The organism is Nostoc cf. commune SO-36, from assembly GCF_023734775.1.
Lineage (GTDB): Bacteria > Cyanobacteriota > Cyanobacteriia > Cyanobacteriales > Nostocaceae > Nostoc > Nostoc commune_A.
In genome coordinates this window covers 4577844-4635514 of record NZ_AP025732.1, presented here as the reverse complement: position 1 = coordinate 4635514, position 57671 = coordinate 4577844, and the positions used below count along the sequence as shown (strand labels likewise).

Below are 57671 nucleotides of genomic sequence, written 5' to 3'. Positions count from 1 at the left end.
TGCTACCCGCGCTTTGGAAAAAGGTACGAAATTAGAGCAGGTGTTAGAAATGCTGCAAGGGATTACTCCCAAATTGCGATCGCCTATTGTTTTATTTACGTACTACAACCCAATTTTGCACCGGGGAATTGACAAATTTCTCTCTGCAATTGCTGCTGCTGGGGTTGCCGGGCTGGTAATACCAGATTTACCCTTAGAGGAAGCAGCAAGCTTGCTCCAAGCAGCTAGTGAAAAGGGAATTGATGTAATCTTGTTGATCGCTCCTACTAGTTCTGCTGAAAGGATAGAGTCCATTGCTCGTTCTTCCCAAGGATTTATTTATTTAGTCAGCGTCACAGGGGTTACAGGAGTGCGATCGCAACTCGAAATCCGAGTGTCAGATTTACTCAAACAAATTCGTGGTGTTACTGAGAAACCCATCGGTGTAGGTTTTGGGATTTCTGAAGCCGCACAAGCCTGTCAGGTAAAGGAATGGGGCGCAGATGCGGTGATCGTTGGCAGCGCTTTTGTGAAACGGTTAGCCCAAGGTACACCAGAGCAGGGACTAAATGCGATCGCAGAATTTTGTCAAAGTCTCAAGCAGCCATCAAGACCAACAACACCAGCAGAAATACTCCTCTTGATTAGACAGGGAAAAAGTAGATTAAAAAGTATAACAGTGTAGTTTTTTCTATCCTTCCTTGGTAGACAATTTGACCATTATGGTTTTGAATATTAACATCAGATATCATGATGTAAAAAAACTAGCTGATATAGTCGCTTATAGTTTGAGTATTATGTGAAATCAAGTAGGCATAATTTATGAGTGTGAGAGTGAGTCAGTCACAAATGATTATTATAGTTACGCCGCAATTGAGGAGCAAAGGCGATGAGTGAGAGTATGGCGTTTATCGGCGGGGTCGCCGTAGCTGGGCTGGCGGCTCTCGTATTGCTCAAAGGAACAAATACCCCCCTACAACCTAACTTTGCCGTTGCTCCGCAAATGCCAGGGGCTGTAGTAGCGCCAGGAATACAGCCACAAATGTATCCTTATAACCCTTATGGGCAACCAATGTATCCCAGTCAGCCACCGACTGCTCCCAGTACTGACCAGCGTCTGGAGATGGAAAAGCTGAACACGCAGATGCAGCTAGAGCGTTTAAAAAACGACAATGAACAGCTAAAGTTGCAAAATCAACAACTCCAAGGCCAAGTCCAAAATTTCAATACTCAGCAGCAGTGGCAATTAGCCCAGCAAAATAACCAACAAAAAACAGCAGCATTCCAACCGCAAAATCCTTCTTGGTGGTCTTCACCTATGCTTTGGGCTGTGGGTGGCGCAACTCTGACTATTGGTGGTGGTGTTGTCGTTGCTGGGGTATTGGCTTTATTCTCACCCCGCCAGCGTCCAGCCCGTACTGTACAAGTGATTCACCCCTACCAAGGAAATACGCCGCCCTTGGTTCCAGTCCGTCGGGCTGAGTTTCTGCCTGCTTCTCGGATGGAAGCAAGACGAGTTGAAGCGCCAGAATACGACGAAATGCACTAACAAGGGATAAACAGCACAAATAAATATCGGTTTAAAATCTCGTTTTCAGTTAGAACCTGGAAACGAGATTTATTGCGTTGTTACTCTAAATTCAGAAGCGGAGTCTCTCTGTAGGTAAGCTGTCGCGCATTTAATTTGCACAACTAGGGCGGGTAAGATGCCCACCCACAAGAGATTCATTTTTTTGAAGATGCAAATTAAAAGATTTTTAGCTTATAAACCTTCTGAATTCTTTAACTGTTCAGAAACTCACCAAAAACTGCTAGCGTCAAACAAAGTAAAATATTGTTTTGGACGTTACAGCTTGAAAACGCGTTCTAATTACTGGCAACTGCTGCCTTATATCAAACTCCAGTGGCGAACCATCGCCAAGGGACTTATTGGTATCTTCGGATATGTACTGGCGACATTAGTGTTGATCAATCTCGCCGGCAAATTGGCAATTCCCTTTGCTCAAGGTAATGTAGTAGCGATCGCTCAAATAACTGGTAGTTGTGCTTTAGTCTTTCTTGTCAGAGGCTTGTTTCAGTCTATACAAGATATGTACATGGCAAAAGCTGCTTTGAGAGTTGCTTTTCATCTCCGCCAACAAGTCTACGCCCATCTTCAAAAGCTAAATCTCAGCTATTTTGAAACGGCAAAATCAGGTGATTTATCTTACCGCCTCACCGAAGATGTTGACCGCGTTGGCGAAGTGGTAAATAAAGTATTTCACGACTTTATCCCCTGCATTTTGCAGTTGCTAGCAATTCCGATTTACATGATTTACCTGAATTGGCAACTGACATTAGCAACGGTGATAATTGCACCATTGATGGGTATTTTAATTGGCTGGTTTGGGGAACGATTACGTAAATATTCCTTAAAAAGTCAAAATCGGGTATCGGGTTTATCAGCCATCCTCGCGGAAGTTTTCAACGGTATTCGTTTGGTACAAGCTTTTGCTGCTGAAAATTACGAAATCGCCCGCTTTGGTCATGAAGCTGAACGCAGCCTCAAAGCCAAATACTCAGCCGAACGCCTGAAAGCGATTCAGATTCCGATCATCGGATTTCTGGAAGCCTTAAGTGCCTTATCATTACTGATTGTGGGAGCGTGGCAAATTTCCCAAGGTAACTTGACAGTGGCGAATTTTTTCAGCTATTTGGCGGCGGCGGCGCTGTTAATTGATCCCATTGGTCACACTACGAATAACTACAACGAATTTAAGCAGGGTGAAGCATCTGTTGACCGCGTTTTTGAATTGATGGCAATTCAGCCAACGGTGATCGAAAAGACAAATGCGATCGCTCTCCCCCCAGTCAATGGCAAAGTAGAATATCGTCATATTTCCTTTGGCTATAAACCAGGTGAGCCTGTATTAAAAGATATCAGTTTATTAGTATCCCCCGGTGAAGCGATCGCTCTTGTAGGTGCTTCTGGTGCTGGTAAAACCACCTTTGTGAATCTTTTGCCCCGTTTTTACGACCCCGAAGCTGGTCAAATATTGATTGACGGTGTTGATATTCGGGATGTGAAACTACATAGTCTGCGGCGGCAAATTGGCATTGTTCCTCAAGAAACCATCATGTTTTCGGGGACAATTGCCCAAAATATCGCCTTTGGACAAGATGTTTTTGAGATGAAAGCAGTTATAGAGGCGGCAAAAATTGCCAATGCCCATCAATTTATTAGCCAGCTACCAGAAGGTTATCAGACTTGGGTAGGTGAGCGTGGGGTAAACTTATCTGGTGGACAAAGACAAAGAATTGCGATCGCTCGTGCTGTTTTGCTCAATCCCCAAATCTTGATTCTTGATGAGGCGACATCAGCATTAGATTCCGAGTCAGAAGCTTTGGTACAAGAAGCGCTAGAAAGACTGACGGAAAAACGGACAGTATTTATTATTGCTCACCGTTTATCGACAGTTAGGAGGTGCGATCGCATTTTAGTTCTTGAACAAGGACAAATTGTCGAATCAGGAACCCATGAAGAATTATTAGCCTTAGAGCATCGCTATGCGCGATTTTATGCCCAGCAGTTTAGTTAGGAGTTGGCAGTGGGGAAGATGAGGAGCAGAGAAGAAATAACTAATAGTCAATACCCCATGCCCCCTTTTTAACTATTTCCGAGACTGAATTGCCTTGATTAAGTCATAAAAAGGTTGCCAATTATCTTCCTGAGCAATTGATTGCCAAATAGACTCAATTACAGGTCTTAATAGTACCGTTTGGGGATTATGAACAGCTAAAGTTTGGGTAATTAAATTGGTGCGATCGCTATCAAAATCATTCAAGATTTTGTGGTATAGTATGCACCAATCATCAAAAATTGCCGACGCACCTGGTACTGGTACAATATCTGAACCATTCATTACAAAACCTGGTTCATCTCGCCATTTAGATGAAAAAGTACGAGCCATATCATAGAAGAATTGATGATAACCAACTTGGCTCGCCTTCAGGAATTCAATCGTCAGATTTAAGAGTTCTTCAGCTTGTGGATGTTGCAATTCCACAAAACCCAACTTTTTCAACATCAGAGAACTGTATTCAGCTTGATAATATTCATCAAACCTAGCTAAACTAGCCTCCATATCGCCTTTATCAATAATTGCCTTAAAGGGTTCCTGGAGCATTTCTAAATTCAGCTTACAAATAATTGGTTGATTACTGTAACAGTAACGTCCAGAATAGTCAAAATATGCAGCTATAAAGTATGGGTCATAAGTAGGGATAAATGCATAAGGGCCATAATCAAAACTTTCTCCTGTAATCGACATATTGTCAGTATTCAGGACTGCATGACAAAAGCCAGCCGCCATCCACTGCGCTACTAGTTCTGCCACCCGTTTAACTAATTGGGCGTAAAACAGTGCGTATTTATCTTGTTCAGTATTTAAGTTTTGATAATACTGTTCAATTACATGGTCTAATAACTTCTCAGTTAAATCTGGACGCTGAAAATAGTGCAGTCGCTCAAAAGTGCCAAACCGAATATGAGAGCTGCTCATTCTAATCATCACAGAAGAACGAGTCGGCGAAGGTTCATCGCCCCGCCAGAGTGGTAAACCTGTCTCAATCATGCTCAGACAGCGCGAAGTACGTACACCCAAATAGTGCAGTGCTTCCGCAGCTAGAACTTCCCGCACCCCACCTTTGAGCGTAAGCATACCATCGCCACCACGCGAGTAGGGCGTTCTCCCAGAACCTTTAGTGCCAAAATCGTACAATTCGCCATCATTGGCGCGTACTTGCCCGTAGAGAAAGCCTCTACCATCACCTAACTGCCCGTTATATTCACCAAATTGATAGCCGTGGTAACGCAGTGCTAACAAGGGTTTGCGCCCCTGAAATTGGCCAAATGCTGTGATAAAATCTTCGTCTTTGACTATTTGGTGGTCTAGACCGAAACGGGGTAATAGTTCATCATTGCGCCAACGCAGGATGTGTTGGGGGAATTCTGCTGCTGCAACCTCATCGTAGTAGTCATCGCCTAGAGATTCTAAGGCGCTTTCGTAGTTGAGGGAAGAGAAAAGGATTGCTAGAATTTTTGTAGTTCGGAGTTTCAGCCAGAGTCATTACGAGCAAAGCTTAATTCATTCTTCTCTTAATACTACCTCTGGCTTCACCATCAGCATAGACGCAAAAAGCGACCCATATCTAAAATATGGCAGCGCCACCATCAAATTCTGGAGCGCATAATGAATAAAGTTTTACAATTAAAGAAAAAGTTAACTCAATTAGCTATTTTAGACGCTACATTTGAGGTTTTTGGCTCAGAATCACACCAATATCAATTTAAACCTTGCTTGAGTAACAAAGATATTCAAGTGTTTGAGTCCAGATACAATATTATACTACCAGGCGAATATCGAAACTTTCTCTTAGAAGTTGGTAATGGTGGTGCTGGCCCAGGATACGGGTTATCTGTATTGTTGGGAATTGAGTATGAAGATGTGATTCCAGAGAAACTATACCAAGAAAAATACGAGATTCTTTCTAAACCATTTCCTTTGACAGAAGCCTGGAATAATTTAGATTTGATTGTCAAGAATAATACGGATCTTAATGCCAACCGTGATGCTTATGTTGATGATAAGTTTATTCATGGTACTCTCACTATGACAAATTATGGTTGTGGAATTTATGCAATGTTTAGTTGTTACCGGAGAGCAGCCAGGAAAAATTTGGATAGATGACCGTACTAATGATAATGGGATATATCCTACTTCTTTGACTTTTTGTAATGCGTTCCATGACATCAACCCTGATGATTTTTATCCAGATAGTGATGAGGAGCAGCCTTTGAGTTTTTATGATTGGTATGAAGACTGGCTCAACCGAAGTTTGGATCAAATTCGCTAGTTTTGCGAAACTTAACTTTATAGGACTTACGCAAAAAACCTTTCAAACTTTTATTTCTCTGTGTTCTCTGAGGTAGCCTGCGGCAAGCCTAAGCGTCTACGCTTTTTCGTTAATTGTGCCTAATTCCTGGAAAAAATAGGTAAAAATAGCTCCAAAGATAGATTGACAAAACATTTGTTTGCTAAGGATATCCTGACTTTGTAGCAAACTGGTTATAATTATCTTCCATCTCTCTCAGAAATTAAATTCTTATATACACAGTATTTTTATGGGACGTGTTCGTTCTAAATCTGACCTACCGACAAAAATCTGTCCAGTATGTCAACGTCCTTTTACATGGCGTAAAAAGTGGCAAGATTGTTGGGACGATGTGAAATACTGCTCAGAACGTTGTCGTCGTCGCCGTTCTGAAGCTCAAAATGAAACTAACCGCAATACAGACGCAAATAGCGCAAGAGATTAATGGAGTCACAGGTGCAACCTAAATTAATTATTCATGGGGGGGCTGGTAGTTCTCTCCACGGTAAGGGAGGACTGGAGGCAGTGCGCCGATCGCTCCATACAGTAATAGAAGAAGTCTATTCTCTGCTATTGTCAGGAGCAACTGCCTCTGAGGCGGTGGTGCATGGTTGCCAAATGCTCGAAGATAACCCCCGTTTTAATGCTGGTACTGGTTCAGTATTGCAATCTGATGGACAAATCCGCATGAGTGCTTCCCTGATGGATGGCGCATTAGGGCGGTTTAGTGGTGTGATTAATATTTCGCGGGTGAAAAATCCCATTGAGTTGGCACAATTCTTACAGAACTCACCAGACCGAGTGCTATCAGATTTCGGATCGGCTGAGTTGGCGCGGGAAATGCAACTTCCCAGCTATAACGCTTTAACTGATTTGCGGTTACAAGAGTGGATACAAGAACGCCAGGATAATTTTAAAAGCGCAATGGCTGGCGTGGTAGCAGAACCCGAACTGGTAGAAACTAGCAATGCTGGACGTGGCACTATCGGTGTAGTAGCTTTAGATATATCTGGTAAGTTAGCTGTCGGCACTTCTACTGGTGGTAAAGGCTTTGAGCGGATTGGCAGGGTCAGTGATTCGGCAATGCCAGCAGGTAATTACGCGACTAGTAATGCTGGTGTTAGTTGTACTGGCATTGGGGAAGATATCATTGATGAGTGTTTAGCTCCCCGCATTGTAGTACGTGTCACTGATGGTATGTCTCTGAAGGAGGCGATGCAGCGATCCTTTGGAGAAGCGAATCAGAATAAAAGGGATTTGGGAGCGATCGCCTTAGATGTTAGTGGAGCGATCGCTTGGGGGAAAACTAGCGAAATCTTACTCGCCGCCTACCATGACGGCGAAAAAATTGGCGACACCTTGGAGTGGAATGATAGTGAATTGATTGGCTATTGTTGAATAAATTCTAGCGCCTGAGTTAAGATTTTTTCCTGGTCAACCATTGCAGCCAATTCTTGGGCTTCATAATGCCCCTCAAAAGCTTCTAGCGCCGCTCTTTTCACTGCCACTTGATATCCTTGTTGCAGAATATCGATTAATTCTGCTTGATTCAAGTAATAACCACCAGATTTGCGGCGCTTGTTTATTTTGTTGATTTCCCGCACTGTATTTTCTATCGAAACATCCCAAGAGCGAGTAGAACGTTTTTCGGCGTTTTGTTTAATTAAATGGATGAGCAGAATTACACCATAACTATCAACTTTATTGATTTTGTCACTGAGGCTCATTTCTTCTAACTCATCCACCAACAGCAACGCCTCATGGATTTTGCCTTGTTCTAGAAATTGCCTAAGTTCTAGCAGTTCTTCCATACTTCCATACCAAAATTTGATATACTTCCCCAGCCGAAAGAACAGGCAGCTTACCCAACATTTACCTCTAGGTGCGTAATAAAAACTTCTGTAATTAGCCGAGCTTGGACTTCAGAGGGGTCAGATGTCTCAAAAAATCCAATGCCTCAACCAAATTACTACGTGCTTGCTTCTTCGATTGTCTTACCTTGGCTAGCAATATCGAGTTTTAGATAATACGATATATAGCCGTTTTTCTCATGCTCAATAATCGCGGTGACTTGTTTCGTTTTCCTCATGTTTTACCTATAGCTAAATTAGCTAATCTGATGCTCTAATGCAACAAACTTTAATTTTTATATCACCTGTAATGATTATATGTAGATAGTTTCTTTAGGATAGACCAAAAAACAAACTAGTTTTTGTAGTGGCGTGGCAAAACGGTTTAGATATTATGCCAATATTTTTTAATGAAAGAAACTTATCTTTTTATGTAAGTTTACGGTTACATATCCATAGCTCACAAAGTATAAAATATAGTATGTATGTTCTTGCTTAAGAAAATTTTTAAACGGAGTTATAAAAATGGATTGGGAAATTGTTAAGGAAGTAGTGTCAAGTACTAATGATTTGTCAGAAAATGAATTTGTTAAGGACAATACAACAGGTTCTGTTTTAGGCGGGGGTGCTGCACTGGCAGCAGGTATAGCACTGGGTATTACTAGTCTGCCTTTAGCAGTACCCTTGCTTATCGCTGGTGGTGCATTTGGAGGTGCAGCAGGAGAAAAAGGAGTAAAAGCTACAGGAAAAGCAGTAACAGGGTTATTTAATGAAGTAACTAAAGGTGCTGAGTTATTGGGTGAAAAAGTCACACAAAGAATTGGTGATATTAAAGACTTGTTTAAAAATGAAGAAGACTTTCTTTTTAGAGGTATTGAAAGACTCAAACACAATGAGTATAAAGGAGCCATCGAAGATTTCTCAAGAGTGATTGATATAAATCCAAAATGTGCAGACGCTTATTTTTTTAGAGGATGTGTTCATTCTGACAGACATAATTATAAAACTGCTATAGAGAATTATACAAAAGTTATCGAAATAGATAATAGTTACACTGATGCATATATAAATAGAGGCCATGTTTATGCTTCTTCAGGCAACGACATAAAAGCTATAGCTGATTATAGTCATGTAATAATCCACAAACCGGAAAATCCTTCTAATTTAGATATTTATATAAAACGCGGAAGTTTATTTTTAAAATTAAAAGAATATGGAAAATCTCTTGAGGATTATTCGCAAGCTATTAAAATAAACCCCAAAACTTTTGAAGCCTATTTTATGAAGGGCTGTATCAATATGGAATTAAAGAAGTACAATGACGCAATTATTGATTTTACTGAAGCAATAAAAATTAGACCAAAAAATACTGACAGTTATTTTTATCGAGTAGAAGCCTATATTGCATTAAGCAATGAGAAGGCTGCATTAGATGATTTAACACGGGTAATAAAATTCACTCGTGGATATAAAGAAGCTTTATTGAAAAGAGCAAAACTATATTTTGAGTTAAAAGATTATAATCAAGCAATAATCGATTATACTACTGTAATTCAAAAAGATATAAATTGCTTCGATGCTTACTATATGAGAGCTTGTGCAAACAATAGAAAAGGTGATACGAATGTGGCACTGGAAAATCTTAATGAGTTAGTTAAAATAAATCCTAATTATTCAGATGCATATATTTCACGCGCTTCTATATACCAAAAAAACAAAAAATATAAACAAGCAATTTCTAAACTTTCAAATTGCTATCGAAATATTGTCTAAGGAATCGAAATTAGATAAAGTTAAGCAATTACAAAAAGAGATAATTGAAATTCAGCAAATACAAAATAATCAGTGGTGGAACATGAAAATATTTTAAAATAAATCTAATGATTAAGATCAGTCCGATAAATTATGATTTTGCCTTTATAGAGATCAAAATATCCTATATCCCACAGCATCCACATCTCGATTTGTGCGGCAATCATTTACGACTCCTAAACTGCTAATTGTTAGGAGTTAATCGTTAACTACCCATCTATAAAACCAGTATCTAGAAGGGCTTCAACAGAAAACACCTTACTATCTAATGCAATAAATGGCTGGAGATAACAGTATGCGGCTACTACGGGGCTGGGATAGCTGTGTCATAACAACAAAAAGTAGCCGCTTAAATGATTTAATTATTGTTTTATTGGCTTTTCCTTCGCCAAGCTGGTTTCACCACCTGACGACTACGGGCAATCACCAGAGAATCATCAGGTACATCTTCTGTAACAGTCGAACCAGCTGCGATGTAGACATCATCTCCCAAGGTGACTGGAGCAACTAAAACGCTATTGGCTCCAGTTTTCGTGCGATCGCCTATTTTTGTACGGTGTTTTTTCACGCCGTCATAGTTGGCAATAATTGTACCTGCACCAATATTTACCTGATTGCCGACAACGGTATCACCTATATATGATAAATGTGCCGCATTAGTGCGATCGCCTAATTGCGTATTTTTCAATTCCACAAAATTTCCCACGCGGCAACCAGAACCCACTTGTACCTGACCGCGTAAATGGGCATAAGGGCCAATTCGGCTTCCAGCCTGCACGGTGCTATTTATTACGACTGAATACTGCACCGTGACATTTTCAGCCAACTGGCTATTTTCAATTAAACTTCCCGGCCCAATGTGACTTCCGGTTTGAATAACGGTATTTCCCCGCAGGTGAGTTTGAGGTTCAATAATGACATCTGGCTGTAATTCTACTGTTTCATCAATGGTGATGCTTTCGGGGTCGATGAGAGTGACACCTGCCAACATCCATTTTTCCTTGACTCGTTTTTGCAAAATTTCGTATGCTTTTGCCAGTTGCAGGCGATCGTTAATGCCGAGAATTTCTTGGTAATCTTCCACATCCACTGCCATAACTTTTCCCACTTGAGTTACAGCATCAGTGAGATAGTATTCTTTTTGAGCATTGTTTGCCTGGAGGTGGGGAAGCACCTTTGCCAAATCTGGCCAACGGAAGCAGTATACTCCAGCGTTAATCCGGTGATTTTCTCTTTGAGCAGCATTACAATCTTTGTGTTCGACCATAAGCTGCACAATATTTTCATCGTTACAAAAAACGCGCCCGTAGCCTGTGGGGTCAGGTAAGTGTGAGGTGAGAATTGTGGCAGCGTTCTGATTTTGGGTGTGAGTTTGTAACATCTCCTTGAGGGTTTCGCTGCGTATCAGGGGTAAATCGCCGTTAAGTACTAGCAAATCACCAGTGTAGTCTTCCAAGTAAGGAAGTAATTGTTGGATAGCATGACCTGTTCCCAATTGCACAGTCTGTTTAACAAACTCCAAACTCTTAATTGAATGCATGGCGGCTTGCACTTCCTCGGACTGATACCCCACAATCACGATTCGCCGTGAGGGGGAAAGTGGTTCTACGCTTTCGAGAACTCTCTCGACTAGCGATCGCCCACCCAAAGAATGTAAAACCTTGGGTAAGCTTGATTTCATGCGTGTGCCACGTCCCGCCGCTAAAATTGCTACAACTACCATAAATTAGCTATCAGCTATCAGTAAAATTATGATTAATGCTTTTGGTACTTTAAAATGTAGGCTCAAATCATATCAACTAATCTATAGAAGAGTGAAAATTAAAGGAGCCAGGATTCAAAAGTTAGGAGAAGTTTACTCATCAAAGGCAGAAATTACAATAATACCAATTAGCGTTCATTGCAGCAGTTACAAATCGTTACTTCCTACTCCCTAAAATTTCTATCACCGGAGCTAATAAACTCTGTGAATTGCTGCATTAGTTTGGGACTACGCCAACCGCCATCGGTTTCTTCTTGCATCACTAAAAGTGCTTCTGTTGAAGTAAAAGCTCTTTTGTAAGGCCGTTCGCTAGTCAGAGCATCATAAATATCAATCAACTGAAATATTTGCGCCAAGTAGGGAATATCATCCCCCTTGAGCTTATCAGGGTAGCCTGAACCATCCCAGCGTTCATGGTGATGACGAATAATTGGAATAACACCCCGCATACTGCGTAGTGGCTGGCAGATTTTTTCCCCAATCAGAACGTGCTGCTGCATAATCTGCCAATCTTGGGGGGTAAGTTTGCCTTTTTTCAGCAACACTGCATCGGGAATACCCACCTTACCGATATCGTGGAGATAACCACCCCACATCAAATCTCGAATTTGGTAGCGTGAGAGGCTGAGGTATTCACCAAAAAATTGTCCCAGTTTTACTAGGCGTTGACAATGGTTGCCTGTATTGGGATCGCGACTTTCAATCGACATGGCAATGGAAAAGAGTACTTGTTCGGCATGGTCTAAATCTTCGTTCAGACGCTTCTGCCGCACCAAAGATTTTACACGCGCCGCCAGTTCCACACGATCAAAGGGTTTGGTGAGAAAATCATCTGCCCCAACTTCAATTCCCCGGATGCGCGATCGCCTATCATTTAATGCGGTAATAAAAATTACTGGAATTAGCCTAGTCTGCTCATCCTGTTTGAGCAATTGGCACACTTCAAATCCATCCATTCCCGGCATCATTACATCCAGCAAAATCAAATCTGGTTGTTTTTGTGTTACTAATCCCACAACAATAGAACCACTGTCCGCCTCAATTACTTCGTATCCTTCCATCCCCAGGAGGGCAACAGCAGTCATGCGACTGGCGGCATGATCGTCAACGACTAAAACCTTCGGTGGATCTAAATCAAACCCATTCACTTTAGAACCTTTAGCTTGTAGTGTTCTAGAGACCAATGAATCATTAGCACAACTAACATCAGCTTTTATCCAAGAAGACACTGCTTGGTCATCTTCAAGCATAAGGTCTTCTTGAGATAAGCCTAAAGAATAATCCTCCGCATTCTGCGATCCTACGGCATGATTTGAACCAATACTCTTCACTGTGCTAATGGGGTTTGACCCACTAACAATTGTTTCTGTAAAGCCTGTATGGTTGGATTTCCATTGAATCACAAAGGCACTCCAAGTTTTTGCACAAGTTAACAGTGTTAGATTTCAACAAAAAATTTAATAATTCGACTGTTTCTGAGCCGGAGTTTTCATAGAGATAATAGCTGCCTATCTAAATTTTTTGCAGCGTGTATCTTTATATATTACGAACAAGGTGTATCTTGTTCTCAAAATTTTTGCTTTTAATTCCAGTATGGTGAATTTTCACAAATGTTAAATCAGGCTTTTTACGGAGATTTTTTACCCTAGCAGCCTCAAAAAGCGTTAAAATTGTTCTTTTTATTTAATATGGAGTTTTTTCGTTCAAGTTTTTATGGTAATCATTAAGTACGTATGTTTTTACTTACTCAGTTATAGCAATACTCAAGTAGTATTAGCTACTTGTAATATAAAATGCTTCCATAAAATCAACATATTGGCTAGTAAAAACTCGTTGCCTGAGTATCTGGAAAAGAAATCATAATTTTTGGCAAAAAATGTCTAACTTTTTGGAAATCAAGGAAGGATTGAGGATTAGGCTTGTAGTTGCGTAAACGTAGCCCGTTGTAAACATCGCAATCTAACTACAAACTAGTTCTCATAAAATCCCTGCCTTGTGTTCCCAACAGCCACCTTTTTCGCCAATAGGAGGTAGGCTCGAGCCAAGAGGTTTGTTGTTCTTGTTGTCGCCGCATCACTATAACTTCGGTTAGATCGCTCAATTGAGGATCGCGATAGGGAACAGCAGCACGAGTTAGCAAGTGTTCTTTTTCAACTTGTGAGAGAGGGAGAGTCGTAGAGAAAACATCATCTCTGCTTGACGGCAATTGCTCCAAAGAGAAACCTCCAAACGCTGGCAGGTTTGCTAACGCTGCGCCATCTACCCTTGGGAGAAGAGTCTGCTTTGCTGCCACAGTACCAGGCGATCGCCTTCCTACTGGTGGGGTAGAGCCTATAACCAAGCCAGCAGACAAAAGTGCTGTGCGTACAGCAGCAGCGCAAGAATAGGTAGCTAATAAGCCATCTGGAGCTAACACAATGACACCTGTTTAATAAATTCAAGAGTCCATAATTGCGGACATTGAGGAGGTGAAAAGGCATCAAGGAAAATTGCATCTGCCCAGAAATCCGACTGATGTACTAGCTGGATTGTAGTTCTAGCATCGCCAATTAGTAGCTTCCCTTTCAGGCGAGGTGTTTGCACTTGATGTTCAAAAGCTAGCTCTTGCAAAATTTCAATATAGTTATAGTTCCAATTGTCGAACAAGTGATGAGCGATCGCAGCTTGTGGCACCGTTGGATTTAGCTCTAAACCGATTACTTCAACACAGCATTTAGGATTGACTGCCCAAATTGTCTGCAAAGCGGCAGCTGTGTTATATCCCAGACCATAACAAATATCTAACAGCCGCAAAACTGGCTTTTGAGCGGCTGTAGCTAGTTGAGTCGGTTCCACAAACTTGAAAAAACTCTCCTGTTTAGCTCCATGATGGCTGTGAAAAGATTCACCAAACTCTTGAGAGACAAAGGTGAAAGAACCATCTGCTGTTAGCTTAGGTGTAAAATTTTCTAAGTCTGACATTTTATAAAAAACTAAATAATGACCAATGCCCAATTCCCAATTTGTTGTTTCGCCAGCTTGGCTGTTTGAACATTTAGAAGATCCGCAAGTCGTGATTGTGGATTGTCGCTTCTCTTTAGCCGATCCACAGTTAGGACAACAACAGTACCAAACAAGTCATATAGAAGGGTCATATTACCTAGACTTGAATCAGGATCTTTCCAGTCCAGTAGGTAAGCATGGCGGAAGACATCCTCTACCTAACCCCAATGATATAGCTAACAAATTGGCAGCGATTGGGGTCAATTACCAAAAAACTTTGGTTGTCGCTTATGACGATTCGCGCTTTGCTTTTGCGGCTCGTCTATGGTGGCTATTGCGCTATTTAGGACATGAGCAAGTAGCAGTACTGGATGGAGGCTTTGCTGGATGGCAAAAATCTGGCTATTCTGTTACAAATATTATTCCTCCCCCGCGAATGGGTTCTTTTGTCGCTCAAGTACAAATAGAAAAGGCAGTAGATTTTACAGAGGTGAAAAGTCGGCAAGATAGCCACGAAGTAGTATTAGTAGATTCCAGAGAAAGCGATCGCTACCGAGGTGAACGAGAGCCAATTGATAAAATTGCTGGGCATATTCCCGGTGCAGTTAACTATCCTTGGCAAGAAGTTACAGACTCTAATGGCTACCTACTCCCTCAAGAGGAACAACGCCGTCGCTGGGAAAAGCTAGAAACATCTGAAGAAATCTTAGTATATTGCGGTTCTGGCGTTACTGCTTGTGTTAATTTACTTTCTTTAGAATTAGCTGGCATTAGCAAGGGTAAACTTTATCCTGGTAGCTGGAGTGATTGGATTTCTTATTTATAGTCATTAGTCAGTGGTCATTAGTTTTTAAAAAAGACAAATGACTAATGACAAAGGACAAATTTCAAAATCGGCCTAATTGCAAACTGTAATTAATATTGAAGAACCAGCCATCAAAATCAATGTTTTCGGCGGTTGAACTACCTAAACTTACGCCAGCCTGCACATTCATATTACTGGTATCGGATATTCGGTAATTTAAGTGCCCGAATAGCCGATGAAATTGGTCTTCTCGATCGCGCTGTGTAAAGTCTGAAAAGTTACCCTGATAGTCAATACCAACCTGGAGAGGCTTTTGCAAGTTGTAGTTCAAAGACACCCACAAGGAATTGATTATCCGATCGCGACTTAGGGGGTCAGCAAAATTCACACTCAATTCGTAAAAGCTATCTAGCGTTAATCTTGAAGTTAAGGGATCTCGCCGTCCCAAAGAGACTTGGAGGGAATTCTCATTTAAAAAGCGATCGCCTGCTTTGAAATCTAGGCGATCGCTGTTGTTGGCATAAAATAATTGTTGATTGCTCCAACTGATTTCTCCGTACATTCGCTGGGATAGCTGCTGGTAAAGACTGAGATTAAATCTCACTTGGTTGTAATGATATTGTGACTGATTTACATAACGAATCAGGTTGCCATCAATTGAGCCGTTTAAATAAGTCTTAGATCCCAAAGGAAAATATGCAGAGGCTAGCGTCAGCCCAGAAATAATTAAACCATCTTCTATGGGATTATCCTCTGAAGAAAAAATATTAGTTGTGTGGAAGTAGCCTACACGTCCCTGTAGATAGCCGATAGGTTTAAACTTAACTACGGGTTGTTCTGTCGGTGGTAGCTGTGGCTGTTCTAGGGGACGTAACCGCACACGTAACCCCAATTCGCGATCGCTATCAGACTCAGATGGCTGTTTTGGCGATCGCAGCAGCTGTATCAGCCTCTCCAGCCTTTGAGAATAATCTATCTCAGGTGCATTTAATAATTGATCTTTTGACTCTGAAGGAGAGGTAGGCAAATTACTTGGCTGTGATTCTAGTTGTGGCGGGTCATTTTGCTTTTGAGTATTTTCAGGTTCTTCGGTTTGGTCGGGGACTTGAGTTGTTTCTGGTGTTTGCTGTGCTAGATTTAACGGCATCTGGAAGTCTAAAGAATGTGACTTACTAGACTGTTTGCACAAAGAGTTAATTGCCTTTTGCTGCAACTTATGACATAACTGCTGATAAGTTACCTGTGTACTTACTAAATTATTAGGATGCCAAATATCTGTATTTGCCAATTCTGCCGCATTTACTCTCATGCAACACCAGCTTCCACCACTGGACGCTAACAAAATATAAAAAAACAAATTCTTCCAGTTATTAAGTCGCATCTGGTTAGATCGCTTTGATCCCATTTGGCAAATGTATATTTACAAGCTGTACCGAAAGTTCCGACTCAGAGTATACAATTGAGTGTATCTATTTTAGCTTTGTAGGTATATACTGAATCTACAAACTAAAATTACTGCTTTTCGGATTTTTCTGAGATTTTTTTCAGAATCTTAGAAAAATCCGATCAGATTTCTCGTTAAATTTAGTGAAATACAGCCAATGAGCAATTTCACAACAAATAGCTAGAGACTTCTTATCCTGCATAAGAGATAAGCCTATGCCTGATCTGATTAGAAAAGATTATCTGTAAGGTACTCCTGATTCAATTCCTTATTTCAAGTACTAACTTTGAAATCTGCTACATACTTTATTTCAGAATATAAACTTAAATAAACTAAATACGTAGTTTATTTATCATCTATTTTCTGTATTAAATTTAGATTAAAGTATAGGTAAATATAACTAAAAAACTTCCTATAATAATCTAGCAATAACTAAAACCTTTAACTTTCTTGGCATTAGTTGAAGTTTACAATTTCTCAAACCATGTTTTATAAATCTTTTCCATTATTAGTGATTGGTTTATGGGGAGTTATAGTACTGCCTTTACCAAATCGGGTAAATGCTATAACTCCTTTGACACGAGCAGAGATTCAGAACCTGCACAACTTGGTACAACTGATACCCAGAGATAGACATAAAAAGCGTCCTGCACGCAAATCAGATGCAATGATTCCTGGGGATGGGTTGTCAACTGGTCGAGCTTCACTAGCAGACTTGCGTTTTAACGACGGCTCTTTGGCACGAGTTGGGGAACAAGCTATATTTCAATTTTTGCCAAAGACTCGCAGCTTTAGACTGTCAAATGGAACAGCATTGTTGCTTATTCCGCCTGGGAGGGGGCAAACACGCATACAAACACCAAGTGCAGCAGCAGCAATTCGTGGTTCAGCTTTATTTGTACGCTACAACCAACAAACAGATACCACAATTGTGGGGGCACTGACAAATAGCGGCATTGAAGTTTCTAATAAGGAAGCTTCTCAAAGTCAGGTGCTGCAAGCAGGACAGATGATGGTTATAGTTAAAGGCAAATTTCAGGGCTTATACGATTTCGATCTCAGAAATTTTTATGAAACCAGCGATATGGTTCGAGGACTTGATTTAACTAAGCAAAATCTTACTCCTACAGCCGACCCTGCGATCGCTAGCGTTCAAGCTGAAACTTCTGCGGCTTTGAACGCACAGTCACCAATAACAGGTGAGGGAATAGTTGACAACCCATCTTTTGCAGACCTAAGTACTAGTCCTTCAACTTCCTCCACCAACAACACTATCACAGACAATTCCCCAGTAGACCCCATTGCAGATGATTCTCCATTAAATTCTTTTGAGGACATAGGACAAGTCCTATCAAATACTGAGCAGCTAACTAGGGAAAATAATGCTAGTGTTCCGGTAAATCCTCCAGTAAGTACGCCGATCAATCCTCCAGTAAGTACGCCGATCAATCCTCCAGTAAGTACGCCGATCAATCCTCCAGTAAGTACGCCGATCAATCCTCCAGTAAGTACGCCGATCAATCCTCCAGTAAGTACGCCGATCAATCCTCCAGTAAATACGCCGATCAATCCTCCAGTAAATACGCCGATCAATCCTCCAGTAAATACGCCGATCAATCCTCCAGTAAATACGCCGATCAATCCTCCAGTAAATACGCCGATCAATCCTCCAGTAGAACCTCCAGTAGAACCTCCAGTAAATCCTCCAGTAAATCCTCCAGTAGAACCTCCAGTAGAACCTCCAGTAAATCCTCCAGTAGAACCTCCAGTAAATCCACCAGTAAATCCTCCAGTAGAACCTCCAGTAAATCCACCAGTAGAACCACCAGTAGAACCTCCAGTAAAACCGCCAGAAACTACCTGAAAGTCTCCCAAAACCACAATGATATTTAGCAGTCACCGCCTACTGAAACGTTTTTCAATGTAGCAGTACCAGAGATATATACCCGATACCAGAGGCAGAACCATAACAAGTGTTAACTACTGCCCATACAGCCGCCAAAGCAAAAAGTGATATTCCCTACGACCAGATAGCATCTGCTAACGCTAGATTAAATCAAGGACAGGACTTATAGAAGGTTCACCGGATATCCTTATATAGTTCCATGACATTCTACGTAAGTTCCCAGGAACTAACTTTTTGCTAGAGAGAACATAAATTTATGACTTTTGATTACGACCTGTTTGTAATTGGTGCGGGTTCTGGAGGTTTGGCGGCTTCCAAACGAGCAGCTAGCTATGGGGCAAAAGTGGCGATCGCTGAATATGATTTAGTTGGTGGCACTTGTGTGATTCGTGGTTGCGTTCCCAAAAAACTCATGGTCTACGCCTCTCATTTCCCTGCACTCTTCAGTGATGCCGCAGGCTATGGCTGGAAAGTAGGTAATGCTGAATTGGACTGGGAACATTTCATTACATCTATAGATAAGGAAGTTCGGCGACTGTCGCAACTACATATAAACTTCTTAGAAAAAGCCGGAGTAGAACTAATTTCTGGTCGCGCCACATTGCTAGATTCCCACACCGTAGAAGTTGATGGACGCAAAGTGACAGCAGACAAAATTTTAATTGCTGTTGGCGGGCGTCCCACTAAGCCAGATTTACCAGGGATGGAATATGGCATTACCTCTAACGAAATTTTTCATCTAAAAGAACAACCAAAACATATCGTCATTCTTGGCGCTGGTTATATTGGCACGGAATTTGCCTGTATCATGCGTGGCTTGGGTTCTGAGGTGACGCAAATTACCAGAGGTGAAAAGATTTTGAAGGGGTTTGATGAGGACATCCCTACAGAAATTGAAGAGGGGATGACGAACCACGGAATTCGGCTGATTAAGAATAATGTAGTAAAAACAGTTGAACGCGTGCCGGAAGGCTTTAAATTGACTTTATCAGGGGAAGACCAAGAACCAGTAATTGCCGACGTATTTTTAGTAGCGACTGGTCGAACTCCCAATGTAGATGGACTAGGTTTGGAAAACGCTGGAGTTGATGTTGTCGATAGTTCTATGGAAGGGCCAGGCTACAGTACAACAAATGCGATCGCAGTCAATGAATATAGTCAAACTAGTCAATCGAATATTTTTGCCGTTGGCGATGTCACAGACCGAATCAATTTAACTCCCGTCGCCATAGGCGAAGGACGAGCCTTTGCAGACAGCGAATTCGGCAATAATCGCCGCGAATTTAGTCACGAAACTGTTCCCACAGCGATATTTTCTACCCCACAAGCTGCGACAGTCGGCTTGACAGAAGCCGAAGCACGGAAAAAATTCGGTGATGCGGTGACAATTTTTCGCACTCGCTTTCGTGCCATGTACCATAGTTTGACTGGTAAGCAAGAGAAGACAATGATGAAGTTGGTAGTTGATAGCAACACTGACAAAGTATTAGGCGCTCACATGGTAGGTGAAGGTGCAGCTGAGATCATCCAAGGTATAGCGATCGCCGTCAAAATGGGAGCAACTAAAAAAGACTTTGATGCCACTGTGGGTATCCATCCCTCAGCAGCAGAGGAATTTGTCACAATGCGATAAGTATGTCATTTGTCCTTGGTCATTTATTTAAAACTAATGACTAAGGACGATCCTCATGGGAAAACTTGAATGCTTACTCAGTATATCTACTTGCACGGTTTTGCTTCTAGCCCTAATTCTACCAAAGCGCAGAATATAGGCGATCGCTTTGCCCAAATTCAGACAAAGCTAAAAATTCCCGATTTGAATGCTGGCGATTTTTCTAAATTGACAATCACTCGCCAAATTACTCAAGTTGCCGCAGAATTCAGCAACGATTATACCTCAGTAACGCTCATTGGCTCAAGTTTGGGCGGTTTAACCTCTGCCTACTTGGGTCAGCAATATTTACAAGTACAACGTCTTGTGATGCTAGCACCAGCTTTTGGGTTTTTATCCCATTGGTTGCCCAAGCTAGGCAATGAAGAAATAAAGCGTTGGCAGCAAGAAAAATATATCATGGTCTACCACTATGGGGAGGAGCGAGCAATTCCTTTAAGCTACGATTTCGTTACAGATGCTGTTCAATACCAAGAAGAGCTTTTGCAACGTCCTATCCCCACTCTGATTTTGCATGGAAAAAAAGATGAAGTTATTCCCATCGAAGCTAGTCGTGACTTTGCGCGATCGCGTCCTTGGGTGGAGTTAGTCGAACTCGAAAGTGACCACGCCTTAGATAATGTTATGGAAGAAATTTGGCAGGCAATTCGCCTCTTTTGCCAATTACCTTGAAGTTGTAAAATATTAAACTCACACATAACTAATTTCCTTAGTCATTTGTCTTTTGTTAGTTACTAATGACCAATGACTAATGACTAATGACTAAAACTATGCTTCCCTTCATCCGGTCAGATTTAGCACAATTCACAGCTTATAAACCTCATCCCAGCAGCGATACAGCCGATTCTGTCCCCATAGAGTTAGATCGGTTAGATACAAATGAAAGCCCTTATGATTTGCCACCTGAGTTAAAAGAGAAGCTGGCATGGACATATCAACAAGTAATTGAAACAAATCGTTATCCCGATGGCGGACATCAAACACTTAAAGATGCGATCGCTGAATACGTCAATGAGTCAGCCACCCTCTCGTCATCTTTATTTACTGCTGCCAATATTTCTGTTGGCAATGGTTCAGATGAACTAATCCGATCTTTATTAATCGCCACCTGTCTAGGAGGCGAAGGTTCAATTCTTGTTGCCAATCCCACTTTCTCTATGTACGGGATTTTGGCACGAACTTTGGGCATTCCTGTAGTGGCAGTGGGTAGAAATGAAACCAATTTTGAAATTGACTTAAAAGCCGCACAGTCTGCCATCGAAGAAACTCAAGATCCTCCTATTCGCGTAGTTTTCGTAGTGCATCCCAATTCGCCGACTGCCAACAGCTTAACTGCGGCAGAGTTGGCATGGTTAAGAAGTTTGCCAGAGCATATTTTGGTAGTAATTGATGAAGCTTATTTTGAATTCAGTCAAACTACTTTAGTAGGGGAATTAGCACAGTATCCCAATTGGGTGATATTACGTACTTTTTCTAAAGCCTTCCGGTTGGCATCTCTCCGTATTGGTTATTGCGTTGCTCATCCCGAAGCGATCGCCATTTTAGAAAAAGTTCGCTTACCTTATAATCTTCCCAGCTTTTCCATAGCAGCAGCATTAATTGCTTTACAAAACCGCATACTCTTGCTAGAGTCAATTTCCCAAACCCTGAGTGAACGAGCCAAACTCATCGAAATTTTATCCCAGCAACCAGAACTACAAATTACCGCAAGTGTTACCAACTTTATTTACCTGCGTCTTCAACCAAATGGCTTAAATTCACAAGACACTGCATTAAAAGCTATTCACCATGAGCTTAGGACACGCGGCACACTTGTGCGACACATTAGCGGAGGATTACGAATTACTGTCGGGACGATACAGGAAAACACACGTACCGTAAATCGACTAAAAGCTGCTTTGGCAAATTTAGAATCTTAATAATTCACTCAGTAATTAAATCTATTGTCCACCTCACTACCCAAACGGCGTATTATGCCTACTGTTTGTGGCAGCACACCCACTAAAAGAGCAAAAGCAATATCTGGCAGAAGAGCCACTGTTTCTGGCGGAAAGTATTGTTCAAATTGATCGAGAATCTTCTGAACTCGCTGCCCAGGCACTGGGTTTTCTGTAATTTGTTTGATCAATCGAATCCACTGACGCCTAATCAAGTAAGCCTTCTGGCGTTCTTCATTAGATTCGGGAGTTAATAAAGAAAGATTACCTATGGGCACTGCCCTTTGGCAATCACAATCATAATCCCCACCCACAGCCGCCCCAGGCCCAGCAAACTCTGCATGGTAGCGTTTAAAGAGTATTAATCCATTTCGTCTACGACTATTGACGATGAAAACTTCTCCACTGTGCAAACGTGTAAGGATATCCGAGCCTTGCGATTGCTCAGTTCCGTCTGACATGACAAGACAGTCAAGGAAACTAGTTTCAGGGTAATAAGTTGATACCATAGAGGTCTGATAGCGTCGATGCTGTTCGCTATCCATGTTTTTTAAACTTTTAATGAATGTGGTAGGAGTATGCACTTTAAAAAAGAAATAGCTGTTATGTCAAATCAGGTTTTTGAATTCTTTTTTTATCAGAACTTTTCTAGTAAATTTAACTAAAACAGCAAGAAATAGACGGTGTTTCAGTAATTTAGTGATTATATTTTATGAGATATAACTAGATTTGTCTGTAAACTCTATGAGTCTTTCCTTAAAGTTTTTATAAAGATTAATATCTTAATTACAAAGTTATTATGAGGAAAAAATGATTTATTTAAAGTTAACTTTACATATCTAGTCCATTTATTATAATCTATTTGTTTATTTAATCGAATACTTTAAAAAATATTTGTTAACAATAAATCCCAGAAGGCAAAATTTAAGGTTTTAAAATATTAAAAATCTTTACCGAAAAGAGACTTTTTCCCAAATCATCAATAAGATTTTTCGCAATAAGGTATAAACAAAATATTCTTTCTAAAAAGAATTAACATAACCCATTTATTTACTTCGGAAATTCAGGTGTTTTATTTTTTATATTTAGCTAAATATTGGCTAGATTTTTAATTATGTTAATTTGTGTTTGGTGATCGCTACGGGTGACAGATTTTATCTTAATTGCAACATAAAACTTGACAATTACCAAAATAAAATTCAAACAATGGACTCAGCACTCAGATGCTTATGCAACAGCATCTGACTTGAGCGTCTTAAGAAAAATGTATTCCAATTCGATTCGACTTTATGCACTCGATATCCCAGCTTGAAATAAAGCTGTCTTGCTTGATGGTTACTTTCTAAAACATGGAGATATAAATCTTGAAATCCCCACTCCTTAGAGACTTTTTCACAACTAGTAAGTAATTCTGAAGCCACACCATTTCTACGGTATTTTGGGTGAACCGCTAAATTAGATAAGTAAGGAAAGCCTGCGCCAACCCGGCCCCATGAATCACTGTAACGTACACCCAGTTCCACACTTCCCACTAAGTTATGAGCATCACCAGTAGTAGCTTCAAAGGCAACTAAACAAACATGGCGGGGCACAGGTGATGCCATCCGATGCCTTAAGTCTTCGTAAATACCCAGACGTAGCAATGGGAAAGCCCATCCCCATATACCGTTGTGAGAGTGAAAGCTTTCAGTAATAATTTGGGCAACATCAATCAAATCAGCAGGTGTAGCCTTACGAATTTGAAATTGGTAGGAAGCTGGATCGATTGGCTGTTGCTGGTATAGATGAAAAAACCGATATTTCAAGGCTAGTTTAGTATTGATTTTATCAAAGAAAATTTTATCAAATATCCTAAAACAAGATTTAAACTGAATCAGAATTTAAGAAATGTCCAAGATATTTAACTGACTTAAGATAGCTAATTCGCTTTTGCCTATAGAGCAAACAAAGTTTTACACTTTAGCGTAGGGCTTTATAACCTCTATTTGTGAAAGAGTGTTATAAGTTACAGTTTCATTGATCTATAGTCTTAAGTTCAAATTCATCACTTGTTTTAAATAGGCAGGATATCAGACTGATGACTACAAAAACCTCTGTAATGTGATAGAGCTTTGGGTGAGCAGGCAGAGGAACAGCATAACTTGTCTGTAGTCAGCACCGAGAAAATTGTTAAGTAAGTACACTATTGGCAAACTATGCTTTCAAACCACCTTTAGTTGGAGTACTGAACTCGTTTTTGCATTTGCCGCTATACTGACAGCATTTTGCTACTAAATGACAAAAAAAGGCGGCTGTACTGGCTCTGAGACAAGAATCTACAAGATTATGTAATCTCTAATCTCCAACTCTTGAACCACTACCACTTGTCTTAATGATAGTTCTGATTGCTAAATTAGAAAGAGGTATTTGTCTAATAGTATACTTTGGCTTTAAATCTTATTGTTTAATTTTGCTGACTCTACCATGACTACCATAAATAAAATTTACCTGCAAGTGTTAGTACGACTGCTGTGGAGGGAAAACTTAATATGCAGCTTCATCTGGATTTTTCAGCTAGCTGTGGGCGCTGTATGTGGTATCAGACATTGCTCAAAGGAGGTGAAAGAAGATTTGGCAAGCAAGTATCGGCTCCATAACACTAAAACTGACTATGAAAACAATTACACTGCACCAAAGCAAACGGTAATCGGTACAAGCCATTGAGACGAATTACTGTGAGCAAACGCTCTTACACTCAGCAGTCATCTAGCCAAACAGCCTTATTGGTCGAAATGCTCTGCTCTCACCTGACTCAGAAAAATCTTTACCTGATCAGATTATTCTTTATCCGACTGCCGTTGCAGCAGGAAAGCGGTGCATGAAATCCCAAGCAAACAGTAAGCCTAAAATTTTGGTTGTCGATGATGAACCAGACAACCTTGACTTGCTTTACCGCACTTTCTATCGCGACTATAAGGTGCTAAGGGCAAACTCTGGCCCTGCAGCCCTCGATCTGCTGGCTCAAGAGGGAGAAGTCGCGGTGATCATCTCCGATCAGCGGATGCCAATGATGAGCGGTACAGAGTTTTTAAGCCTAACAGCAACTCAATATCCAGATATTATTCGGATTATTTTAACTGGCTACACCGATGTCGAAGACTTGGTGGAAGCAATTAACGCTGGTAAGGTGTTCAAATATGTCACCAAACCGTGGGAAGCTGAGGAACTCAAAGGAGTGGTACGCCAAGCTTTGGATACTCACAATGTCCTCAAAGCGAGAACCCGCGAACTTACCCGCACACTCCGACAAGAATCGCTGCTGAATACCGTTACAAATACGATTCGCAGTGCTTTAGACTACAGACAAATTTTGCAGGCAATTGTAGATACAGTAGGTCACATGTTGGAGGTAGATGTCTGTCTGTTGCGTCCCTTCCAAGATGAGCAATTGGCGGATAGAGGATTATTTATCAGAAGCCTCTTTCTGAAGCAGCTCTTGACCATGAGAGTACAGGGGAAGTTGCAGTAAGTATTTCTTCTCTACCCCCCATTCCCTCTCCCCCTCTGCCTCTTTTAGCTCAGACGGTATGGGAAACCCGCGAAGTCCAGGTGATTCACGATGCGATGGATGATGAGCGGATTCACGGCAATACTCCCGAACTGCGTGAGCGTGCAGCCGCTTTTGCTGCCGCTAACATTTGTTCTAGTTTAGTTGTGCCACTGATCTGCCAACAAGAGCTGATGGCAGTACTAGCGCTGCATCAGTGTTCTCAGCCTCGCATCTGGGGTGATGATGAGGTGCAGTTAGTCTTAATGGTCGCAGATCAGGCAGCCTTAGCTTTATCTCAAGCTTATGCTTACGAACAAGTACGTGCCCTTGCCAAGCGAGAAGCCCTAATCAATACGATTACTAGCGCGATTCGCTCTAGCTTAGACCCCCAAGACATTTTTGCGGCGATCACCCAGCAATTGGGACAAGCTTTACAAGTCGATGGCTGCGTTCTGTCTTTGTGGACAGAGGAAGATGAGTTTGTCGAATGTGTGGCCTTATATGACAGTTTTCAACATTCAGAAAATTTCCGTTCGCCAGCCCTAGACCATAATTCTAGTAGTAATAATAACCTATCAACACAGAGATTACCTTATTCTCAAGCATCTATACAGGAAAATCCCATCCTCCAACAAATGCTACAGACACATGAACCTGTAGTAATTGGAAATGTCAGCCATTCTCCATCAGATGTGAAGGGTTTTGATTTGCCTTTAAAAATGCCGGCGCGATCGCTAATGTTTGTACCATTATTGGCTGATGGCAAATGTATAGGTAGTATTACTTTACATGAAGGTAAGAAAGTACGCCAGTGGCTGCCATCTGATATCGATTTGGCGAAAGCAGTAGCAGCTCAAGCCGCGATCGCTGTCCAACAGTCACACTTGTATCAAAAAACTCGCCAACAAGCTGAACGCTTATTAGAATTAGACAAACAAAAAACCGAATTTTTCCAAAATATTTCCCATGAGTTTCGCACACCCATCACCTTGATTCAAGGGCCTTTAGAATCGGCGGTGGCGGCTGGTGAAGGATTATCTTACTCCCAAAGTGCGATCGCCCTGCGTAACTCTCGTCGTCTGCTGCGGCTAGTAAATCAACTCTTGGATTTACAACGTCTGAATGCGGGGAGAATGCAGCCTAGCTTCCATCCCTGCGATTTAGTAGAATTTGTCAGCCAAATTGTAGAATCTTTTCGTCCCTACTGCGAGAAAAAGAGATTGCATCTCGTCACCCAGTTAGATGAATGTTCTATGGTGTACTTGGACATGGAAAAATTTGACAAGGTGGTTTATAATCTTTTGTCAAATGCCATGAAATTTACTCCCGAAGGTGGGACGATCACTGTCAGACTCAAATCTGAGCGCGATCGCTGCATCTTGCAAGTACAAGATACTGGAATTGGCATTGTTAAAGAACAAATTCCCCATCTCTTTGAACGCTTCCGCCAAGCTGAAGGTTCTGCAAACCGCTCCTATGAAGGCAGTGGTTTAGGTCTAGCTCTAGTTAAAGAATTGGTCGAATTACATGGTGGCCAAGTGACGGTGGAATCAGTCTATGGCCAAGGCACTACCTTTAGTTTATGGCTTGTGACTGGAAATGCTCATTTACCCCCACAGCAAGTATTAGAAACGCCTACCGAACTGAATACGAGCCGCGCTAGGGTAGAATTGGCTGATTTAGAATTGGTAGAGTCAACAACAGACAATATTGAAGATATTACAATAAATTTCTCCTCCAGTATTGATACTCAAGACTCAGCACTTAAGACTCAACACTCAATTTTAGTTGTAGATGACAACCCAGATTTACGAACCTATGTATCTGAGATTTTCCGCCGAAACGGTTATCATGTGCAGACAGCTCGTAACGGTTATGAAGGGCACAATAGAGCCAAGGAAATTATACCCAGCTTGATTGTGACTGACTTAATGATGCCCTTGGTAAGCGGACTTGAGATGATTCAGATGATCCGCCAAGAGGAGAAGTTGAAAGGAACACCAATTATTCTGTTGACAGCGAAAGTTGACGAGGAAACCCGCATCGAAGGTACAGAACATGGCGCGGATGCTTATTTAGCAAAACCGTTCAATGATCGGGAACTTTTGGCGGAAGTTCGGAATCTTTTAGCATTAAAGGAAAATGAACGGCGAATTGTAGAGTTAAATACTTATTTAACAGAATCGGTGTTAAAACGCTTTTTACCGGCTGTATTGGTGCAAAAAGCCGCAACCGGTGATTTGACGTTAGATTTGCGCCCAGAACCACGCTTAATTACAGTTTTGTTTAGTGATATCGTGGGTTTTACACAGCTATCAAATACTCTTAGATCCCGACGAGTCGCAGAATTGCTAAATGAATACCTAGAAGCCATGACCAAGGTTGTATTTGGAATGGTGGCACTGTAGATAAATTTATGGGAGATGCTATCTTAGCTTTATATGGAGCGCCGGAAGAATTAACCCCTAATGAACAAGTACGTCGTGCCATTAATACAGCAAGAGCAATGCACCGCTCACTGGCTGACTTAAATCAGCGCTGGCGAGATCAAGGTGTATTCGATGGTGACAGACTTACTAGCGTCCAGTTTCGGTGCGGTATCCACCAAGGTACTGCTGTTGTGGGGATGTTTGGTAGTGCTGAACGTGCCGATTATACTGCTATTGGCCCAAGTGTGAATATTGCTGCAAGGTTGCAAGCTGCCGCTCTTCCCGGTACGATCCTGGTTTCTGCTGCGGTGGCAGATTATTTGCAGGAAGAAGAAATTACTAAAGGTAGTCCGCTAGAACTTAAAGGAGTGGATGAAACAGTTTTGACTTTCGCTGTTACACCAGAGGTAATGGTTAATCGCTAAAATTTAGACTGGTATTTTAAAGCATTAGCAATGAGTAAAAGTGCCTAATCATATCCAGTTTTTATAATATGACATTATCGGTTGCAGACAAAACTCCAATTCCAGCTAAAGTCTGGAGACGACACACTGACCCACCGGGTTTGTGGATTTCTGTCGTTGTCGGTTCAGTCTCTCTGCACTTGCTGGCGTTCTGGCTGATGCGCTCATCTAATGCATTTACTCTGTGGTTTCCCCAGCAAAATCAATCTGCTGTTCCTATTGAATTGATAGACATTGCTCCTAAAACAAAATCAATAATCAAATCACAATCAACAGCCAAAATCGTTTCGTCAAAACCATTATCCTCAACTCAAAAGTCTGCACCAGCACGAACTACGCCTATAAATCAAGATTTTGGCGCAATAAATTCTGCGGATAATCTTCAGAAAAAGAGCCGAACTTACGCCTCTCAAAATAATAGTCAAGCCTCTAGGCAACAGGTTGTTCCCACGCCAACCCCAACACCGAAACCGACGCCGATAGCTACCACCACGCCGACACCGACACTGACACTAAAACCGACACCTACAGTTCCAGTCGGTAATATACCTTGGAAGCGCCGTCAAGAAATTAGACTGGGAAAAGGAACGCCACTACCAACAGGTATTCCATCAAATCGACCAGTTTCAGAACCTGAAAACAGAGAAACTCCAGCAACTCCGACTGGGGAAACTTCAACAACTCAAACTGAGGAAACTTCAAAGACTTCGACTGGGGAAACTCCAACAACTCCAACTAGGGAAACTCCAGCAACTCCGACTAGGGAAACTTCAACAACTCCAACTAGGGAAACTTCAACAACTCCAACTGGGGGAGCATCGGTAGCAATAGTAGATCCTTTACTCAGAGATGAAGTGATTAAATTGATACAATCAAAAGGATTCCGACAAGATGCTTTACCCGACGTTATCGCTTTATACAGGGGAAGCAATACAAAACAATTAGACTCAAGTTTTCTTGTCCACAGTTCGGGACTTGAACCAGCACAGCTCTTGGCTAGCTTAATAATTGATAACAATGGCAACTTTCAACAGGCTGTAATTCTAGAAATACAACCAGCAACACTACAAAGTGAAAAAAGCACATACGAGCAAGTCCTCAGCGAAGTTTTCAAAACAGAAAACTTTATTGCTGCTCACAACAACGATGGTACAAAACCAGAATTGAGCAATCTGTATGTCAGGATTAAAATTCAAAATGCCAATTAGAACTAATGCTTGATTTTTTATAAAAGCTGTGTTACTATTATAGGGTTGGAAAATTGCGGGCGTAGTTTAGTGGTAAAACTATAGCCTTCCAAGCTATTAATGCGGGTTCGATTCCCGCCGCCCGCTTAAAAACCTAAAATCCACTAGTTAAAGAAATTTAAATCTGGGCTTGATGAAATAATCAGTTAAACAGCAATTCCAAATTTGACATAGTGCGGAAATAACTTGAACCGCAAGGTAAAAGTGCTGTTGCCGATAAAACCAGAACCCACACCTACTACGTCAAAAAAAGTGTGGGTAATTTACAATTGCTACTAATTTAGGTTTTCTAGGCGAATGCGTGGATCGGCTGCTTTGAGCATTAAGTCGGCGATTAAATTGCCAACAATCAGCAACACTGCGCCCATTACCAAGCTTGCCATTAATAAATATAAATCTTGAGCTTGTAAAGCCTGTAGAGTTAACCTCCCTAAACCGGGCCAGTTGAAGAAAAATTCGGCGATGAAAGCCCCGTTTAATAAACCAGCTAATTCAAAACCCAATAAGGTAATCAAAGGGTTTATGGCGTTGCGGAGTGCATGAACGTAAATAACGCGGTTTTCTGGCAGACCTTTAGCACGAGCCGTTTGGATGTAATCTTGACGCAGCACATCCAATAATTCGCCACGAGTGATGCGTTGCAAACCAGCAAAACTCGTAATTGAGAGGGCGATCGTTGGTAAAATCATGTGCCAGCCGATATCTAAGATTCTGCCAAACCACGATAGTTCTGAGTGATTGATGCTAGTCATACTACCTACTGGGAACAGAGGCGAGGTAATTTGGGCTAAAACTAGCAGCGCTAAGGCAGTGATAAAACTGGGAAAGCCTTGTCCAGCATAACTAATCACCTGTAGAATGCGGTCTGCTAGCTTATTTTGGTTAACAGCAGCAAAGATCCCTAGAGGGATGGCGATCGCCCATGTGACAATTAAAGATGCGATCGCTAATAGCAAAGTCGCTGGTACTCGTTCCCACAACAGCGATGCCACTGAACGTTGATAAATAAAACTCGTGCCAAAATCCCCTTTCGTCAAGATTCGCCATAGCCACAGTCCAAATTGCTCTGGCCAAGACTTATCCAGACCAAACTGCCGTTTAATTTCCTCAATTCTTTCTGGAGATATCTTCGGATTTTGCCGCAGCGTATCTACATAATCACCGGGAGCGAGTTGAATGATGAAAAACGACAACGCTGATGCCAACAACAAAGTCAGTAGTGCCTGCAATAGCCGCTTTGTCACATAAACAAAAGTTTCGCTCGTGACTAGCCTGATTAGCCAATCCCGACCTGTCTCCAAGGAAATTCTCGTAGATGTCATTTGTCTTTTGTCCTTTGTCCTTTGTCATCTGTCGTTTGTTATTTGTCATTTGTCCTTTGCTAATGACCAATGACTAATGACCAATGACAAATAACTAATATTCAATTAAAGAGATAATCGGCACGTCCGGCAAATATGTACGCCCTTGTAAATCCCGTAGCTCGATAATAAACCCAAATCCTACTAGTTCGCAGCCAATTTTCTGCACCAACTTTGCTGTGGCACTCGCAGTTCCACCTGTGGCAATCAAATCATCCACAATCAAAACTCGACTACCTTGGTGTAAAGCGTCTTGATGCACTTCTAAGCAGTCTGTACCATACTCTAATTCATACTCTATTGAGTGAATGGCTGCTGGTAACTTACCTCTTTTGCGGACGGGAATAAAACCAGCTCCTAATTTATAAGCCAGAGGTGAGCCAAAAATGAATCCCCTCGACTCTATACCTATGACATAATCTACCGTTATTTCAGCTTCGTTGCATTTTTGTGTTAAAAAGTCAATAGTGTAGCGCAATCCCTCTGGATCACGCAGCAAGGTAGTAATATCCCGAAATAAAATTCCGGGTTTCGGGAAATCTGGGATGTCACGAACGAGAGACTTTAAATCCATAAAATGGGGAGTAGGGAGTAAGGAGTGGGGAATGGGGAAAGTTAGGAGTGAAGAGTGAGGAGTTATTAATTTAAATTCATAGCTATCCCAGTCCCCAGTCTCCAATCCCCAATGCCCAATTTCAGATACCTGAAAAATCGTACACTATAATGTCATACGCTGGGGGTCAAGGCTGAAGCTTTGCCTTTCATTGACGATAATTACAATCTAAATCAAGCTAGAAAAGGTATTGCGCTAATAAATGAGGTGAATTAACTTATGTTTTAAAACTTTGATTTCAATATAGGGAAAACTTTGAGTAGAAAGAGTTCACTAATGTATATATCAGGTAGTCATGCTTCTGCCACAAGTCTAGTGTTTTTGTTTGGCTACCGATCTTAAATTTGTTTTATCTAGTCTGTTGGAACCGCATAAGGTATTTTTTAGAATGAATGTCTCAGCAAGTTTAACGCCGTTCAACAGTCCAACCCAAGACTCACTGCCGATGATTTTGGACACTTTACCAGATCCTGCGATCGCTTCCAAAACGTGTCCTCGAAGAACCAGGCTGCAAATTGACCTGATTTTACTGGCAATTGAAGCTTTAGAGCTTGGTGGTTCAGAAGCAATCCTGGCTTTTGCTCAAGAGTTGGATCTTAAAGGAATTGTTAAAGATAGAGTGAATTTATGGCGGATGCGTAGCTCTAACCCGCTACGAAGAGCGCATATACGTCGTCCCTTGACTATTATGGAAGCAAAAGCTCTGGTGGTCATTGCTTGCTACATAGCGCGGCGTTTAACTGTTGTCATCCGCCAGCTATTAATGATATGTCAACAAATGGAAGAGAAGCAGATTCCATTAGAACAGAATTTGCGGCTATCTAATTACCTAGAGCGGTTTAGAGCGCACTTTAAGAGCCGGATGAATGCTCGACGTTCTGGTGTACTAGCATTAACTTCTGATGAAAAATTAGATGAGCTAGCGATAAATTTGTTAGGACAATTACTATTTTGTACTGGTACAGCTGGAATGCAGCGATTCTGGATTAGTCTTTTTGACGGTGAAGTGGAATGAATATTCAACGTAAGTACAGTCTACCTAATTGTACGCTTCTTTTAGAAGGTTTAAGTGATGTTACTAGGGCTGCACACTTCCAAGAAATGCGCCCGGAATTATCAATATTGGTAAATGCAGAATGCTATTTATCTGGTTATAATCAACCTGTAACTGGAGGGCGGGAATTTTTTGAAAGTTTGGTGAGGGCTGTTAGTGGCTATGCCCAAGAATTTTTAAGTAGTGTACCCAATCCGCAAGCACACAATCAGGAATCAGAGCTAGTAGAGTTTCAGAAAATTGATAGCAACCGACATAGGTTAATCATACATTCAGAAGCTTCTCCAGAAGGGTTCGAGTCCCAGTCTAAAAATTCCAAACGTCCGCCGATTGAAATAGATTTGAATACGGTGCAGTTGTTTGATTTAGTAGAAGCAGTAGATCAGTTTTTTGCTGATACGCAGACTTTACCAGAATTATCTCTAGAACTACAACCCGTTACCAGACGCTACGGCGGTGCTAGTCAGGCTTTGATCAGGCAGGCTGTTCCTGCTGCTGTAGGAGTATCAAGTTTAGCAGTAGCTGCGATCGCTTTTAACTTGATTCCACCTCCCCAGATGCGTCCACCACAGCCTAAACCAGATGAGCAAACTAGCTCTACAACAAAGAGCCTTAATCCTCCAGCATCGGCTGCTGCAACACCTACAGCAACAGCAACACCTACAGCAACAGCAACACCTACAGCAACAGCAACACCCACAGCTAATGAAAAGCCAGTAGTCAAAGATTTAGAAGCACTTTTAAATACAGTTCCAGAAATTACCGATCCATCGCAGCTGCGTGCATTGAATCGTCAAGTGTATAACCAAGTTCATCCAGCTTGGACTAAGCGTTTAGGATTGCAACAGGATTTGATCTATCGTCTGGGTGTAGCTGCGGATGGAGCGATCGTTGGTTACAAGGCGGTGAATAAAGAGGCAAATCAAGGAGTCGGGCAAACTCCTCTGCCTAACTTACTTTATAATCCTGCTAACCGCGCTCCCATCTCCAAAGAACCCATCGCCCAATTCCGAATAGTGTTTACTACAAATGGTGTGTTGCAAGTTAGCCCTTGGCGGGGATATGCGAGAACGCCAGAGGTAGTAGGTACAAAAATTACTGACTCTAATATAACTAAAGGTTTAAATCAAAAGCTTTATAATACAGTTCGCCAAAGTTGGAGTGGTACTCCCACCTTTACGCGAGATTTGAAATATCGAGTAGCAGTCAACAAAGATGGTGTAATTGCTGACTATGAACCACTAAACCAAGTCGCTTTTGACTATTTCCGAGAAACACCTCTTCCCAAGATGTTTAACGCTATTTATGGTTCCAATGTAGCACCTCCCAATGACAAAGAACCTTTAGCCCACTTCCAAGTGATATTCAAGCCTAGCGGTATGCTGGAAGTCATTCCTTGGCAGGGATATCGGTAATTGGGGATTGGGGATTGAGCATTGGGCATTGGGCATTGGGCATTGAGAATTGGGAACTATTGATCAATAAATGATCAATGGACTTTTGTGAGAAGACCTGATTTTGAGGACTTAAAAGTTTATCAACTTGCTGAAAAGCTAGCTAATGAAATTTGGCATATTGTTAAAGGATGGGACAATTTCACTAAAAATACACTGGGCAAGCAAATTGTTCGGTCTGCTGATAGTATTTGTGCGAACATTGCAGAAGGTAGAGGTAGGTACAGCGACCAAGACAATCGACGTTTTGTCAAGATTGCGAGAGGGTCTTTGTATGAAACTATCAGCTGGTTGAGGTTAGCCTACGCCAGACAATTATTGACAAATGAACAGGTAAGCAGATTTAAGCCAATTCTTGATGAACTATTACCCAAGCTCAATGCTTATCTAAAATCCATAGGGAATAGAGAATAGCAGCTTAATTCTCTTCCCCATACCCCATACCCCATGCCCCATGCCCCATGCCCCATACCCCATGCCCAATCTCCATTTACCGCGTAATTCTCCGCATATAATTTCCCCACAACTGAGCGGCTTGAGCGCTGCTACCGGATGTGGGGGAATTATTGTCGTTTCCCAGCCAAACACCAGTTACAAGTCGCCGACTTGGAATAAAACCTATAAACCATAAGTCAACGTTTTTATCAGTCGTGCCTGTTTTACCGGCTTCTCCGAGTCCAATGGCAGCACTACGACCAGTACCTCTGCTGATGACACCACGCATCAAACTAGTCATCTCATTGGCGACACCAGTTGGTAGAACTCGTTTGTTGGCATCTGGATCTTGGTCGAAGGAGTAGATTACACGGCAGGTTTTGATATCATTGCGATCGCGGCAATCACCACTGTCTAAAATCCGGTTAATGGCATGGGGAGGATTGGAAACACCGCGATTGCCAATAGCACCAAAAGCACCAGTCATTTCCAAAACATTAACTACACTTTGACCTAGTACCAAGCCAGGAACCGGATCGAGGTTTGATTTTACCCCCAAACGCTGCGCCATTGCCACGACTTTATCCAGCCCGACTTCTCTGGCAACTCGTAGGGCGATGGGATTTTCTGAAAGAGCAAGCCCCGTGGCAATATCTAAAGTAGCGCCAGCACCAGCACGACAGGGTTTATAAGTAAAGCCTTGCCAAGGTAAAGGGGCACAAGAATAACTTTTTGATTCTGAAATTCCTTGTTGAATAGCAGCAGTGTAAGCAAAAATTTTGAAGGTGGAACCTGGTTGTCTTTTGGCTTGAACAGCACGATTAAACTGACTTTTTTTGTAATCAGTCCCGCCCACCATTGCCAGAATACTGCCTGTACTGGAGTCAAGAGTAACTACCGCCCCTTGAGAAAAATTAAAATTTCTACCAGCGTTGTTCACTGAATTACTCAAGGCTGCTTCTGCTTGCCTCTGTATCGCTGGATCAAGCTTGGTTTCAATGATATAGTTTCCCTCTCTTGCAGCTCCCTCGCCCAAGATTGATTCCAGTTCAGAGAAGACGTAACTGTAAAAATAAGGAGCGATCGTTTTAGCTTGCTGTTCGCATACTTTAGGACTAATTTGAACAGTGGAGCGTCTAGCTCGGTTTGCATCCTCTGGTTTAATTTTTCCCATCTCCAGCAACCGCTTAATCACGCGATTCCGGTATTCAGCCGCTTCTAGCTTATTTGGCCCATCCCCACAAAAATCGAAGGCGTTGGGAGCAGGTAAAATTCCTACCAATGTTGCTGCTTCTGCCAAAGTTAATTCTTTAGCCGACTTCTCAAAGTAATATCGGGCTGCATCTTCAAAGCCAGAGGTATCCCCTCCCAAAAAAACCCGATTTAAATACATCAGCAAAATATCATCTTTGCTGTAAAATGTTTCGAGCTTCAGGGCAACAACTGCCTCTCGCAATTTGCGTCCAAGGGTATCTTGTCTACCTACATACTCACGGAATAAACTGCGGGCAACTTGCTGGGTAACAGTGCTGGCTCCCTGTTGGACATCTCCGCTGCGGCTATTAATCAATATGGCTCGTAAAATCCCCAGAGGGTCAACCCCAAAGTGCCAGTAATAACGACTATCCTCTGAAGCCACTACCGCAGCAGGCAAATAAGAGCCAAATTCCTCTAATCGCTTCATGTCTACATGAGAAATAGTCCGAGGCTCTCTCAGGGGAGTGGCTCCATCACGGGCGTAAACAACTACTGGGGCGCGTGTAGCTGTAGGTAAAGGTCTAACTGAGAATTTTAGCCATTCGACTCCAATTACTAAGGCTAACAGGGCACTGACACCACCGACACCATAACCTGTCCAACTTGCAGCTTTAACATACCAGGCTGGTGGGTCGACGTATTGCAACCGCACAGAAGCGGCGAGTTCTGGGGGACCCAAAGTCAGAATATCACCGTGGCGCAGTTCTAGGGAGCTAACACGACGCTTGCCACGATAAATGCCATTGGTGGAGTTTTCGTCTTTGATAACAAAGACTGGTGTGCGTTGAGTAGAATTCCGTGATAGAGACAGGTGAATTTGACTGACAACAGGGTTACGGATGACGATATCGCTTGATTTGGAGCTACGACCTAGAATATAGCGATCGCCCAACAGTGGATATACCTCTGCTTTATCCGCCCCCGCATCCTGCACCCAAAGTTCTGGTACTTTGGCATTAGGCTTGAGCGCCAATTTAGAAAAATCGACCCTAGCTTGAATTGTATGTACTGCTTGAGTCAGTTGACCTAGTAACGTTTGTGGCTTGTGAGGGGGTTGGGGAGAACTCATCGGCTATTCACATCACAGTTTTTAGTGAAGAATCGGGCGAATTACAATCAATTTAGATGTTAGTCTTTCATCATTTTACTCATAAGCCAAAGCATAAATTGAGTATACGGAACTTTTTGCGCTAATTTATACTTATAATCTAGCTTACGATCAGAATCAAGTAGTTATTTTTGTCACCTCTTTATAGAGTGATAACATTTTCATACATTCTCAAAGTCTGATTAAATATACTATTAATCATTCAACTACTACAATTATAACTTTTAATTTTGTACCTTTAAATACTAGCTACTAACAACAAACAGATTTAATTTTTACCAATTTTACATATCCACATATTCTGAAACAAACCTAAATATATTCATTTAGGAAGATTTTTTAAATTTCAATTATCTGCTTTAATAGGGCGAGTGTTCCGTTGAGGTTAATTACATAATGGGAAAATCTCTGACTTTGATTGGTGCGGCTTTATCTTTGGCATTTACCACTAATATTGCTGTAGCCGAATCCAGTAAATCCCTCATAGCTCAATCCAGTAGCGACTCCATGAGTGCACCAGCGGAAATTAAAATGTCGCCACAAGGGATGGAAATTCTGTGTAAGAATTTTCCGCTCAATTCCCGTTGTCCCGGTGGCACAGCACTCACCCCTAGTGTTCCTAGTACGACTACGGCACCAGTAGAAACCACTCCTGGTAGCACTACCACACCTGATGTAACTACTCCTGGTAGCACAACTACTCCCGAAATCACTCCAGCACCAGAAACCATTACTCCATCTGAATCTGGCACTCCCGAAATCACTCCAGCACCAGAAACCATTACTCCATCTGAATCTGGCACTCCTAGCAATTTAGCTCCAGCACCAGAAAATGTTACCCCATCTGAATCTCCCACTCCTGGCAGCACTACCGAACCAGGTATGAGTACTCCCGACTCTAGTTCACCAAAAACTCCTGCCACAGGTAATTAAATTAAAAGCTGAGGCATAATCAGAATAACTGGTTTGCCATCAGCGCTGATCGGTGCATCTTTTTTGAATTCTTACACTAGTCATACACACTGGTGTAAAAAATAAACCAAAGTTCCTAGAACCTTTATAGATCGAGTCTTCGCATATAGGACAGAGCAAGGGTTTCAGTAACAGTTAGCCTGGGATTAATTATCCCAGGCTTAATAGTTTAATACGGTCTGTCAGTTGAAGTCGGTGTTTTTTGAAACGAAGCAATTAATAGGCAAACAATACCGATACTAATGAACGAATCTGCCACATTAAATACAGCAAAGTTAATCAGGCGAAAATCAAGAAAATCAACGACGTAGCCTAAAACAAAACGATCAATACCATTACCCATAGCTCCACCTAAAATTAAGCCGTAGCCCAACTGATCCCACAAATTTAATGTTGGGCCAAACAAAGCCAACGCTATCAATACTAAACTCACTCCTAAAGATAGCCAGCGTAACCACTCTACTTTCCCACTTAACAGACTAAAAGCCGCGCCAGTGTTAGTTACATAGGTAAAGTGAAATATCCCAGGTAATAGTGGTAGTGTCTGCCCCAAGCTAAAGGTTTGCACTATCCAGTACTTTGTTATTTGGTCTAAGAAAAAAGCGATGAAGGCAGCAATCCAGAAAAGACGATTTTTTAAACGCATGGTGAATTAGTCATTGGTCGTTGGTCATTGGTCATTGGTCATTGGTCATTGGTCATGAGCTTTTGACAAATGACAAAGGACGAAAGACAATCAACTAATAAAACATTAAGTGACGCAATATATATGCTATTACAGTAACCGCACAGACAACAGTTAGCTGACCTGGTAGTGCAAACCATGAGTATCTGAGGATTGCTTGCATCAAGGGTAAATTTTCTGTGCCTTTCCACTGAAAAAGATAGCTAATAATCAAATAAGTAATACCGCAGATGTGGATAGTTAACAAGCCACAGATGCAACTAAAAGCAAGAGTTTCTAGTCGAGGTCTAGCTTTAAAGGCAAATAAGCCACAAATCCAAGCTCCAGGAATAAAGCCTAGTAAATAGCCAAATTGAGATAACTTGATATAACCGATACCGCCGCCATCAGCAAATACAGGTAATAACGTTAAGCCCATGACTAAATAAGCAATTTGCGAGAGCGCACCGGCATTTTTACCTCCTAAGCAACCTACCAACAGTACTGCGCCAATTTGAAAAGTGACACCTAAAGAAAAAGTTTGAATTCCGTGCTTACTCCAACTCCCAGGTAAGGTGATACCATAAACTTCTAGGAAAGTGCCACCCATTGTCAGGAGTAAGCCGATCATTGACCATAGTAATTGATTGGAAGCAGCAAACATTTATCAGGCAACCAAGGAAAGGCACAAGGGAAAACCAACAGCAACCAGTATAAACATTAATATATAAACTCTCCTACCTTAGCTTTGCTTACACTGCTAGTTCGCTTAAGAGTAAGGATACGCAGAACCCAAATAACAGAGAGGGGTTCCAATCTTACTGCGTAATACCCTAACTTAAAATTGCTTATTAATTGCTAATCCTTACCCGTAAATTAATTTAAAAATATGCTGATTCAAAAAAATATTTACACCATACCCAAATCATTAGCATTTTACGTTATTTAGTACTAAATCGTAGTACAATTTATATCAAATGTTAAAGATATTTACTGTTTCAGATGTGCTTTTAGTAACTTAAAAGATTTTAAAATTATAAGTATGTTTTAGTATTTCCTTAACCTTTTCTTAACCTTGCTGTTACTCTAGAGTGCTAAGGTTCATACTGTTAATCGATAGCATCAATTTATAAAGATCCTTATGTTCTCTTCAAAGGTGCGGTTTTTTGCTCCCCTAGTTGCTCTAGCAATTGGTATTAGCTCTTGCGGCGATAACAATCAAGCTTCTAACAACTCTAGCCCAGCAGCTGATGGCGGCGCTACCCCAGCTACCAATACAGCAACAGGATCAAACTTATCTGGAAAAGTCCAGATAGACGGTTCTAGTACCGTCTATCCTATTTCTGAGGCGATGGCAGAAGAGTTTCAAAAGGCTAATCCTGGAGTGCGAGTTACTGTGGCTTCCTCTGGTACAGGTGGAGGGTTCAAGAAATTCTGTGCGGGTGAAACTGATATTTCTAATGCTTCCCGCCCCATTAAGCCGGAAGAAGTGGAACTCTGTAAAAAAGGTAATATCGAGTACATTGAATTACCGATCGCTTATGATGGTCTATCTGTAGTGGTTAACCCCCAAAACAACTTTGCAAGTTGCCTCAAAGTTGATGAACTAAAGAGAATGTGGGAACCAGCGGCTCAAGGCAAAGTCAGCCAATGGAACCAAATTAATCCGAAATTTCCTGCACAGAAAATAGGTTTGTATGGCCCTGGTACAGACTCTGGTACTTATGACTATTTCACTCAAGCAGTTATAGGTAAGGAAGGGGAAAGTCGAGGAGACTACACTGCTAGTGAAGATGACAATACCTTGGTGCAGGGTGTGAGCGCTGACCCAGGTGGTATAGCCTTCTTTGGCTATGCCTATTATGAGAACAACAAAGAGAAGTTAAAGCTGGTTGGCATTGATGGTGGTAAGGGTTGTATTCAGCCGAGTCCACAAACCATCGCTGATGGTACTTACCAACCCCTTGCTCGCCCAGAGTTTATCTATATAAAGAAAACTGCGGCGACGCGTCCTGAAGTTAAGGCTTTTGTTGATTTCAATTATGCTCCAGCGAACCAAAAGCTAGTATCAGAAGTGGGCTATGTGCCTCTACCTAGCGATATACTCACTGAAGTTCAAACACGCTTCAGCAGTGGAAAAGTAGGTTCGGTTTTTGAAGGTGAGGGTTCTCAAGTGGGCGTTACTCTGAAAGACCTTCTCAAGAAAGAAAACTAAGAATCAGCCACTAATTACTCTCGTAAACAGAATTTGCACTACGCCCTGCTAGCTGGAAGTAGTAGCTTGTAAAAAAAAGTCTGTTTATACTGACTTTATTTAAGGCTGATGGTCTTGAAAGTAAGCTTTATTTCCAGCATTAGGGTAGTTCTCATAGAATGGTAGTGTGTCCATACATACAAAGGGAGTTTGAATTTATGAGGTTGTCGGCAAAGAAATGACTTCCAATCCGTTATCTAATCAGCCAAGTAATTCCAAGTTATGGCAACCCAATCGGGCTTTGAGTAAGTCGGTGGAAACTGGTGTCAAAACCTTGTTCGCCTTATTTGCCTTTGTCTCGGTTATAACCACGATTGGCATTGTTTTAACACTGATTTTTGAGACTGTTGAATTTTTTCAAGAAGTCTCGATATGGCGGTTTTTAACAGACACACAATGGACACCACTGTTTACTAATCAGCAGTTTGGAATCATGGTGCTAATTAGCGCCACGTTGCTCACATCTGTAATTGCGATCGCAGTAGCATTGCCACTAGGATTATTAGCTGCTATCTGCTTAAGTGAATATGCTCCAGCGAAACTTCGCAAATGGCTGAAGCCAGCCCTAGAAGTATTGGCAGGCGTACCCACAGTAGTGTTTGGTTACTTTGCACTGTTCACAGTTACACCCTTCCTCCAAACATTCATCCCTGGGATGCAGGGATTCAATGCTTTGAGTGCGGGTTTAGTACTGGGAGTTTCGATTATTCCTTTGGTAGCTTCTTTGAGTGAAGATGCTCTCTATTCCGTTCCGCGTAGTTTGCGGGAAGGTGCTTATGCGTTGGGATCAACCAAGCGGGAAACAATTATTTCAGTGGTATTGCCAGCAGCACTTTCTGGGATAGTAGCTTCTTTTATCTTGGCTATTTCTCGCGCCATTGGCGAAACAATGATTCTCACTATCGCGGCTGGTCAAAATCCTCAGTTGGGTTTCAACCCACTAGTGCCAATTCAGACAATGACAGCATACATTGTCCAAGTAAGTAAAGGAGACACACCAGCAGGCTCACTCGCCTATAAAACTATTTTTGCGGTGGGTATGACTTTATTTCTCATCACCCTAACCCTGAATATTTTTAGTTATTGGTTTGTTCGTCGCTTCCGGGAGAAATACGAATGACAAAGAGCAATACTGAGTTTACAAATCTGTCTGACTCTGGGGTAAATCCGAACTTTGACCTAGCGATCAATAAACGTTACAACCTTGACAAAGTTTTTGCGATCGCCACTTGGGTTGCGACTTCCTTTGCATTGCTGGTGTTAGTTATTTTGCTCATAGATGTCTTAACTGATGGTCTTGGCCGCTTGAATTGGTCTTTTGTTACCAGTTTTTCCTCTCGCCGTGCCTCATCTGCTGGGGTATTGGCTCCCTTAGTTGGCACTATTTGGCTGTTGGTCATCACTGCCTTAATTTCCTTTCCTTTAGGAGTAGGCGCAGGGATTTTCTTGGAAGAGTATGCCACGGACAACTGGTTTACTCGATTAATTGAAATCAATATTGCAAATTTAGCCGCAGTGCCATCAATTATTTATGGCTTGCTAGGCTTGCAAGTTTTTGTGCGGGTGATGGAACCAATTACCAGGGGACGCAGTATTCTAGCTGGTGCTTTAACATTAAGTTTGTTGATTCTACCAATTATCATCATTACCACTCGTGAATCACTGCGTGCTGTTCCCGATAGTCTGCGACAAGCAGGTTTTGCCCTTGGTGCTAATAGGTGGCAAATCATCCGAGAACAAATTTTCCCTATTGCTTTGCCAGGTATCCTGACCGGTACAATTCTGTCACTTTCACGAGCGATTGGTGAGACGGCTCCGTTGATTGTAGTTGGGGCTGTTGGGTTTATTACTTTCTTACCTCAGCTTTCTTTCAAAGGTTTGCAAAGTTCTTTTACAGCACTACCAATTCAAATTTTTGATTGGGTTTCTCGCCCTCAAGTCGAGTTTCACCAGAATGCTGCTGCTGGCATTGTTGTTTTGATGATCGTGCTGATGTTAATGAATTCAACAGCAATATTTTTACGCAATAAATTCCAACAGTCACGCTAAATAAATCAACTTCATTTAAATTTAGTTTTTCAGCATTAACCTGAAATTTTTGTATGGTATCAAGCTCAAAAACCGCTACTTCCGAGAGTATTTTACAAGCCGAGCAATTATCTGTTTTCTATGGTAGTTTCAAAGCAGTCCGTGATGTTAACTTAAACATCGGCAAAAACAAAATTACCGCTCTTATTGGCCCTTCTGGATGCGGTAAAAGCACTGTTCTAAGGTGTTTTAACCGTTTAAATGACTTGATTCCTGGGGCACATATTGAGGGAAGAATTACCTTTGGTGATACCGATATTTATGACAAAAGAATTGACACAGTAGAATTACGCCGTCGGGTTGGTATGGTTTTTCAGAAGCCTAACCCCTTTCCCAAGTCAATTTATGAAAATATCGCCTTTGGAGCCAGGATTAATGGTTATAAAGGTGATATGGATGAATTGGTAGAACGGAGTTTGCGACAAGCTGCGTTATGGGATGAAGTTAAGCATAAACTAAAGCAAAGTGGTCTATCTATATCTGGTGGTCAACAACAGCGCTTATGCATTGCTCGCGCCCTCGCAATTCAGCCAGAAGTTTTGTTAATGGATGAACCTTGCTCCGCTCTTGACCCAATTTCAACTTTGCGAGTTGAAGAATTACTTCAAGAACTGAAGTCGCAATATACCATTATTATCGTCACCCACAATATGCAACAAGCAGCACGGGTATCGGATATGACAGCTTTTTTCAATGCACAGGCGACAGAAACGGGCAGCAAAATGGGATATCTGGTTGAATACAACTTGACAGAGAATATTTTCAACAATCCTCAGCAGGAAGATACCCGAGATTACGTCAGCGGCAAATTCGGATAAATAAATATTTTACGAGTCGTGATGCGTAAAGCCCTCGTCATTCATGCGGGGGATATAAGCGAATGGCTGAATTTATTCAGCGGTCAAGATTGTATAAAGTTTTTCAGCCTTCCCAGCATTTTATACCGGACATGGTAGTATAAGGTGGGAGGTAAAAAGATGCTAGTTTTTGAATTCAAAGCTTACGGGAAGTCACCGCAATTGACCGCAATAGATAATGCAATTCGGACTGCAAAGTTCATTCGTAATAGCTGTATTCGGCTATGGATGGATGTTAAAGGTACGGGCAAAAACGATTTGCAAAAATATTGTGCTGTACTTGCGGCTAATTTTCCCTTTGCTAATGAACTTAATTCAATGGATAGACAGGCTAGTGCTGAAAGAGCATGGTCTTCTATCTCTCGGTTTTATGAAAACTGCAAGAAGGGTATTCCAGGCTTAAAAGGATATCCCCAGTTCCAAAAAGATTGTCGCTCTGTTGAGTACAAAACATCAGGATGGAAGCTTGCAGATAATCGTAAATCCATAACTTTCACCGATAAAAAAGGTATTGGGCGATTAAAGCTCAAAGGTACTCGTGATTTGCACTTCTACCAAATCAACCAAATTAAACGGGTGAGATTGGTAAAACGTGCAGATGGTGTGTATGTGCAATTTTGTATTGATGTAGACCGTTCTGAAAACATAGAACCAACTGGTAACACAGTTGGTTTAGACGTTGGACTTAAGGAATACTACGCCGACTCTAACGGAACAATGGTTGAAAACCCTAAGTTTCTTCGTGTTGGTGAAAAAATCCTTAAGCGTTCACAACGTCGAGTTTCCAGAAGGGTAAAAGGTTCAAAAAATAGAGGCAAGGCACAACATATTTTAGGTAAACGCCACCTCAAAATAAGTAGGCAACGTAAAGACCATGCTGTGAAATTAGCACGGTGCGTAGTTCAGTCTAACGACTTGATAGCCTATGAAGATTTGAGGATTAAAAATATGGTGAAAAATCAAAGTCTCGCCAAGTCTATTAATGACGCTTCTTGGTATCAGTTTCGTGTGTGGGTTGAGTACTTTGGTAAAGTATTTAAACGTGTCACTGTTGCGGTTAATCCGCAATATACAAGCCTTGAATGCTCTAGCTGTGGTGTCATCGTTAAGAAAACACTATCCACTCGAACCCATGTTTGTAAATGTGGTTGTGTGATGGATAGAGATGAAAACGCAGCTAGAATTATCCTTAGTCGAGGATTGGGTACGGTAGGGCATATCGGAACCTCTGCGCTAGACGTAGGCAACGCTTGCGGAGATGAAACCTCTACTCTTGTTGGTGAAAACCTGCATGAGCAAGTTATGTCTTAGATTCAAGAATCCCCGTCGCTTCAGCGCGGGGAGTGTCAAGTTGTTGATGTTAAAGCAATGAGGAATACTCGAAAATTAAAGCTGTGCGATATTCCTCTAGTTTTTTATTTGAAGGACTTTTTTCTTCCCAACAAACTTCATCTCCTCTCCATGCTGTCCGATGTCTATTACTTAGTGCGCTCAAAAACTGACGGGAATTATCTTATAGCTCGTCCTGATGCTGAAACATCGGGTTACTTATTGCTGTTTCAAGAAAACTTTGATGCCCTTAGCTATCTCAACACCCACGCAGCAGAAGTGGCAAATCGCTTTGCAGTGGAATCTATTGCCCGTACACAGTTGGCAAACTTGCTCAAACGCTGGGGTTTTAGCGGTGTGGGTATTGTGACTGACCCGTTGTTACCCAAGGTTGAATTTTTACAGCACAGTTAACTAATTCGTAATTTATTTAAGTAAATAAAAGAGCGATCGCACAAGTAAAATCAGGTAATATGGGTGAACTCAATTCATCACCATTGAATAACGTAGCAACTAATTTTAAACTTGCTTGTTCGCGTCGATATACTTCCACCTGTTGTTTGCGCCAATCTACAATCCAATATTCTCTGACACCTCGTGATGAGTAGAGCTTAAGTTTTAGTTCTCTGTCCCGCTTTTCATTTTCACTACCAACAGATAACACCTCTACAACCAGTTCTGGCGCACCAGTCAAATGCCCCGCCTCGTCTAAAAGTAAAGGCAATATTTCGTTGCTAGCCCAGACAACATCGGGAATAACATTATCATTATCGCCAAAAATTATTCCTGGAGCAGGTACGACCTGTCCCAAAGAAGTAGCTTGTGACCAAATATGCAATGGAGTAATAATTCTGACACACGTTTTTTGATGATTCCAGTGGGGCGCTTTAGTCACAAACAATTCTCCGTCAATAATTTCGTAGCGATTCCCGTTATCTGGAAACAACTCTAAATCGGCGGTAGTCCAGCGCACTCTCTCAGATATCGGCTGGTTCATAAATTATCTTGGTTAGGGGATTTACCTATTTTAGCCCGAGTGGAAATGGGACATTAATTTAGAAGCCAAGCTGGGAGTCAATCTAAAATCTAAAAATATTGGGTGGAGCGATGCCCCACCCAACCTAAAATAATCTAATAACTAACGACTAATTCGCTACCTCAGCCACCTCAATGACTCGCCCTTCATAGTCCTTGACTAAAAAGTTCAGGGGTTTTTGGTTACGAATCTTGAATTTCAAACCACGCGTTTCGACTCGCATTAGAATCATTTCCAGGCAATCGTGGTCAAAACAAACGTGACGTTGTTGATTTTTGCTACCTAAACTCGCACCAGTAATGACGTGTAGCTGCGTGTTTTTCTTCAATTGATACCACAACCCATCATTAGCATTATTCATCATTTTGCTAGACAAGCTAGGCCCAGTAGACATATATAGCGGATCAACGCCAGTTGCGCCTATAGTTTGTTCGTAATTGTAGTAGTAGTGCAATGGCACCTCAGCTGCTGGCAAATCTAGCAGTCCTTCATACAACTGTCGGGCAATTTCCAAATCTGACACCATTACAGTGTGTACTTTTGGGGCACTGGTGAGAAACATCCACATAGCACCAGCATAAGCTGCTAGTAGCATCACCATAATGCCTTGGGTAGAGAATAGGCTATCCAAGGGCAGGGAAGGCAGAAAGGAGCCTAAGGTAAGGGGACTGAGCAGGAACGATATCACACTAACCGCTATAACCATGAACAAATAAGGATTCTATAAGAGAGTTGATTTTATCATTGTCGATTAAGACTAAAATTAAGTCCTTGTTTGTAGTTTATCAATACTCAAGTAGTCTGAGTCTCATCTACAAACTGAGCAACACCAAGATATTATGCGATTAACTAGGGAAGTGTAATTCCCAAAACTATTTTAACAATTATCAATCGAAAGGCTTATGCAAATTCCCCATTTTACGGAAGCTAATCACCCCCTGGTGAAGTCGCTATTCCATCACAGTGACCATGAACTACTGACTCTGTTTCAGCGCAATCCAGATGCTGGAAAGTATTTTACAGTAATTTTTTGCCGCTATAGCCCTATAGTCTATACCTTAATTCGACATTCGGCGCGATCGCCTGTGCAGGCAGATTATTTGTTTGCCCTCACTTGGCGGCATATTTATTACGAACTCGGTGGACTAAAGTTAACTGACTCTGAATCAGATCAGGAAGCTCTAACCATGCAAAATTGGTTAATTAATATGACAGCTTTCTGTATTAACGAGATTAAGCTACCACCTACAGAAGCAATTCATTATTCTCTCCAAGCGACTTCGCCGCCGCTATGGTGCTATGTAGAACAGGCGTTAGACCAATTACCACCAGTTTTGCGATTGATCGTGTTAATGGCTCAAACTTTCCACTGGAGCGAAACTAGAATCGCTGCCTATCTGCAAGCAGAAGGAGAAGCGATCGCTCCTAACGAAGTAGCCAATTTTCTCCAGGAAGGCTATCGTATGCTAGAGGACAAATTACCCACGGATATCCGCTCTATATACTTTGGAGAAGATTCTGCTCAATCATGAATTAAGTGTAAACGCGTATATTGATTGTCTTCAATTAAAAAATTAAAACTTCTTCTTAAACCTTCTACTTAAACCTGCAACTTTACGGGTAACTTTTATGAAACAACGGCTTGTATTTCCCTGGCAAAAGGTAGGCTTAATTTGTGTAGGTAGGATTTCTCGTCCCCAAATACTTTCATACAGCTTTTTACTGTTTACTTTCTTGCTGAGTCCTGTAAATGCGGGTGTGGTTGATATTACGCAACAACTCCATCGCCCTCTAAATAATTCCGTTGGACGACAATCAAGAGATGAAGCAGATAGTTTGTTGCGTATTGGCGAACAACAATACACTTCAGGATATGCCGATAAAACAATTGCATCTTGCTTGCGGGCACTAAAACTATATCATTCAATTGGCGACCTCAAATCACAAGGTCTGACATACAATTTGCTTGCTAAAGCTTATGTCCAGCTAGGTAGTTTAAAAGAGGCGGAAGATGCTTTTAGACGAGGATTAGCGATCGCTCGTGATACTAAAGACTTCCAATCTGAGATTTTTGTGCTGAATAATATCAGCACATTTATGCTGCAACAAGGGGAATATACTACTGCTGGTAAAACTGTTGAAGATGCACTCGCCATTGCTCACGGTGTCAAAAATATTGAAGGGGAAGGTTTATCTTTAAGTAATTTGGGTTTGGTAACTGCCAGGTTGGGGGATTATAACAAGGCGATAAAATTGTATGAAAATTCTTTAATATTCCGCCGTCAGACTGGCGATGCCATCGGTGAAGCAAATACCCTGAATAATTTAGGAGATGCTTATTTAGCATCGGGAAATTATCAGGATACAATTGCCACTTATGGGGTAGCAATGCGGACAGCTAAAATTAACCGCGATCGCACTAATGAATTACGGGCAATTGACGGATTAGTTACGGCACACAGTGCTGTAGGACGCTATGAACGGGCTTTTGACTTACTAGAGCAACGTTTAGCACTCGCTAAAGAATTGCAAAATTTGCGAGAAGAATTAAAATGTTTTGAATCTTACGCTCAGTTATATAAGCAACAAGGTAATTACCTCACTGCCCGAAATTTTTACGAAAGGGCAATTATACTGGCGCGGACATTGGAAGATAGCAAGCAAGAAGTGCAATTACTGGATCAGCTAACTAAAATGCTTCAGCAAAAGTAGCAGTTAAAAGTTAGGAGTGAAGACTTCTTTAACTTTTCACTCCTAAATCTTCACTCTTTGATTAATTCAAAAATACTGAACCGTTTGGTTCAATTCTCATCGCACTTCTGCCCTGTGCTGTATTGGTGGCTTCCTTAAATGTAACTTCCAAGGTTCCTGCCTCTGAAGAAGCTTGTGGAGTTACTATCAACTGTCCGCCATCTTCTCGTTCAAATGTTACCGTTAGTGGTGTCCTTAGACCTTGCAGTGTCACATTGTATTTACCTTGTAGCGATCGCGGTGCTGTATCGCCAATCACTTGGTAGGTTACATTAGCCGCAGTGTCATTTACCAACCTGATATTAACCGTACCATTATTGAGTGCGATCGTTGCACTGGGGGTTTGCCGTGGTTGTAACACTGATGGTTGGTCAGTGGAAACCGCCCCTGGTGAAGGCTGTTGACTGCGATCACCAGGAACTGGCTGTGGTGGTACGGGGGACATTTGCCCCTCAGTTGGAGGAACTGGGCGAGGTGGTCTAACACCTGGCTGTGGTGGTACGGGGGACATTTGTCCCTCAGTTGGAGGAACTGGGCGAGGTGGTCTAACACCTGGCTGTGGTGGTACGGGGGACATTTGCCCCTCAGTTGGAGGAACTGGGCGAGGTGATCTAGCGCCTGGCTGTGGTGGTACGGGGGACATTTGTCCCTCAGTTGGAGGAACTGGGCGAGGTGGTCTAGCACCTGGTTGTGGTGGTACGGGAGCCTGAGAGCGGTTGTAAGGCGGTTCGGTAAAAATACTAGGACTTGGGTTCAGTGTTGAAGAAATATTTGCTGGATCTGCTTCACCACCAACACCAAACCTTATTTGCTCTTGTGATGGGGTAGCGGGGACAGGAAGAAGCCCTTGAGCAGCTAGTCTTTGCGTTAACGCATTGGGAGGACAGCCCTGTGGCACTACAACCTGACTATTATGGGGTTCTTCGTAGAAAATACTAGGGCACGGATTAACTTTGAGAGTAGATTCTTGTGCTAATGCTTGAGGAATTGCTGGCAGACTAATCAGCAATCCCCCACAAATAGCGCTAAATAAATCAGCAGACTTGCGGAAATTTTGAGGCTTCATATTCATTATTGACTCCTAGAATAACTTCAATTTTTCTTTTCTAGAAAAATTTATCCAGTAGAAAATTAAATTAGGTTTTATCGTTAATTTAGTACATCTAATATTTAACAAACTACTCGATTTTCCGTATCTAACTAAGGAAACGAAAATAATATCAAAAAATAAATATATTTCATCCTCAAGACTGAAAGCCTTAATTCTTAGATTAGATAAGACTAAAGACTTTGAATCTTTGCCATTGAACATATCCTTGCAAATTTAAATTATTTTTAACCAGATAATGATAACGCTCAAAAATAATTTTAAGGCTAATAGTGCAAGTCAGTTTTAGTTGAATAAAATTCTACATCTATCATAGGAAACAAAAATTTATGACTAAATCAAGACTCAAGAGTTATTGGTAAGGTGACAGTAAATGTGGTGCCAATGCCTTGGGTACTTTCAACTTGAATATGACCTTGGTGATGTTCGACAATAGCTTGAGCGATCGCTAATCCCAATCCTGAACCAGTAGCATTAGCTGTAGTTGTATTCCCACTAGTATGAGTACGTGCCGGATCTACCCGATAAAAGCGATCAAACAAGCATGGTAGCGCTTCTGCTGGAATTCCAACTCCGGTATCAGTCACTTTAACTTGCAACTGGGCACTGGTGTTACGTAGCCTAGAAACACGATTTATTCCGTCTATCCGCGCCAATTCCACTTTCACCCGTCCACCTGCTGGAGTGTAATGCAAGGCATTAGAAATCAAATTTGTGAACAGCCGCACCAATTGATCCCAATTGCCCACAAGGGTAAACCAATTTTCCAGCAATTCGGGGTTAGTTTCGGAAGCAGGAGGGTCAACTAAATCTAGAGAAAGGGTGATTTTTTGTTCAGGGGCTAACAATTGCTGTTCTTCAACCACTTCCATCAACAAAGCATCCAGAGGACAAGGTGAAAAAGTATCTTTGCTAATACCACTATCCTGCCGTGCTAGGAAGAGTAAGTCATTAACTAACTTACCTAAACGCTGCGTTAAACGTTCTATCATCTTTAACTGTTGCCGATACTGCATAGAAGTAGTTGCTTCTGACGCTGTTAAATCCAAATCAGCAAGGGCAACCTGCACATTGGTTTGAATCAAAGTAATGGGACTTCTAAGTTCGTGGGAAGCATCAGCAGTAAATTGTTTGAGCCGTTGATAAGACTCACCTACAGGTTCCATCGCTTTACCCGAAAGAAACCAACCACTTGCACCTACAGAAAGCACCATTAAGCCAATACCTAGCGCCAAATCAAAAATCAATTGGCGACTGGGCTTAGTGACTTCAAACCAGGGATGACTAACACGCAGATATCCTAATACTTGTCGTCCCAAGTCTACACGTTGTGTAATCTGCCTTAATAACAGTGGTGAGTCAGAAGTTTTGAATTTTGAATCTTTACTCTCATTCTTGACTACACGCACAGTTTCACCAGTGCGGTTGGCACGAATGGGAATATTTAGAGGTTCCGATAGCGTTGACCAAAGTAATTTACCCGTTGGACTAAACCATTCTAGGTCGATGTGGTCATCTTCTACGGCATCAGTATTTTCACGTAAACTAGCTTCTACATTAATGCGAAATTTATCTGCATCAGCATTAATTGGCTCAAATATGAGCGTAGACGCGCAGCGACTGTTTGTAATACAACGCTCTACTATTTCCACAACATGGTTAAGGGTGTCATCAATCCGCCTCAATCAACGTACTACGAACATATAAATAAACCCCACTGGCAAACAGAAGGAGTAATACAGCAGTGACCGCAGTGTACCAAATTGCCAGACGGCGGCGAGTAGCCTGAAACATATTTTTTCATCTATTTTTTTGACTAAAATCTTCACAATACGTATTTATAGCGCTAAAAAGTTGCTTATTTTTTCGCTTTATAAATTGAAGATCATAACAATATTGTTTATAAAAAATTTAATCCTTTGTATGTGTGAAGTTGCTAAATGCAATACAAGGTACGGGTAGCTTATTGGTGTCAATTATTTAAGTCAAAACTCTTTGAAAATTGGGCTGCTGTCACGAGTAATAAAAGTAGAGCCTCTGTATAGACATTCCCAGCATGAAGCTGGGAACGAGGCAATGTCTCAGAATGTCTTGACTAATTTTTAAGTTAAATTGACACACACTACGAGATGCCCACCCCACAAGAAGTAGTTGAGTATTTTTTGGAAGTCCCTTAAATTAGGAATTACTGTCTTGTGTACCAGAAGCTACGAAAAGGTAGGGTTGGCGATGTAGGAGCGTTATTACTAATTACAAACTGGTATTAAACCTCTACCAAAAGTGCTTCTCGGAGCTTGGCAATCACATCACTCAGATTCCCCGTGTTCAAGCGGTAACTCAGAGGATGGGCAATCAACCGCGCCGTGCTTTCATACAGAGTCGCAATTTCAATCAAACCATTTTCCCGTAAAGTCCTGCCTGTGGAAACTAAATCCACGATCGCTTCTGACATTCCAGTAATTGGGCCTAGTTCCACTGAACCATACAAGGGAACTATTTCTACAGGTAAATCTAGACTGTGGAAATATTCACGAGCGCAATTTACATACTTGGAAGCAACTCTACCATGCGGTGGTAAATCTAAAGGCGATCGGTAAGAACTGTTTGCTTTTACCGCCACCGACATCCGACAATGCCCAAACTGTAAATCGACTAAATGGGCAACTTGCGGCTGTTTCTCACGCAGCACATCATAACCAACAACACCCAGTTGTGCCTGACCATATTCTACATAAACGGGCACATCCTGCGCCCGCACAAGCAAACCTTTCGCTTGTCCGCTAGCGTCGGTAATCTGAAGTTGACGTTTTCCTGAATCTAAAAAAGCACTAAAATCTAATCCTACAGCTTGTAGCAAGCGGATGCTATTTTTAAGTAGTTCCCCTTTGGGCAATGCAACAGTCAGCATTCTTTTTATTGGTATCCTTAGCGTCTCGGCAGTTCACTAATATTGAGAATATCTCTATTGCTGACAAAATTTTCAGCACAAAGACTATTGGCTTCTCGTGGGAATGTCAAGACAAGCAGCATGAGAATTTTATTAGTTGATGATGAAGTTGAACTAACTCAACCCTTGAGTCGCTTGTTAACTCGTGAAAGTTACACTGTAGATGCCGCCTACGATGGCACATCTGGCAGCGAACTTGCACAAGCAGGTAGTTATGACTTGCTGATTTTAGATTGGATGTTGCCAGGAAAAACTGGGTTACAGATTTGTCAAGAATTGCGAAACCAAGGTAAAACCACTCCAGTACTCTTTCTCACAGCTAAAGATACTCTCGATGACCGTGTACAAGGTTTAGACGCTGGTGCAGACGACTATTTAGTTAAACCTTTTGAACTGCGGGAATTACTCGCAAGAGTCCGTGCTTTATTACGTCGTTCCGGTTCCCAAACCAATGAAACTACTACTGGACGTTTAAGCGTTGCTGATTTAGAACTCGATTGTGAAAATCAAGTAGCCTATCGTCAAGGACGGATAATTGAGCTATCGCAAAAAGAAAGCCAGTTGTTGCAATACTTTATGGAACACACTGGACAACTACTAACTCATGCCCAGATTATGCAAAATTTATGGCAAGAGGAAGAACAACCTAGCAGCAATGTGATAGCGGCATTAATTCGCTTGCTGCGCCGTAAGATTGAAGTACGTAAAGAAACTACACTGATTCACACGGTATATGGTAAAGGCTATCGTTTTGGTGTTTCCTCAGTAGAGTCAGTTTAGCGAAGAAACTTTTATCTGGTAGGCACTGCTTACTGTTTGCTTAAAACCTAATTTTTACGATACTTTGACTGCTTTTAAGCCCCTTTGTAAAAAACTAAAATGCTCACGTTGAGGATTGTAGGTGCTATCTAGTTTCAGAACAACCTAGCAATTAGCTGCTTTCTTTCCAAACTAATTACTTGTGGCACATTTTTATGTGGCACACATAACTGAAATTTCACTGGATTTTTTTCATTAGAATATGTATATATCATTACTAATTTAAAAGCCTGTTGGAGGGCTACTATGAAATACTGTTGCCCCCGACTTCAGTTTCGCGGCAGTTGTCTGTTGGTTATACTTGTCGCCATTACAGCTACCCCTGTAATAGCAGAGACAGCAAATTTTGGCACTTTCAATTTATCAACAAACTTTGATCAAGCACAAGGAACAATGCAGGGTTCCACAGGTGGTTCTTACTCATTGTCTGCCATAAGTAACCGCGATCGCGATCAAAAAGCCTGTATTGGTTTTGCCGATCCTACTCCAGATCACATCATGGTTTTGGAAAATGACTTTTCCCAGTTAACAATCCAAGTTGATAGCAACAATAACGATACAACTTTGCTAATTCAAGGCCCAGATCAAAATACAATTCGTTGCGGCGATGACACTGGCAAAAGTAAAGATGCTAGCGTTAGCGATCGCAACTGGAAACCTGGCACTTATAAAATTTGGGTAGGTACATTTAATAATGGAGTGAAGCACGACTATACTCTAAAAGTTGAGCAGCAGTGATGATGACTGAGGGCTGGGGAAGAAGCAAAAGAGAAGAATTTTCCCCTCTGCCTCTTTATTAATGCCCAATGCCCCATTCCCAATTTTTAGGTGTAACACCTGAGAGGATAATATGGGAGAGTAGCTTGTTGTGCTTTCCGAGGGTGCTATCTCGTGCTATCTATACTGCGTGCTGACTTTCGTATCATATTTGAACGTGACCCAGCTGCCCGTAACTGGTTGGAAGTTTTATTTTGTTACCCTGGTTTGCAAGCCCTGCTATTCCATAGGCTGGCTCACTGGCTGTATGCTCTTGGTCTTCCCTTCATTCCCCGGCTGATTTCTCACTTGGCTCGGTTTTTGACTGGAATTGAAATCCACCCTGGTGCAGTCATTGGGAAAAGTGTGTTTATTGACCACGGCATGGGTGTAGTAATTGGTGAAACTGCGATCGTGGGAGACTATGCCCTAATTTATCAAGGTGTCACCCTTGGGGGGACTGGTAAAGAATGTGGCAAGCGCCATCCAACTGTGGGTGAAAACGTCGTAGTCGGGGCTGGAGCGAAGGTATTGGGCAATATCCAAATTGGCAATAATGTCCGTATTGGTGCAGGTTCTGTTGTTCTCAGGGATGTACCTTCAGACTGTACTGTGGTAGGTGTGCCTGGGCGCATTATGTATCGTTCTGGAGTTCGGGTTTCACCTCTTGAACACAATAACTTACCAGATTCAGAAGCTCAAGTAATTCGTGCTTTAGTAGACCGAATTGAGGCGTTGGAAGAACAAATACAAACTCTTCAGCGCAATTCTTCAGAAAAAACTCCTGTTTTAGTGGGTTGTTTAGCCACCAAAGAGGATGAGCCAACCCACGATCCTCGCTGGTGCAACCTCAAAGATAAGACTATCCAGCAATTTCTAGATGGTGCTGGCATTTAGTTAAAAGTCAAAGGTTAAGGGTCAATCTTTTGACTCTTGACTAAATCACGGATTAATCGCTTCGCTAGACCACTCTTGCTGCTGATTACGGTGGTAAAGCCATCGATTTTGTGGTTCGCCGCGTAATTCTAAATGGTCTACTTGCACTGGATCGAGTAGCAGGAGACAAAAATTAGGGAGTGGCTCAACAGGATTGGGCGGTGATGGCTCAAAGGCTCCTGCTTCTTGGATTCTGGGTTTACCAGGATAAGGCCAACCAAACTGTAAACGCGCTGCATCACTTAATTCTTGCCACATTGCGATCCGGGCTGGCTGTAAATTCTGGTGAGAATCATCGCTGCTGATTAGGGTCAAATATCCAGCGATGCGGAATTGTTCTCGTGTATTGGGAAAGTACCAGCAAACTTCTGCCCAAGGTTGTTGCTGTATCTGGTCAGCTTTAGCACTACGGTTATCAGTGATAAATTTTAGCTGGTTTGTATCTTCCAGAAAGCCGCGAAAGACTAGGGTACGATTAGCGGGACGACCATTCGCTTGTAGCGTTGCTAGTTGCAGATAACGGGCATAAACAAGGCTGCGGTTGCGATGGAGCGCATGAGCGATCGCACTTCGCCAAGGAGCAAGAGACATTATACAATTCTGTTGGTAATCTAGCGCCAGGTATTCCTGAACATACTACCACTTCAATACTCCTGGTTGAGCGCCAGTGATTCCTAAAAGTTTTCTAACGCCAAGAATCTATAAATCAGCCTCCGCAAAAACTGTACTTTTTGTCAACTACTTCTACTGGACTGCCTCTCTAGCAGAATTAATCAACCCCTTGAGAATGGATGCTGATGTCAAGGCAGAAATTTTCTGTCACCATAAACAGTATTAGGACTGTTTACGAAAACCTCATGACAGGGAACTCATGAATCAAATTAGTGTAGAAGAACTGGCGCAACGTCTTTCTTCTAGTGATCCAAGTATTCAGCTAGTAGATGTGCGTGAACCACAAGAATTGGAGATCGCTAGCATTGAGGGCTTTGTCAACCTACCTTTAAGTCAATTTGTCGAATGGGGAGATCAAGTACCTACCCTCTTCAATCCCCAAGCTGAAACACTTGTGCTATGCCACCACGGCATCCGTTCTGCCCAGATGTGCCAGTGGTTGATGGCTCAAGGATTTACAAATGTGCAAAATATTTCGGGTGGTATTGCTGCTTATTCCCTACTGGTAGACCCTTCAATTCCCCAATATTAGCTTTTTCAGATACATCACTCAGATGGAACTTACCCTTCCATCTGGCATTTGCTATGCTAAAAGCAGAAGTTCATCACTTTAGAGGCTTGCCGGAAAGCTGTAGATTTGGGCATAAGGTACATCTGCACAAAAATTTTTGACTAGGCCAAACTATAGTTCAGCATTAGCCATTGCCAAAAAATACGTATCTAATAATACTGTTGTAATTGCAAATTTATGCAAAAGTACGGTTATAAAAGAGCATGGTAAGGATACATTATAACTAGCAGTTTTTGCAAAAAGCTTTAGCTACTATTTCAACCTTACTCTTAAAAAATGCTGTATGTATATGAGCTTTAAGAATACTTATCATTATATAGTTATATAATTTGCTATCTTAATAAATTATTAATATTTTCTGTTTTCGATTAAACACACAAATTTTTTCAGAGTTTGATTAAAATTTGCCTTCAGCAAAACATACCATAATGGAAGTTCAGTTAACAAATCGACAACAGCATATACTTTGGGCAACGGTACGCCACTACATTGCGACAGCAGAGCCTGTTGGTTCAAAGGCTTTAGTCGAAGAGTACGACCTGGGTGTAAGCTCGGCGACAATTCGCAATGTGATGGGTGTTTTAGAAAAGTCTGGATTACTTTATCAACCACACGCTTCTGCTGGACGCGTACCTTCAGATTCAGGCTATCGCATTTATGTTGACCAACTAATTACACCTTCTCTGCGAGACGCTACGCGAACAGAAACTTTAGGGCGAGAAGTAGAGGTAGCGCTGCAAAAGCATCTCCAGTGGGAAGACCGCAGTTTAGAAACCCTACTGCAAGGAGCCGCACAAATTTTAGCAACCTTAAGTGGTTGCATTAGCTTGATCACCATGCCGCAAACGACTACAGCGCTATTGCGACATCTGCAATTAGTGCAAATTGAAGCCGGGCG

At 41.7% G+C, this 57671-nt stretch carries 48 protein-coding genes, 1 tRNA gene and 5 pseudogenes (2 of these 54 cut by a window edge); 34 read left to right on the top strand and 20 right to left on the bottom strand.

The genetic code is table 11. The annotated features are described in order from the left end of the window. The 3 genes from trpA to ANSO36C_RS20855 all read left to right on the top strand — a co-directional run. On the top strand, nucleotides 1–664 hold the 3' portion of the coding sequence (trpA, locus tag ANSO36C_RS20865) for a tryptophan synthase subunit alpha (protein ID WP_251956063.1). The gene continues 200 nt to the left of window position 1, outside the view; 664 of the gene's 864 nt are visible here — the last part of the coding sequence; its start codon lies off the left edge, out of view; the stop codon is at nucleotides 662–664. Nucleotides 665–868: 204 nt separating this feature from the next. Further along, nucleotides 869–1528: a heterocyst differentiation related protein gene (locus tag ANSO36C_RS20860; RefSeq protein ID WP_251956062.1), complete on the top strand. Its 660-nt coding sequence runs from the start codon at nucleotides 869–871 to the stop codon at nucleotides 1526–1528. Between the two features lie 304 nt (nucleotides 1529–1832). Next, on the top strand, nucleotides 1833–3557 hold the full coding sequence (locus ANSO36C_RS20855; protein WP_251960397.1) for an ABC transporter ATP-binding protein: 1725 nt from the start codon (nucleotides 1833–1835) through the stop codon (nucleotides 3555–3557). A gap of 72 nt (nucleotides 3558–3629) precedes the next feature. Here the strand turns inward: ANSO36C_RS20855 and ANSO36C_RS20850 are convergent. Then, nucleotides 3630–5088 (bottom strand): annotated as a pseudogene (locus tag ANSO36C_RS20850) (protein adenylyltransferase SelO). A 122-nt stretch (nucleotides 5089–5210) separates the two neighbouring features. On the opposite strand from ANSO36C_RS20850, the gene ANSO36C_RS20845 reads away from it, so the two are divergent. From ANSO36C_RS20845 to ANSO36C_RS20830, 4 genes are all read left to right on the top strand, one after another. Next, a complete protein-coding gene (locus tag ANSO36C_RS20845; RefSeq protein WP_251956061.1) occupies nucleotides 5211–5708 on the top strand; it encodes an SMI1/KNR4 family protein in 498 nt (165 codons plus the stop codon). After that, entirely contained in the window at nucleotides 5656–5874 is a 219-nt protein-coding gene (locus tag ANSO36C_RS20840) for a hypothetical protein (RefSeq protein ID WP_251960492.1), read from the top strand. The genes ANSO36C_RS20845 and ANSO36C_RS20840 overlap by 53 nt, the downstream gene beginning before the upstream one ends. Nucleotides 5875–6142: 268 nt before the next feature. Then, entirely contained in the window at nucleotides 6143–6337 is a 195-nt protein-coding gene (locus ANSO36C_RS20835; protein WP_094350216.1) for a DUF2256 domain-containing protein, read from the top strand. Next, nucleotides 6337–7290, top strand: coding sequence for an isoaspartyl peptidase/L-asparaginase (locus ANSO36C_RS20830; RefSeq protein ID WP_251956060.1), 954 nt, complete (start codon nucleotides 6337–6339; stop codon nucleotides 7288–7290). The genes ANSO36C_RS20835 and ANSO36C_RS20830 overlap by 1 nt, the downstream gene beginning before the upstream one ends. On the opposite strand, the gene ANSO36C_RS20825 is transcribed toward ANSO36C_RS20830, so the two are convergent. Further along, on the bottom strand, nucleotides 7281–7703 hold the full coding sequence (locus ANSO36C_RS20825; protein ID WP_251956059.1) for a DUF29 family protein: 423 nt from the start codon (nucleotides 7701–7703) through the stop codon (nucleotides 7281–7283). The two genes, ANSO36C_RS20830 and ANSO36C_RS20825, sit on opposite strands and share 10 nt — an antisense overlap. Before the next feature lie 564 nt (nucleotides 7704–8267). On the opposite strand from ANSO36C_RS20825, the gene ANSO36C_RS20820 reads away from it, so the two are divergent. Next, nucleotides 8268–9515, top strand: a complete 1248-nt coding sequence (locus ANSO36C_RS20820) for a tetratricopeptide repeat protein (RefSeq protein WP_251956058.1) — start codon at nucleotides 8268–8270, stop codon at nucleotides 9513–9515. Between the two features lie 409 nt (nucleotides 9516–9924). On the opposite strand, the gene glmU is transcribed toward ANSO36C_RS20820, so the two are convergent. The 4 genes and pseudogenes from glmU to ANSO36C_RS20805 form a co-directional block, all read right to left on the bottom strand. Continuing rightward, nucleotides 9925–11277, bottom strand: coding sequence for a bifunctional UDP-N-acetylglucosamine diphosphorylase/glucosamine-1-phosphate N-acetyltransferase GlmU (gene glmU, locus ANSO36C_RS20815; RefSeq protein WP_251956057.1), 1353 nt, complete (start codon nucleotides 11275–11277; stop codon nucleotides 9925–9927). A 203-nt stretch (nucleotides 11278–11480) separates the two neighbouring features. After that, complete coding sequence (locus ANSO36C_RS20810; RefSeq protein WP_251956056.1) at nucleotides 11481–12719, bottom strand: response regulator; 1239 nt, start codon at nucleotides 12717–12719, stop codon at nucleotides 11481–11483. 560 nt (nucleotides 12720–13279) lie between these two features. Next, nucleotides 13280–13486 (bottom strand): annotated as a pseudogene (locus ANSO36C_RS34985) (hypothetical protein); the annotation flags it as partial. A gap of 113 nt (nucleotides 13487–13599) precedes the next feature. Next, nucleotides 13600–14277 (bottom strand): annotated as a pseudogene (locus ANSO36C_RS20805) (tRNA (5-methylaminomethyl-2-thiouridine)(34)-methyltransferase MnmD); the annotation flags it as partial. A gap of 25 nt (nucleotides 14278–14302) precedes the next feature. On the opposite strand from ANSO36C_RS20805, the gene ANSO36C_RS20800 reads away from it, so the two are divergent. Beyond that, nucleotides 14303–15124, top strand: coding sequence for a sulfurtransferase (locus tag ANSO36C_RS20800; RefSeq protein ID WP_251956055.1), 822 nt, complete (start codon nucleotides 14303–14305; stop codon nucleotides 15122–15124). 61 nt (nucleotides 15125–15185) lie between these two features. On the opposite strand, the gene ANSO36C_RS20795 is transcribed toward ANSO36C_RS20800, so the two are convergent. Continuing rightward, nucleotides 15186–16484, bottom strand: a complete 1299-nt coding sequence (locus ANSO36C_RS20795; RefSeq protein WP_251960396.1) for a hypothetical protein — start codon at nucleotides 16482–16484, stop codon at nucleotides 15186–15188. Between the two features lie 547 nt (nucleotides 16485–17031). On the opposite strand from ANSO36C_RS20795, the gene ANSO36C_RS20790 reads away from it, so the two are divergent. The 4 genes from ANSO36C_RS20790 (at nucleotide 17032) to ANSO36C_RS20775 (ending at nucleotide 22044) form a co-directional block, all read left to right on the top strand. Next, a complete protein-coding gene (locus ANSO36C_RS20790; RefSeq protein WP_251956054.1) occupies nucleotides 17032–18411 on the top strand; it encodes a FecR domain-containing protein in 1380 nt (459 codons plus the stop codon). 298 nt (nucleotides 18412–18709) lie between these two features. Beyond that, a complete protein-coding gene (gene gor / locus ANSO36C_RS20785; RefSeq protein WP_251956053.1) occupies nucleotides 18710–20086 on the top strand; it encodes a glutathione-disulfide reductase in 1377 nt (458 codons plus the stop codon). A 69-nt stretch (nucleotides 20087–20155) separates the two neighbouring features. Then, entirely contained in the window at nucleotides 20156–20797 is a 642-nt protein-coding gene (locus tag ANSO36C_RS20780) for a YqiA/YcfP family alpha/beta fold hydrolase (RefSeq protein WP_251956052.1), read from the top strand. 98 nt (nucleotides 20798–20895) lie between these two features. After that, nucleotides 20896–22044: a histidinol-phosphate transaminase gene (locus ANSO36C_RS20775; protein ID WP_251960395.1), complete on the top strand. Its 1149-nt coding sequence runs from the start codon at nucleotides 20896–20898 to the stop codon at nucleotides 22042–22044. Between the two features lie 8 nt (nucleotides 22045–22052). Here the strand turns inward: ANSO36C_RS20775 and ANSO36C_RS20770 are convergent, their stop codons facing one another. Both ANSO36C_RS20770 and ANSO36C_RS20765 read right to left on the bottom strand, forming a co-directional pair. Continuing rightward, nucleotides 22053–22607, bottom strand: coding sequence for a hypothetical protein (locus ANSO36C_RS20770; RefSeq protein WP_251956051.1), 555 nt, complete (start codon nucleotides 22605–22607; stop codon nucleotides 22053–22055). A 654-nt stretch (nucleotides 22608–23261) separates the two neighbouring features. Beyond that, nucleotides 23262–23867 (bottom strand): GNAT family N-acetyltransferase, encoded by a 606-nt coding sequence (locus tag ANSO36C_RS20765; protein WP_251956050.1) that lies wholly within the window; start codon nucleotides 23865–23867, stop codon nucleotides 23262–23264. A gap of 658 nt (nucleotides 23868–24525) precedes the next feature. Between ANSO36C_RS20765 and ANSO36C_RS20760 the strand changes: the two genes are divergently transcribed. The 4 genes and pseudogenes from ANSO36C_RS20760 to ANSO36C_RS20745 all read left to right on the top strand — a co-directional run bounded on the left by ANSO36C_RS20760 (nucleotide 24526) and on the right by ANSO36C_RS20745 (nucleotide 29818). After that, the gene (locus tag ANSO36C_RS20760; protein ID WP_251956049.1) at nucleotides 24526–24765 is read left to right on the top strand and encodes a hypothetical protein; all 240 of its coding nucleotides are present in this window, start codon (nucleotides 24526–24528) and stop codon (nucleotides 24763–24765) included. 154 nt (nucleotides 24766–24919) lie between these two features. Then, nucleotides 24920–28445: pseudogene (locus tag ANSO36C_RS20755) on the top strand (response regulator). A 68-nt stretch (nucleotides 28446–28513) separates the two neighbouring features. Then, nucleotides 28514–29692: a hypothetical protein gene (locus ANSO36C_RS20750; RefSeq protein ID WP_251956048.1), complete on the top strand. Its 1179-nt coding sequence runs from the start codon at nucleotides 28514–28516 to the stop codon at nucleotides 29690–29692. A gap of 55 nt (nucleotides 29693–29747) precedes the next feature. Then, a tRNA-Gly gene (locus ANSO36C_RS20745) sits at nucleotides 29748–29818 on the top strand. A gap of 188 nt (nucleotides 29819–30006) precedes the next feature. Here the strand turns inward: ANSO36C_RS20745 and ANSO36C_RS20740 are convergent. Both ANSO36C_RS20740 and ANSO36C_RS20735 read right to left on the bottom strand, forming a co-directional pair. After that, complete coding sequence (locus ANSO36C_RS20740; protein ID WP_251956047.1) at nucleotides 30007–31053, bottom strand: ABC transporter permease; 1047 nt, start codon at nucleotides 31051–31053, stop codon at nucleotides 30007–30009. A gap of 94 nt (nucleotides 31054–31147) precedes the next feature. Next, a complete protein-coding gene (locus ANSO36C_RS20735; RefSeq protein ID WP_251956046.1) occupies nucleotides 31148–31666 on the bottom strand; it encodes an adenine phosphoribosyltransferase in 519 nt (172 codons plus the stop codon). A gap of 427 nt (nucleotides 31667–32093) precedes the next feature. On the opposite strand from ANSO36C_RS20735, the gene ANSO36C_RS20730 reads away from it, so the two are divergent. From ANSO36C_RS20730 to ANSO36C_RS20720, 3 genes are all read left to right on the top strand, one after another. Further along, complete coding sequence (locus ANSO36C_RS20730) at nucleotides 32094–32720, top strand: DUF3038 domain-containing protein (RefSeq protein ID WP_190939454.1); 627 nt, start codon at nucleotides 32094–32096, stop codon at nucleotides 32718–32720. Continuing rightward, the gene (locus ANSO36C_RS20725) at nucleotides 32717–34174 is read left to right on the top strand and encodes a DUF4335 domain-containing protein (RefSeq protein ID WP_251956045.1); all 1458 of its coding nucleotides are present in this window, start codon (nucleotides 32717–32719) and stop codon (nucleotides 34172–34174) included. The genes ANSO36C_RS20730 and ANSO36C_RS20725 overlap by 4 nt, the downstream gene beginning before the upstream one ends. A gap of 87 nt (nucleotides 34175–34261) precedes the next feature. Beyond that, a complete protein-coding gene (locus ANSO36C_RS20720) occupies nucleotides 34262–34627 on the top strand; it encodes a four helix bundle protein (RefSeq protein WP_251956044.1) in 366 nt (121 codons plus the stop codon). A gap of 76 nt (nucleotides 34628–34703) precedes the next feature. Here ANSO36C_RS20720 and ANSO36C_RS20715 read toward each other — a convergent pair whose 3' ends face one another. Continuing rightward, nucleotides 34704–36974, bottom strand: coding sequence for a transglycosylase domain-containing protein (locus tag ANSO36C_RS20715; protein ID WP_251956043.1), 2271 nt, complete (start codon nucleotides 36972–36974; stop codon nucleotides 34704–34706). 435 nt (nucleotides 36975–37409) lie between these two features. Between ANSO36C_RS20715 and ANSO36C_RS20710 the strand changes: the two genes are divergently transcribed. Continuing rightward, nucleotides 37410–37946 (top strand): hypothetical protein, encoded by a 537-nt coding sequence (locus tag ANSO36C_RS20710; protein WP_251956042.1) that lies wholly within the window; start codon nucleotides 37410–37412, stop codon nucleotides 37944–37946. A gap of 208 nt (nucleotides 37947–38154) precedes the next feature. Here ANSO36C_RS20710 and lspA read toward each other — a convergent pair whose 3' ends face one another. Further along, a complete protein-coding gene (gene lspA, locus ANSO36C_RS20705; protein ID WP_251956041.1) occupies nucleotides 38155–38631 on the bottom strand; it encodes a signal peptidase II in 477 nt (158 codons plus the stop codon). A gap of 94 nt (nucleotides 38632–38725) precedes the next feature. Then, nucleotides 38726–39313 carry a biotin transporter BioY gene (locus ANSO36C_RS20700; RefSeq protein ID WP_251956040.1) on the bottom strand — a complete coding sequence of 196 codons (588 nt, stop codon included), beginning with the start codon at nucleotides 39311–39313 and terminating at the stop codon, nucleotides 38726–38728. 477 nt (nucleotides 39314–39790) lie between these two features. Here ANSO36C_RS20700 and ANSO36C_RS20695 point away from each other — a divergent pair, with 477 nt between their 5' ends. The 6 genes from ANSO36C_RS20695 (at nucleotide 39791) to ANSO36C_RS20670 (ending at nucleotide 45591) form a co-directional block, all read left to right on the top strand. Beyond that, nucleotides 39791–40864: a PstS family phosphate ABC transporter substrate-binding protein gene (locus ANSO36C_RS20695; protein ID WP_251956039.1), complete on the top strand. Its 1074-nt coding sequence runs from the start codon at nucleotides 39791–39793 to the stop codon at nucleotides 40862–40864. Nucleotides 40865–41081: 217 nt separating this feature from the next. Further along, nucleotides 41082–42023 (top strand): phosphate ABC transporter permease subunit PstC, encoded by a 942-nt coding sequence (gene pstC / locus ANSO36C_RS20690; protein ID WP_251956038.1) that lies wholly within the window; start codon nucleotides 41082–41084, stop codon nucleotides 42021–42023. Beyond that, complete coding sequence (gene pstA / locus ANSO36C_RS20685) at nucleotides 42020–42952, top strand: phosphate ABC transporter permease PstA (RefSeq protein WP_251956037.1); 933 nt, start codon at nucleotides 42020–42022, stop codon at nucleotides 42950–42952. Before pstC ends, pstA begins: the two co-directional genes overlap by 4 nt. Nucleotides 42953–43005: 53 nt before the next feature. Then, nucleotides 43006–43809, top strand: coding sequence for a phosphate ABC transporter ATP-binding protein PstB (gene pstB, locus ANSO36C_RS20680; RefSeq protein ID WP_251956036.1), 804 nt, complete (start codon nucleotides 43006–43008; stop codon nucleotides 43807–43809). Nucleotides 43810–43968: 159 nt separating this feature from the next. Then, on the top strand, nucleotides 43969–45159 hold the full coding sequence (locus ANSO36C_RS20675) for an RNA-guided endonuclease InsQ/TnpB family protein (RefSeq protein ID WP_251956035.1): 1191 nt from the start codon (nucleotides 43969–43971) through the stop codon (nucleotides 45157–45159). Between the two features lie 150 nt (nucleotides 45160–45309). Further along, complete coding sequence (locus ANSO36C_RS20670) at nucleotides 45310–45591, top strand: hypothetical protein (RefSeq protein ID WP_251960394.1); 282 nt, start codon at nucleotides 45310–45312, stop codon at nucleotides 45589–45591. A 16-nt stretch (nucleotides 45592–45607) separates the two neighbouring features. Here ANSO36C_RS20670 and ANSO36C_RS20665 read toward each other — a convergent pair whose 3' ends face one another. Both ANSO36C_RS20665 and ANSO36C_RS20660 read right to left on the bottom strand, forming a co-directional pair. Next, the gene (locus tag ANSO36C_RS20665) at nucleotides 45608–46174 is read right to left on the bottom strand and encodes a Uma2 family endonuclease (protein ID WP_251956034.1); all 567 of its coding nucleotides are present in this window, start codon (nucleotides 46172–46174) and stop codon (nucleotides 45608–45610) included. 148 nt (nucleotides 46175–46322) lie between these two features. Further along, the gene (locus ANSO36C_RS20660) at nucleotides 46323–46919 is read right to left on the bottom strand and encodes a glyoxalase-like domain protein (RefSeq protein WP_251956033.1); all 597 of its coding nucleotides are present in this window, start codon (nucleotides 46917–46919) and stop codon (nucleotides 46323–46325) included. 196 nt (nucleotides 46920–47115) lie between these two features. On the opposite strand from ANSO36C_RS20660, the gene ANSO36C_RS20655 reads away from it, so the two are divergent. Continuing rightward, nucleotides 47116–47745 carry a sigma-70 region 4 domain-containing protein gene (locus tag ANSO36C_RS20655; RefSeq protein WP_251956032.1) on the top strand — a complete coding sequence of 210 codons (630 nt, stop codon included), beginning with the start codon at nucleotides 47116–47118 and terminating at the stop codon, nucleotides 47743–47745. A gap of 97 nt (nucleotides 47746–47842) precedes the next feature. Beyond that, a complete protein-coding gene (locus ANSO36C_RS20650; protein WP_251956031.1) occupies nucleotides 47843–48925 on the top strand; it encodes a tetratricopeptide repeat protein in 1083 nt (360 codons plus the stop codon). A gap of 61 nt (nucleotides 48926–48986) precedes the next feature. On the opposite strand, the gene ANSO36C_RS20645 is transcribed toward ANSO36C_RS20650, so the two are convergent. The 3 genes and pseudogenes from ANSO36C_RS20645 to hisG form a co-directional block, all read right to left on the bottom strand. Next, entirely contained in the window at nucleotides 48987–50030 is a 1044-nt protein-coding gene (locus tag ANSO36C_RS20645; RefSeq protein ID WP_251956030.1) for a hypothetical protein, read from the bottom strand. A gap of 380 nt (nucleotides 50031–50410) precedes the next feature. Next, nucleotides 50411–51866, bottom strand: a pseudogene (locus tag ANSO36C_RS20640) (sensor histidine kinase). A 469-nt stretch (nucleotides 51867–52335) separates the two neighbouring features. Further along, a complete protein-coding gene (gene hisG, locus ANSO36C_RS20635) occupies nucleotides 52336–52980 on the bottom strand; it encodes an ATP phosphoribosyltransferase (protein ID WP_251956029.1) in 645 nt (214 codons plus the stop codon). 120 nt (nucleotides 52981–53100) lie between these two features. On the opposite strand from hisG, the gene rppA reads away from it, so the two are divergent. The 3 genes from rppA to cysE all read left to right on the top strand — a co-directional run bounded on the left by rppA (nucleotide 53101) and on the right by cysE (nucleotide 55491). Further along, nucleotides 53101–53799: a two-component system response regulator RppA gene (gene rppA / locus ANSO36C_RS20630; protein ID WP_251960393.1), complete on the top strand. Its 699-nt coding sequence runs from the start codon at nucleotides 53101–53103 to the stop codon at nucleotides 53797–53799. Between the two features lie 285 nt (nucleotides 53800–54084). Then, complete coding sequence (locus tag ANSO36C_RS20625) at nucleotides 54085–54576, top strand: hypothetical protein (RefSeq protein WP_251956028.1); 492 nt, start codon at nucleotides 54085–54087, stop codon at nucleotides 54574–54576. Nucleotides 54577–54729: 153 nt separating this feature from the next. Next, nucleotides 54730–55491, top strand: a complete 762-nt coding sequence (gene cysE, locus ANSO36C_RS20620; protein WP_251956027.1) for a serine O-acetyltransferase — start codon at nucleotides 54730–54732, stop codon at nucleotides 55489–55491. 45 nt (nucleotides 55492–55536) lie between these two features. Here the strand turns inward: cysE and ANSO36C_RS20615 are convergent, their stop codons facing one another. Beyond that, on the bottom strand, nucleotides 55537–56121 hold the full coding sequence (locus ANSO36C_RS20615; protein ID WP_251956026.1) for an Npun_F5749 family FMN-dependent PPOX-type flavoprotein: 585 nt from the start codon (nucleotides 56119–56121) through the stop codon (nucleotides 55537–55539). Between the two features lie 280 nt (nucleotides 56122–56401). Between ANSO36C_RS20615 and ANSO36C_RS20610 the strand changes: the two genes are divergently transcribed. Beyond that, a complete protein-coding gene (locus ANSO36C_RS20610; RefSeq protein WP_251956025.1) occupies nucleotides 56402–56734 on the top strand; it encodes a rhodanese-like domain-containing protein in 333 nt (110 codons plus the stop codon). A gap of 467 nt (nucleotides 56735–57201) precedes the next feature. Next, nucleotides 57202–57671: the 5' end (the start) of a heat-inducible transcriptional repressor HrcA gene (gene hrcA / locus ANSO36C_RS20605; protein WP_251956024.1), read on the top strand. The gene runs 640 nt beyond the window's last position; 470 of the gene's 1110 nt are visible here — the first part of the coding sequence; its start codon is at nucleotides 57202–57204; the stop codon falls past the right edge of the window.

Excerpts from the sequence above, each read along its gene's own strand:
- ANSO36C_RS20860 (WP_251956062.1), top strand. The coding sequence starts at position 869 with ATGAGTGAGAGTATGGCGTTTATCGGCGGGGTCGCCGTAGCTGGGCTG.
- ANSO36C_RS20845 (WP_251956061.1), top strand. The coding sequence starts at position 5,211 with ATGAATAAAGTTTTACAATTAAAGAAAAAGTTAACTCAATTAGCTATT.
- ANSO36C_RS20840 (WP_251960492.1), top strand. The coding sequence starts at position 5,656 with ATGCAATGTTTAGTTGTTACCGGAGAGCAGCCAGGAAAAATTTGGATA.
- ANSO36C_RS20835 (WP_094350216.1), top strand. The coding sequence starts at position 6,143 with ATGGGACGTGTTCGTTCTAAATCTGACCTACCGACAAAAATCTGTCCA.
- ANSO36C_RS20830 (WP_251956060.1), top strand. The coding sequence starts at position 6,337 with ATGGAGTCACAGGTGCAACCTAAATTAATTATTCATGGGGGGGCTGGT.
- ANSO36C_RS20825 (WP_251956059.1), bottom strand. The coding sequence starts at position 7,703 with ATGGAAGAACTGCTAGAACTTAGGCAATTTCTAGAACAAGGCAAAATC.
- ANSO36C_RS20820 (WP_251956058.1), top strand. The coding sequence starts at position 8,268 with ATGGATTGGGAAATTGTTAAGGAAGTAGTGTCAAGTACTAATGATTTG.
- glmU (WP_251956057.1), bottom strand. The coding sequence starts at position 11,277 with ATGGTAGTTGTAGCAATTTTAGCGGCGGGACGTGGCACACGCATGAAA.
- ANSO36C_RS20800 (WP_251956055.1), top strand. The coding sequence starts at position 14,303 with ATGCCCAATTCCCAATTTGTTGTTTCGCCAGCTTGGCTGTTTGAACAT.
- ANSO36C_RS20795 (WP_251960396.1), bottom strand. The coding sequence starts at position 16,484 with ATGCGACTTAATAACTGGAAGAATTTGTTTTTTTATATTTTGTTAGCG.
- ANSO36C_RS20790 (WP_251956054.1), top strand. The coding sequence starts at position 17,032 with ATGTTTTATAAATCTTTTCCATTATTAGTGATTGGTTTATGGGGAGTT.
- gor (WP_251956053.1), top strand. The coding sequence starts at position 18,710 with ATGACTTTTGATTACGACCTGTTTGTAATTGGTGCGGGTTCTGGAGGT.
- ANSO36C_RS20780 (WP_251956052.1), top strand. The coding sequence starts at position 20,156 with ATGCTTACTCAGTATATCTACTTGCACGGTTTTGCTTCTAGCCCTAAT.
- ANSO36C_RS20775 (WP_251960395.1), top strand. The coding sequence starts at position 20,896 with ATGCTTCCCTTCATCCGGTCAGATTTAGCACAATTCACAGCTTATAAA.
- ANSO36C_RS20770 (WP_251956051.1), bottom strand. The coding sequence starts at position 22,607 with ATGGATAGCGAACAGCATCGACGCTATCAGACCTCTATGGTATCAACT.
- ANSO36C_RS20760 (WP_251956049.1), top strand. The coding sequence starts at position 24,526 with ATGACTACCATAAATAAAATTTACCTGCAAGTGTTAGTACGACTGCTG.
- ANSO36C_RS20750 (WP_251956048.1), top strand. The coding sequence starts at position 28,514 with ATGACATTATCGGTTGCAGACAAAACTCCAATTCCAGCTAAAGTCTGG.
- ANSO36C_RS20740 (WP_251956047.1), bottom strand. The coding sequence starts at position 31,053 with ATGACATCTACGAGAATTTCCTTGGAGACAGGTCGGGATTGGCTAATC.
- ANSO36C_RS20735 (WP_251956046.1), bottom strand. The coding sequence starts at position 31,666 with ATGGATTTAAAGTCTCTCGTTCGTGACATCCCAGATTTCCCGAAACCC.
- ANSO36C_RS20730 (WP_190939454.1), top strand. The coding sequence starts at position 32,094 with ATGAATGTCTCAGCAAGTTTAACGCCGTTCAACAGTCCAACCCAAGAC.
- ANSO36C_RS20725 (WP_251956045.1), top strand. The coding sequence starts at position 32,717 with ATGAATATTCAACGTAAGTACAGTCTACCTAATTGTACGCTTCTTTTA.
- ANSO36C_RS20715 (WP_251956043.1), bottom strand. The coding sequence starts at position 36,974 with ATGAGTTCTCCCCAACCCCCTCACAAGCCACAAACGTTACTAGGTCAA.
- ANSO36C_RS20710 (WP_251956042.1), top strand. The coding sequence starts at position 37,410 with ATGGGAAAATCTCTGACTTTGATTGGTGCGGCTTTATCTTTGGCATTT.
- lspA (WP_251956041.1), bottom strand. The coding sequence starts at position 38,631 with ATGCGTTTAAAAAATCGTCTTTTCTGGATTGCTGCCTTCATCGCTTTT.
- ANSO36C_RS20700 (WP_251956040.1), bottom strand. The coding sequence starts at position 39,313 with ATGTTTGCTGCTTCCAATCAATTACTATGGTCAATGATCGGCTTACTC.
- ANSO36C_RS20695 (WP_251956039.1), top strand. The coding sequence starts at position 39,791 with ATGTTCTCTTCAAAGGTGCGGTTTTTTGCTCCCCTAGTTGCTCTAGCA.
- pstC (WP_251956038.1), top strand. The coding sequence starts at position 41,082 with ATGACTTCCAATCCGTTATCTAATCAGCCAAGTAATTCCAAGTTATGG.
- pstA (WP_251956037.1), top strand. The coding sequence starts at position 42,020 with ATGACAAAGAGCAATACTGAGTTTACAAATCTGTCTGACTCTGGGGTA.
- pstB (WP_251956036.1), top strand. The coding sequence starts at position 43,006 with ATGGTATCAAGCTCAAAAACCGCTACTTCCGAGAGTATTTTACAAGCC.
- ANSO36C_RS20675 (WP_251956035.1), top strand. The coding sequence starts at position 43,969 with ATGCTAGTTTTTGAATTCAAAGCTTACGGGAAGTCACCGCAATTGACC.
- ANSO36C_RS20670 (WP_251960394.1), top strand. The coding sequence starts at position 45,310 with ATGCTGTCCGATGTCTATTACTTAGTGCGCTCAAAAACTGACGGGAAT.
- ANSO36C_RS20665 (WP_251956034.1), bottom strand. The coding sequence starts at position 46,174 with ATGAACCAGCCGATATCTGAGAGAGTGCGCTGGACTACCGCCGATTTA.
- ANSO36C_RS20660 (WP_251956033.1), bottom strand. The coding sequence starts at position 46,919 with ATGGTTATAGCGGTTAGTGTGATATCGTTCCTGCTCAGTCCCCTTACC.
- ANSO36C_RS20655 (WP_251956032.1), top strand. The coding sequence starts at position 47,116 with ATGCAAATTCCCCATTTTACGGAAGCTAATCACCCCCTGGTGAAGTCG.
- ANSO36C_RS20650 (WP_251956031.1), top strand. The coding sequence starts at position 47,843 with ATGAAACAACGGCTTGTATTTCCCTGGCAAAAGGTAGGCTTAATTTGT.
- ANSO36C_RS20645 (WP_251956030.1), bottom strand. The coding sequence starts at position 50,030 with ATGAAGCCTCAAAATTTCCGCAAGTCTGCTGATTTATTTAGCGCTATT.
- hisG (WP_251956029.1), bottom strand. The coding sequence starts at position 52,980 with ATGCTGACTGTTGCATTGCCCAAAGGGGAACTACTTAAAAATAGCATC.
- rppA (WP_251960393.1), top strand. The coding sequence starts at position 53,101 with ATGAGAATTTTATTAGTTGATGATGAAGTTGAACTAACTCAACCCTTG.
- ANSO36C_RS20625 (WP_251956028.1), top strand. The coding sequence starts at position 54,085 with ATGAAATACTGTTGCCCCCGACTTCAGTTTCGCGGCAGTTGTCTGTTG.
- ANSO36C_RS20615 (WP_251956026.1), bottom strand. The coding sequence starts at position 56,121 with ATGTCTCTTGCTCCTTGGCGAAGTGCGATCGCTCATGCGCTCCATCGC.
- ANSO36C_RS20610 (WP_251956025.1), top strand. The coding sequence starts at position 56,402 with ATGAATCAAATTAGTGTAGAAGAACTGGCGCAACGTCTTTCTTCTAGT.